This is a genomic window from Streptomyces anulatus (assembly GCF_014650675.1).
In the GTDB taxonomy this organism is placed as follows: Bacteria; Actinomycetota; Actinomycetes; order Streptomycetales; family Streptomycetaceae; genus Streptomyces; species Streptomyces anulatus.
The window spans coordinates 285,154-342,824 of record NZ_BMVK01000001.1 but is presented as its reverse complement, the minus strand read 5'-3'; the positions used below and the strand labels follow the sequence as shown (position 1 = coordinate 342,824).

At 72.0% G+C, this 57,671-nt stretch carries 53 protein-coding genes (2 of these 53 only partly in view); 42 read left to right on the top strand and 11 right to left on the bottom strand.

Features of this window, described 5'->3' with window-relative positions; translation table 11 throughout:
- The 13 genes from IE272_RS01520 to IE272_RS01460 form a co-directional block, all read left to right on the top strand.
- A protein-coding gene (locus IE272_RS01520; protein ID WP_078961207.1) for a UDP-N-acetylmuramoyl-L-alanyl-D-glutamate--2,6-diaminopimelate ligase crosses the window boundary here: on the top strand, positions 1 to 281 show its end. 1,438 nt of this gene lie to the left of the window's left edge; only the last 281 of its 1,719 coding nucleotides appear in the window; its start codon lies beyond the left edge, outside the window; its stop codon occupies positions 279 to 281.
- Between the two features lie 4 nt (positions 282 to 285).
- A complete protein-coding gene (locus IE272_RS01515; RefSeq protein ID WP_050358058.1) occupies positions 286 to 1,707 on the top strand; it encodes a UDP-N-acetylmuramoyl-tripeptide--D-alanyl-D-alanine ligase in 1,422 nt (473 codons plus the stop codon).
- Positions 1,704 to 2,774: a phospho-N-acetylmuramoyl-pentapeptide-transferase gene (gene mraY / locus IE272_RS01510; protein ID WP_056706413.1), complete on the top strand. Its 1,071-nt coding sequence runs from the start codon at positions 1,704 to 1,706 to the stop codon at positions 2,772 to 2,774. The genes IE272_RS01515 and mraY overlap by 4 nt, the downstream gene beginning before the upstream one ends.
- On the top strand, positions 2,756 to 4,201 hold the full coding sequence (gene murD / locus IE272_RS01505) for a UDP-N-acetylmuramoyl-L-alanine--D-glutamate ligase (RefSeq protein WP_050358059.1): 1,446 nt from the start codon (positions 2,756 to 2,758) through the stop codon (positions 4,199 to 4,201). Before mraY ends, murD begins: the two co-directional genes overlap by 19 nt.
- A 64-nt stretch (positions 4,202 to 4,265) precedes the next feature.
- Positions 4,266 to 5,711, top strand: coding sequence for a putative lipid II flippase FtsW (gene ftsW, locus IE272_RS01500; RefSeq protein ID WP_190006087.1), 1,446 nt, complete (start codon positions 4,266 to 4,268; stop codon positions 5,709 to 5,711).
- A gap of 6 nt (positions 5,712 to 5,717) precedes the next feature.
- Positions 5,718 to 6,806, top strand: a complete 1,089-nt coding sequence (gene murG, locus IE272_RS01495) for an undecaprenyldiphospho-muramoylpentapeptide beta-N-acetylglucosaminyltransferase (RefSeq protein WP_007451369.1) — start codon at positions 5,718 to 5,720, stop codon at positions 6,804 to 6,806.
- A gap of 62 nt (positions 6,807 to 6,868) precedes the next feature.
- Positions 6,869 to 7,663 (top strand): cell division protein FtsQ/DivIB, encoded by a 795-nt coding sequence (locus tag IE272_RS01490; protein WP_056706411.1) that lies wholly within the window; start codon positions 6,869 to 6,871, stop codon positions 7,661 to 7,663.
- Positions 7,664 to 7,939: 276 nt separating this feature from the next.
- Positions 7,940 to 9,163 carry a cell division protein FtsZ gene (gene ftsZ, locus IE272_RS01485; protein ID WP_007451372.1) on the top strand — a complete coding sequence of 408 codons (1,224 nt, stop codon included), beginning with the start codon at positions 7,940 to 7,942 and terminating at the stop codon, positions 9,161 to 9,163.
- Positions 9,160 to 9,900, top strand: coding sequence for a peptidoglycan editing factor PgeF (gene pgeF, locus IE272_RS01480; protein ID WP_190006086.1), 741 nt, complete (start codon positions 9,160 to 9,162; stop codon positions 9,898 to 9,900). Before ftsZ ends, pgeF begins: the two co-directional genes overlap by 4 nt.
- Before the next feature lie 6 nt (positions 9,901 to 9,906).
- Positions 9,907 to 10,626, top strand: a complete 720-nt coding sequence (locus IE272_RS01475; protein WP_050358061.1) for a YggS family pyridoxal phosphate-dependent enzyme — start codon at positions 9,907 to 9,909, stop codon at positions 10,624 to 10,626.
- A 125-nt stretch (positions 10,627 to 10,751) separates the two neighbouring features.
- Entirely contained in the window at positions 10,752 to 11,393 is a 642-nt protein-coding gene (locus tag IE272_RS01470; protein WP_030086685.1) for a cell division protein SepF, read from the top strand.
- Between the two features lie 91 nt (positions 11,394 to 11,484).
- A complete protein-coding gene (locus IE272_RS01465) occupies positions 11,485 to 11,769 on the top strand; it encodes a YggT family protein (RefSeq protein ID WP_006123846.1) in 285 nt (94 codons plus the stop codon).
- Between the two features lie 49 nt (positions 11,770 to 11,818).
- Positions 11,819 to 12,973, top strand: a complete 1,155-nt coding sequence (locus IE272_RS01460) for a DivIVA domain-containing protein (protein WP_007451380.1) — start codon at positions 11,819 to 11,821, stop codon at positions 12,971 to 12,973.
- A 415-nt stretch (positions 12,974 to 13,388) separates the two neighbouring features.
- On the opposite strand, the gene ileS is transcribed toward IE272_RS01460, so the two are convergent.
- Positions 13,389 to 16,532: an isoleucine--tRNA ligase gene (ileS, locus tag IE272_RS01455; protein ID WP_190006085.1), complete on the bottom strand. Its 3,144-nt coding sequence runs from the start codon at positions 16,530 to 16,532 to the stop codon at positions 13,389 to 13,391.
- Positions 16,533 to 17,095: 563 nt separating this feature from the next.
- On the opposite strand from ileS, the gene IE272_RS01450 reads away from it, so the two are divergent.
- From IE272_RS01450 to IE272_RS01430, 5 genes are all read left to right on the top strand, one after another.
- Positions 17,096 to 17,887, top strand: a complete 792-nt coding sequence (locus IE272_RS01450) for a TraR/DksA family transcriptional regulator (RefSeq protein WP_190006084.1) — start codon at positions 17,096 to 17,098, stop codon at positions 17,885 to 17,887.
- 58 nt (positions 17,888 to 17,945) lie between these two features.
- On the top strand, positions 17,946 to 18,536 hold the full coding sequence (lspA, locus tag IE272_RS01445; protein ID WP_047176166.1) for a signal peptidase II: 591 nt from the start codon (positions 17,946 to 17,948) through the stop codon (positions 18,534 to 18,536).
- A gap of 43 nt (positions 18,537 to 18,579) precedes the next feature.
- A complete protein-coding gene (locus tag IE272_RS01440) occupies positions 18,580 to 19,521 on the top strand; it encodes an RluA family pseudouridine synthase (protein ID WP_007456101.1) in 942 nt (313 codons plus the stop codon).
- Positions 19,518 to 20,003 (top strand): GNAT family N-acetyltransferase, encoded by a 486-nt coding sequence (locus tag IE272_RS01435; protein WP_190006083.1) that lies wholly within the window; start codon positions 19,518 to 19,520, stop codon positions 20,001 to 20,003. The genes IE272_RS01440 and IE272_RS01435 overlap by 4 nt, the downstream gene beginning before the upstream one ends.
- Before the next feature lie 109 nt (positions 20,004 to 20,112).
- Positions 20,113 to 21,699 carry a Na+/H+ antiporter gene (locus tag IE272_RS01430; RefSeq protein WP_050358065.1) on the top strand — a complete coding sequence of 529 codons (1,587 nt, stop codon included), beginning with the start codon at positions 20,113 to 20,115 and terminating at the stop codon, positions 21,697 to 21,699.
- Between the two features lie 18 nt (positions 21,700 to 21,717).
- Here IE272_RS01430 and IE272_RS01425 read toward each other — a convergent pair whose 3' ends face one another.
- Positions 21,718 to 22,866, bottom strand: coding sequence for a mechanosensitive ion channel family protein (locus IE272_RS01425; protein ID WP_056706404.1), 1,149 nt, complete (start codon positions 22,864 to 22,866; stop codon positions 21,718 to 21,720).
- Positions 22,867 to 22,915: 49 nt separating this feature from the next.
- Here IE272_RS01425 and IE272_RS01420 point away from each other — a divergent pair, with 49 nt between their 5' ends.
- Positions 22,916 to 23,494, top strand: coding sequence for a dienelactone hydrolase family protein (locus IE272_RS01420; RefSeq protein ID WP_007456110.1), 579 nt, complete (start codon positions 22,916 to 22,918; stop codon positions 23,492 to 23,494).
- A gap of 94 nt (positions 23,495 to 23,588) precedes the next feature.
- On the opposite strand, the gene IE272_RS01415 is transcribed toward IE272_RS01420, so the two are convergent.
- The 3 genes from IE272_RS01415 to IE272_RS01405 all read right to left on the bottom strand — a co-directional run bounded on the left by IE272_RS01415 (position 23,589) and on the right by IE272_RS01405 (position 26,607).
- Entirely contained in the window at positions 23,589 to 24,404 is an 816-nt protein-coding gene (locus IE272_RS01415; RefSeq protein WP_050358067.1) for a DsbA family protein, read from the bottom strand.
- A 63-nt stretch (positions 24,405 to 24,467) separates the two neighbouring features.
- Positions 24,468 to 25,193, bottom strand: coding sequence for a hypothetical protein (locus IE272_RS01410; protein ID WP_056706402.1), 726 nt, complete (start codon positions 25,191 to 25,193; stop codon positions 24,468 to 24,470).
- A gap of 88 nt (positions 25,194 to 25,281) precedes the next feature.
- Entirely contained in the window at positions 25,282 to 26,607 is a 1,326-nt protein-coding gene (locus IE272_RS01405; RefSeq protein WP_050358069.1) for a DUF2252 domain-containing protein, read from the bottom strand.
- 213 nt (positions 26,608 to 26,820) lie between these two features.
- Between IE272_RS01405 and dnaE the strand changes: the two genes are divergently transcribed.
- Entirely contained in the window at positions 26,821 to 30,357 is a 3,537-nt protein-coding gene (dnaE, locus tag IE272_RS01400; RefSeq protein WP_050358070.1) for a DNA polymerase III subunit alpha, read from the top strand.
- A gap of 121 nt (positions 30,358 to 30,478) precedes the next feature.
- Here dnaE and IE272_RS01395 read toward each other — a convergent pair whose 3' ends face one another.
- Positions 30,479 to 30,658 (bottom strand): hypothetical protein, encoded by a 180-nt coding sequence (locus tag IE272_RS01395; protein ID WP_007456121.1) that lies wholly within the window; start codon positions 30,656 to 30,658, stop codon positions 30,479 to 30,481.
- Positions 30,659 to 30,979: 321 nt separating this feature from the next.
- Here IE272_RS01395 and IE272_RS01390 point away from each other — a divergent pair, with 321 nt between their 5' ends.
- From IE272_RS01390 to IE272_RS01375, 4 genes are all read left to right on the top strand, one after another.
- On the top strand, positions 30,980 to 32,245 hold the full coding sequence (locus IE272_RS01390; RefSeq protein ID WP_179889896.1) for an NYN domain-containing protein: 1,266 nt from the start codon (positions 30,980 to 30,982) through the stop codon (positions 32,243 to 32,245).
- A gap of 116 nt (positions 32,246 to 32,361) precedes the next feature.
- The gene (locus tag IE272_RS01385; protein WP_073741955.1) at positions 32,362 to 33,345 is read left to right on the top strand and encodes an ABC transporter ATP-binding protein; all 984 of its coding nucleotides are present in this window, start codon (positions 32,362 to 32,364) and stop codon (positions 33,343 to 33,345) included.
- Positions 33,346 to 33,442: 97 nt separating this feature from the next.
- Entirely contained in the window at positions 33,443 to 34,285 is an 843-nt protein-coding gene (locus IE272_RS01380; protein ID WP_050358072.1) for an ABC transporter permease, read from the top strand.
- A 69-nt stretch (positions 34,286 to 34,354) separates the two neighbouring features.
- Positions 34,355 to 35,083 carry a hypothetical protein gene (locus IE272_RS01375; RefSeq protein ID WP_050358073.1) on the top strand — a complete coding sequence of 243 codons (729 nt, stop codon included), beginning with the start codon at positions 34,355 to 34,357 and terminating at the stop codon, positions 35,081 to 35,083.
- Positions 35,084 to 35,202: 119 nt separating this feature from the next.
- Here IE272_RS01375 and ybaK read toward each other — a convergent pair whose 3' ends face one another.
- The 4 genes from ybaK to IE272_RS01355 form a co-directional block, all read right to left on the bottom strand.
- A complete protein-coding gene (gene ybaK, locus IE272_RS01370) occupies positions 35,203 to 35,706 on the bottom strand; it encodes a Cys-tRNA(Pro) deacylase (protein WP_050358074.1) in 504 nt (167 codons plus the stop codon).
- Between the two features lie 16 nt (positions 35,707 to 35,722).
- The gene (locus IE272_RS01365) at positions 35,723 to 36,487 is read right to left on the bottom strand and encodes an LON peptidase substrate-binding domain-containing protein (protein WP_050358075.1); all 765 of its coding nucleotides are present in this window, start codon (positions 36,485 to 36,487) and stop codon (positions 35,723 to 35,725) included.
- A 5-nt stretch (positions 36,488 to 36,492) separates the two neighbouring features.
- On the bottom strand, positions 36,493 to 37,533 hold the full coding sequence (locus tag IE272_RS01360; protein WP_050358076.1) for a hypothetical protein: 1,041 nt from the start codon (positions 37,531 to 37,533) through the stop codon (positions 36,493 to 36,495).
- Between the two features lie 219 nt (positions 37,534 to 37,752).
- Entirely contained in the window at positions 37,753 to 39,354 is a 1,602-nt protein-coding gene (locus IE272_RS01355) for a hypothetical protein (protein WP_050358290.1), read from the bottom strand.
- A gap of 185 nt (positions 39,355 to 39,539) precedes the next feature.
- On the opposite strand from IE272_RS01355, the gene hisD reads away from it, so the two are divergent.
- The 13 genes from hisD (at position 39,540) to IE272_RS01290 (ending at position 53,224) form a co-directional block, all read left to right on the top strand.
- Entirely contained in the window at positions 39,540 to 40,889 is a 1,350-nt protein-coding gene (gene hisD, locus IE272_RS01350; RefSeq protein ID WP_057662107.1) for a histidinol dehydrogenase, read from the top strand.
- The gene (locus tag IE272_RS01345) at positions 40,886 to 42,013 is read left to right on the top strand and encodes a histidinol-phosphate transaminase (RefSeq protein ID WP_050358078.1); all 1,128 of its coding nucleotides are present in this window, start codon (positions 40,886 to 40,888) and stop codon (positions 42,011 to 42,013) included. Before hisD ends, IE272_RS01345 begins: the two co-directional genes overlap by 4 nt.
- The gene (hisB, locus tag IE272_RS01340) at positions 42,010 to 42,606 is read left to right on the top strand and encodes an imidazoleglycerol-phosphate dehydratase HisB (RefSeq protein ID WP_015607963.1); all 597 of its coding nucleotides are present in this window, start codon (positions 42,010 to 42,012) and stop codon (positions 42,604 to 42,606) included. The genes IE272_RS01345 and hisB overlap by 4 nt, the downstream gene beginning before the upstream one ends.
- On the top strand, positions 42,603 to 42,770 hold the full coding sequence (locus IE272_RS01335; RefSeq protein WP_003969742.1) for a CG2302 family histidine operon protein: 168 nt from the start codon (positions 42,603 to 42,605) through the stop codon (positions 42,768 to 42,770). The genes hisB and IE272_RS01335 overlap by 4 nt, the downstream gene beginning before the upstream one ends.
- Before the next feature lie 10 nt (positions 42,771 to 42,780).
- Positions 42,781 to 43,422, top strand: a complete 642-nt coding sequence (gene hisH, locus IE272_RS01330) for an imidazole glycerol phosphate synthase subunit HisH (protein ID WP_050358079.1) — start codon at positions 42,781 to 42,783, stop codon at positions 43,420 to 43,422.
- Positions 43,422 to 44,147 carry a bifunctional 1-(5-phosphoribosyl)-5-((5-phosphoribosylamino)methylideneamino)imidazole-4-carboxamide isomerase/phosphoribosylanthranilate isomerase PriA gene (gene priA, locus IE272_RS01325; RefSeq protein WP_047176146.1) on the top strand — a complete coding sequence of 242 codons (726 nt, stop codon included), beginning with the start codon at positions 43,422 to 43,424 and terminating at the stop codon, positions 44,145 to 44,147. The genes hisH and priA overlap by 1 nt, the downstream gene beginning before the upstream one ends.
- Entirely contained in the window at positions 44,144 to 44,566 is a 423-nt protein-coding gene (locus IE272_RS01320) for a RidA family protein (RefSeq protein WP_050358080.1), read from the top strand. The genes priA and IE272_RS01320 overlap by 4 nt, the downstream gene beginning before the upstream one ends.
- On the top strand, positions 44,563 to 45,318 hold the full coding sequence (hisF, locus tag IE272_RS01315) for an imidazole glycerol phosphate synthase subunit HisF (RefSeq protein WP_007449112.1): 756 nt from the start codon (positions 44,563 to 44,565) through the stop codon (positions 45,316 to 45,318). The genes IE272_RS01320 and hisF overlap by 4 nt, the downstream gene beginning before the upstream one ends.
- Before the next feature lie 199 nt (positions 45,319 to 45,517).
- Entirely contained in the window at positions 45,518 to 46,465 is a 948-nt protein-coding gene (gene bdeA / locus IE272_RS01310; RefSeq protein WP_373304138.1) for a bis(hydroxyethyl) terephthalate hydrolase, read from the top strand.
- A 164-nt stretch (positions 46,466 to 46,629) separates the two neighbouring features.
- A complete protein-coding gene (locus tag IE272_RS01305) occupies positions 46,630 to 49,725 on the top strand; it encodes a helix-turn-helix transcriptional regulator (RefSeq protein WP_190006082.1) in 3,096 nt (1,031 codons plus the stop codon).
- Between the two features lie 187 nt (positions 49,726 to 49,912).
- The gene (locus IE272_RS01300) at positions 49,913 to 51,193 is read left to right on the top strand and encodes a PucR family transcriptional regulator (RefSeq protein ID WP_063886127.1); all 1,281 of its coding nucleotides are present in this window, start codon (positions 49,913 to 49,915) and stop codon (positions 51,191 to 51,193) included.
- 99 nt (positions 51,194 to 51,292) lie between these two features.
- Entirely contained in the window at positions 51,293 to 51,880 is a 588-nt protein-coding gene (locus IE272_RS01295) for an ArsR/SmtB family transcription factor (protein WP_050358084.1), read from the top strand.
- A 42-nt stretch (positions 51,881 to 51,922) separates the two neighbouring features.
- The gene (locus IE272_RS01290) at positions 51,923 to 53,224 is read left to right on the top strand and encodes an MFS transporter (RefSeq protein WP_190006081.1); all 1,302 of its coding nucleotides are present in this window, start codon (positions 51,923 to 51,925) and stop codon (positions 53,222 to 53,224) included.
- 51 nt (positions 53,225 to 53,275) lie between these two features.
- On the opposite strand, the gene IE272_RS01285 is transcribed toward IE272_RS01290, so the two are convergent.
- Positions 53,276 to 53,908: a TIGR03085 family metal-binding protein gene (locus IE272_RS01285; RefSeq protein WP_056706388.1), complete on the bottom strand. Its 633-nt coding sequence runs from the start codon at positions 53,906 to 53,908 to the stop codon at positions 53,276 to 53,278.
- 84 nt (positions 53,909 to 53,992) lie between these two features.
- On the opposite strand from IE272_RS01285, the gene hisI reads away from it, so the two are divergent.
- The 5 genes from hisI to IE272_RS01260 form a co-directional block, all read left to right on the top strand.
- Positions 53,993 to 54,370: a phosphoribosyl-AMP cyclohydrolase gene (gene hisI, locus IE272_RS01280; RefSeq protein WP_047176139.1), complete on the top strand. Its 378-nt coding sequence runs from the start codon at positions 53,993 to 53,995 to the stop codon at positions 54,368 to 54,370.
- Positions 54,371 to 54,381: 11 nt separating this feature from the next.
- Complete coding sequence (locus IE272_RS01275; protein ID WP_050358087.1) at positions 54,382 to 55,875, top strand: anthranilate synthase component I; 1,494 nt, start codon at positions 54,382 to 54,384, stop codon at positions 55,873 to 55,875.
- A gap of 14 nt (positions 55,876 to 55,889) precedes the next feature.
- A complete protein-coding gene (locus IE272_RS01270; RefSeq protein WP_050358088.1) occupies positions 55,890 to 56,564 on the top strand; it encodes a TIGR02234 family membrane protein in 675 nt (224 codons plus the stop codon).
- Positions 56,565 to 56,675: 111 nt separating this feature from the next.
- A complete protein-coding gene (locus tag IE272_RS01265) occupies positions 56,676 to 56,927 on the top strand; it encodes an HGxxPAAW family protein (protein ID WP_018957525.1) in 252 nt (83 codons plus the stop codon).
- 578 nt (positions 56,928 to 57,505) lie between these two features.
- Positions 57,506 to 57,671, top strand: the beginning of a protein-coding gene (locus tag IE272_RS01260; RefSeq protein ID WP_190006080.1) for a DUF2752 domain-containing protein. Its footprint extends 245 nt past the window's final position; the window shows 166 of its 411 coding nt (coding positions 1-166); the start codon lies at positions 57,506 to 57,508; its stop codon lies beyond the right edge, outside the window.

The window sequence follows — 57,671 nt, the reverse complement described above, 5'->3', positions numbered from 1 at the left end:
CCGCGATGCTCTCCGGCGCCGCCGAAGTGCCCGTCCACGAGCGCGGCGACGTGCTGGTCGACGCCGACCGCGCCTCCGCCATCGCCGCAGCCGTCGCCCGGGCGGAGGCGGGCGACACCGTCCTCGTCGCGGGCAAGGGGCACGAACAGGGCCAGGACATCCACGGGGTGGTACGCGCCTTCGACGACCGCAAGGTCCTGCACGCAGCCATCGAGCGGTCCCTGGCGCGCCCCGGCGCCGCGGACCGTGCCCCTCACCTCGAGAACAACAGTCAGGGATGACCAAGTGATCACCCTTTCCCTCGCCGAGATCGCCGAAATCGTCGGCGGGCAGTCGTACGACATACCGGATCCGGCAGTCACCGTGACCGGACCCGTCGTCATCGACTCCCGCGAGGTCGCGCCAGGCAGCCTGTTCGCCGCGTTCGCCGGCGAACGGGTCGACGGCCACGACTACGCCGTGCGCGCCGTCGAGGCGGGCGCGGCAGCCGTACTGGCGGCCCGCCCCGTCGGCGTTCCGGCGATCGTCGTGGACGACGTCGTCGGCGCGCTCGGAGCCCTCGCCCGTGCCGTGGTCGAACGCCTCGGCACCACCGTCGTCGGACTCACCGGATCCGCCGGCAAGACGTCCACCAAGGACCTGATCGCCCAGCTCCTCCAGCGCAAGGGCCCGACCGTCTGGACGCCCGGCTCCCTCAACAACGAGATCGGCCTGCCGGTCACGGCGCTGACCGCCACCGCCGAGACCGAGCACCTGGTCCTGGAGATGGGGGCCCGCGGCGTCGGCCACATCCACTACCTGGCCAACCTCACGCCACCCCGGATCGGCCTGGTCCTCAACGTCGGCTCCGCGCACCTCGGCGAGTTCGGCAGCCGGGAGGCCATCGCCCAGGCCAAGGGCGAGCTGGTCGAGGTCCTGCCCGAGGACGGCTGCGCCGTGCTCAACGCGGACGACCCGCTCGTCCGCGCCATGGCCTCGCGCACCAAGGCCCGCGTCCTGCTCTTCGGAGAAGCCCCGGAAGCGGACGTACGGGGCGAGAAGGTCAGGATGACCGCCGACGGGCGGCCCGCCTTCGAGCTCCACACACCCACCGGGTGCAGCGACGTGACCATGCGCCTGTACGGTGAGCACCACGTGTCGAACGCGCTCGCCGCGGCCGCCGTCGCCCATGAGTTGGGCATGTCCGTGACCGAGATCGCCGAGGCGCTCTCGGAGGCGGGCACCCTCTCCCGCTGGCGCATGGAGGTCACCGAGCGTCCGGACGGTGTGACGGTCGTCAACGACGCCTACAACGCGAACCCCGAATCCATGAGAGCCGCACTGCGTGCGCTGGCTGCCATGGGCCAGGCCCGAGGGGCCGACGGGGGGCGCACCTGGGCGGTGCTCGGTCAGATGGCCGAGCTCGGTGACGCGTCGCTCGCCGAGCACGACGCGGTCGGACGGCTAGCCGTCCGGCTCAACGTCAGCAAGCTCGTCGCTGTCGGGGGGAGAGAAGCCTCCTGGCTGCAACTGGGCGCATATAACGAGGGTTCGTGGGGTGAGGAGTCGGTGCACGTGTCCGACGCACAGGCGGCCGTCGACCTGTTGCGCAGTGAACTGCGCCCGGGAGACGTCGTGCTGGTGAAGGCGTCCCGGTCGGTCGGCCTGGAGAAGGTCGCCCTGGCACTGCTGGAGAACTCGACCGAGGGCGAGGTCGCCGGCCGATGAGGCAGATCCTCTTCGCGGGGGCCATCGGGCTCTTTCTGACCCTGGTCGGTACTCCGCTGCTGATCAAGCTGCTGGCCCGCAAGGGATACGGGCAGTTCATCCGGGACGACGGCCCGCGCACGCACGGCAGCAAGAAGGGCACGCCCACGATGGGCGGCATCGCCTTCATCCTGGCGACGATCATCGCGTACCTCCTCGCGAAGGTCATCACGGGTGAGGACATCCGCTACTCCGGCGTCCTCGTGCTGTTCCTCATGACCGGGATGGGGCTCGTCGGCTTCCTCGACGACTACATCAAGATCGTCAAGCAGCGTTCGCTCGGTCTGCGGGCCAAGGCGAAGATGGCCGGACAGCTGATCGTCGGCATCGCCTTCGCGGTGCTCTCGCTCCAGTTCCCCAACTCCGCGGGCAACACCCCGGCCTCCGACCGGCTCTCGTTCGTCGAGGACTTCGGCTGGTCGATCGGCCCGGTGCTGTTCTGCGTCTGGGCGCTGTTCATGATCCTCGCCATGTCCAACGGCGTGAACCTCACGGACGGCCTCGACGGTCTGGCCACCGGCGCCTCGGTGATGGTCTTCGGGGCCTACACCTTCATCGGTCTCTGGCAGTTCCAGGAGTCCTGCGCCAACGCGGACAACCTGACCAACCCCGGCGCCTGTTTCGAGGTACGCGACCCGCTCGACCTCGCCGTCGTCGCCGCCGCGCTGATGGGCGCCTGTTTCGGCTTCCTGTGGTGGAACACCTCGCCCGCCAAGATCTTCATGGGCGATACCGGCTCGCTCGCCCTCGGCGGCGCCCTCGCGGGCCTCGCGATCCTGTCCCGCACCGAGTTCCTCCTCGCCATCCTCGGCGGCCTCTTCGTGATGATCACCATGTCCGTGGTCATCCAGGTCGGTTCGTTCAAGATGACCGGCAAGCGGGTCTTCCGGATGGCACCGCTCCAGCACCACTTCGAACTCAAGGGGTGGTCCGAAGTCCTTGTCGTGGTCCGCTTCTGGATCATCCAGGGCATGTGCGTGATCGTCGGCCTCGGCCTCTTCTACGCGGGATGGGCAGCCAAGAAGTGAGCAGCACCGTGGACTGGCAGGGCAAGCACGTCACCGTCGCCGGGCTCGGCGTCAGCGGGATCCCCGCGGCCCGCGCCCTGCACGAGCGCGGCGCGCTCGTCACCGTCGTCAACGACGGCGACGACGAGCGCGCCCGCGCGCAGGCGGTCGAACTGGAGGCGCTCGGCATCACCGTGCGCCTCGGCGACGGCGCGACCCTGCCGCCGTCCACGGAACTCGTCGTCACCGCCCCCGGCTGGCAGCCGGACAAGCCGCTCTTCCTGGCTGCCGCCGAGGCGGGCGTCCCGGTCTGGGGCGACGTCGAACTGGCCTGGCGACTGCGCGGCGACAACGGCAGGAAGCCCGCCCCCTGGCTCGCGGTCACCGGCACCAACGGCAAGACCACGACCGTACGGATGCTGGCCTCGATCCTGGAGGCGGCGGGCCTGCGCACCGCGGCCGTCGGCAACATCGGCGTATCGCTGCTGGACGCGGTGCTCGGCGAGACCGAGTACGACGTCCTCGCCGTCGAACTCTCCAGCTACCAGCTGCACTGGGCGCCCTCCCTGCGCGCCCACTCCGCCGCCGTCCTCAACCTGGCGCCGGACCACCTCGACTGGCACGGCTCGATGGCGGCGTACGCCGCCGACAAGGGCCGCGTCTACGAGGGCAACACGGTCGCCTGCGTCTACAACGCGGCCGACCCGGCCACCGAGGACCTGGTGCGCGAGGCGGACGTCGAAGAGGGCTGCCGGGCCATCGGGTTCACCCTCGGCGCCCCCGGCCCCTCGCAGCTCGGCGTGGTCGACGGCATCCTCGTCGACCGGGCGTTCGTCGCCAACCGGCAGAAGCAGGCCCAGGAACTGGCCGAGGTCACCGACGTCAACCCGCCGGCCCCGCACAACATCGCCAACGCCCTCGCCGCCGCGGCCCTCGCCCGCGCCTTCGGCGTGGAACCGGCCGCCGTCCGCGACGGGCTGCGCGCCTTCCGGCCGGACGCCCACCGCATCGAACACGTCGCGGACATCGACGAAGTCCGTTACGTGGACGACTCCAAGGCCACCAACACCCATGCCACCGAGGCCTCCCTCGCCGCCTACGACTCCATCGTCTGGATCGCGGGCGGACTGGCCAAGGGCGCCACGTTCGACGAGCTGGTCACCGGCGCGGCGAAGCGCCTGCGCGGGGTCGTGCTGATCGGCGCCGACCGGGCGCTGATCCGCGAAGCCCTGACGCGACACGCCCCCGAAGTCCCGGTGGTCGACCTCGACCGGACCGACACTGGGGCGATGTCCGAAGCGGTCGCGCGGGCGGCCGAGCTCGCCCGGCCGGGCGATACGGTACTGCTGGCCCCGGCCTGTGCCTCGATGGACATGTTCACCAACTACAACAAGCGGGGCGAGGCGTTCGCGGACGCGGTCCGCGCACGCGCCGACGAGAGCGCCTGACCGACCGGGCCTCCGCGCCCGGGGTCACGGGCCCCGGGCACGAGCAGTGGAGGGGACAGCGACAATGCCGGCCGACGAGAGATTCGCCGTACGGCGGGACCGCGCACGGGCCTCGGTTCCCCGCCCCCTCGCCGCGGCGCCCGCACCCTCCGGAGTACCGCTGCCCGACGGGCTCGCCCTGCGCGGGCGTCTCGCCACGGGCGCCCGCCGCCCCGAGACGCCCCGCGGCTCCGGACGCGGCGGCCCGGGCTCCCGCACCCCGCGCACCGGGCGCGGCGGCGGACCGCGCCGCGCCTACGAACGGGCACGGCGGGCCTGGGACCGGCCCCTGACCGCCTACTACGTGATCCTCGGCTCCAGCCTCCTGATCACCGTGCTGGGCCTGGTGATGGTCTACTCCGCCTCGATGATCAAGGCGCTGGACATCAGCAAGCCCTCGACGTACTTCTTCGGAAAGCAGTTCCTCGCCGCCGTCATCGGGGGCGCTCTGATGCTGCTCGCCGCCCGGATGCCCGTGAAGCTCCACCGGGCGCTGGCCTACCCGATACTGATGGTCACCGTCTTCCTGATGGTCCTGGTCCAGGTGCCCGGGATAGGGATGTCGGTCAACGGCAACCAGAACTGGCTCTACCTGGGCGGCCCGTTCCAGCTCCAGCCCAGCGAGTTCGGCAAGCTGGCCCTCATCCTGTGGGGGGCCGACCTGCTGGCCCGCAAGCAGGACAAGCGGTTGCTGACGCAGTGGAAGCACATGCTCGTGCCGCTCGTGCCGGTCGCCTTCATGCTGCTCGGACTGATCATGCTCGGCGGCGACATGGGAACCGCGATCATTCTCACGGCGATCCTGTTCGGACTGCTCTGGCTGGCCGGCGCCCCCACCCGGCTGTTCGCCGGGGTCCTCGGCGCCGCCGCCGCCATCGCGTTCCTCCTGATCAGGACCAGCCCCAACCGGATGTCCCGGCTCGCCTGCATGGGCGTGAGCGAGCCCGACCCGGAGGGCGGCTGCTGGCAGGCCGCACACGGGATCTATGCTCTGGCGTCCGGCGGATGGTTCGGTTCCGGACTGGGTGCGAGTGTGGAAAAATGGGGTCAACTCCCGGAACCCCACACCGACTTCATCTTCGCCATCACCGGTGAGGAGCTGGGTCTGGCGGGGACGCTGTCCGTGCTCGCCCTGTTCGCGGCTCTAGGCTATGCGGGTATCCGCGTGGCCGGACGCACGGAGGACCCCTTCGTGAGGTTTGCCGCGGGAGGCGTGACCACGTGGATCACGGCCCAGGCCGTGATCAACATCGGTGCGGTGCTCGGCCTGTTGCCGATCGCCGGGGTTCCGCTCCCGCTGTTCTCCTACGGGGGGTCGGCCCTGCTGCCGACGATGTTCGCGGTCGGGCTGATGATCGCCTTCGCAAGGGAGGACCCAGCCGCCAAGGCGGCCCTGGCCATGCGGAAGCCCGGGGTGAGATGGAAGACGATGAGACGGCGCGTCAAGAAGCGTCCGTCCGGAGAGCGGTGAATTTCGGTGCATGTCGTACTCGCCGGCGGGGGGACCGCCGGACACATCGAGCCCGCGCTTGCCCTCGCAGACGCCCTGCGCAGGCAGGACCCGACCGTGGGAATCACTGCCCTCGGCACGGAACGCGGACTGGAGACCAGGCTCGTGCCCGAGCGGGGGTACGAGCTGGCGCTCATTCCCGCCGTGCCGCTGCCCCGTAAGCCCACGCCCGAACTGATCACCGTCCCGGGCCGGCTGCGCGGCACCATCAAGGCCGCCGAGCAGATCCTGGAGCGCACCAAGGCGGACTGCGTGGTCGGCTTCGGCGGCTACGTCGCACTGCCCGGCTATCTGGCCGCCAAGCGGGCCGGTGTGCCGATCGTGGTCCACGAGGCCAACGCCCGCCCGGGCCTGGCCAACAAGATCGGTTCGCGGTACGCCCACGGGGTCGCCGTCTCCACGCCCGACAGCAAGCTGCGCGGGGCCCGTTACATCGGCATCCCGCTGCGCCGCACCATCGCCACCCTGGACCGCGCCCGGGTCCGCCCCGAGGCCCGCGCTTCCTTCGGCCTCGACCCCAACCTGCCCACGCTGCTGGTCTCCGGCGGTTCGCAGGGCGCGCGCCACCTCAACGAGGTGGTCCAGCGGGTCGCGCCGCTGCTGCAGCGCTCCGGGATCCAGATCCTCCATGTGGTCGGCCCGAAGAACGAATTGCCGCGGATCGACAACATGCCCGGGATGCCGCCCTACATCCCGGTACCGTACGTGGACCGGATGGACCTCGCGTACGCCGCGGCCGACATGATGCTCTGCCGCGCGGGCGCGATGACCGTCGCCGAACTCTCCGCCGTCGGGCTCCCCGCCGCCTACGTCCCGCTGCCCATCGGCAACGGCGAACAGCGGCTCAACGCCCAGCCGGTGGTCAACGCCGGCGGCGGCCTGCTGGTGGACGACGCGGCGCTCACCCCGGAGTGGGTGCAGGGCAACGTCCTGCCGGTACTGTCGGACCCCCACCGGCTGTACGAAATGTCCCGCGCCGCGGCCGAGTTCGGCCGGCGCGACGCCGACGACCTGCTCGTCGGCATGGTGTACGAAGCGATTGCCGCGCGCCGCTAGGCGCCCGGCGCGATGCGGTGCGGACCCGGGGCGGGCGTCCCGGGTCCGGCGAAGGAGCGAGCGTGGCCGGACAGACGACCGCCCAGCGCGGCGCACCCGGGCGGGCGGACACCACCGCCCGCCCGCCGCACAGCGGCCCCGAGAGGCCCCGGATCGGGCGTCGCACCCTGCTGATCCTCATCGGTGTCGCGGTCGCCGTGCTCACCGCGTTCGTGATCTGGGTGCTCTACGGCTCCTCCTGGCTCCGCGTCGAGAAGGTCAGCACGAGCGGCGTCGAGGTCCTGACCCGCGAAGAAGTGGAAGCGGTTGCCGCCACACCGATCGGCGCCCCGCTGGTCTCCGTGGACACCGATGCCATGGAACGCCGGTTGCGCCAGAAGTTGCCTCGTATCGACACAGTTGATGTCGTTCGGTCCTGGCCGGACGGCATCGGCCTTAAGGTGACCGAGCGGAAGCCGGTCCTGCTGGTCGAAAAGGGCGGCGCATTCGTGGAAGTGGACGCCGAGGGCGTGCGCTTCGCCACCGTGGACGAGGCGCCGAAGGGCGTGCCCCTGCTGGAGCTGACTCCCGAACCGTCCGCGAGCCTTCGCCGCTTCGGCGGTGACGGTCTGTTGCGGGAAGCGGTCCGGGTCGCCGGCGACCTTCCGGCGGGTGTGGCCAAGGACACCGAGGTCGTACGGGTCACCTCGTACGACGCGATCTCCTTGCGGCTCACCCGGGATCGTGTGGTGACCTGGGGGAGCGGGGAGGACGGGCCGGTGAAGGCGCGCGTTCTCACCGCACTCATGAAAGCCGCCCCCAAAGCGGGACAGTTCGACGTAAGCGCCCCCACCGCCCCGGCGGTATCGGCGAGTTGACGGGTATTTGTGCTGGCCAGCACCCTGGTTGGTCAGCGCTACGGGTGATCACATAGGGTGAAAAGAAAAACGGGAGGTTCGGCGTGTTCGTTGAACGTGCGCCACTTGTCGACTTAGTGTCCTGTTCGGAAGAGTCCAGGAAGCAGACACACTGGTAACCCTAAACTTCAACGTTAGGGTTTGGGTCGGCGTTCGGACCGTCCCCATCGACATCAGTCGTCGCCGCGGGGTTACCGCAGAGCGACGACACGTAACTCGAGGCGAGAGGCCTTCGACGTGGCAGCACCGCAGAACTACCTCGCAGTCATCAAGGTCATCGGTGTCGGCGGCGGTGGTGTCAATGCCATCAACCGAATGATCGAGGTCGGTCTCAAGGGCGTCGAGTTCATCGCGATCAACACGGACGCACAAGCCCTGTTGATGAGCGACGCCGACGTCAAGCTCGACGTCGGCCGCGAACTCACCCGGGGCCTCGGCGCCGGGGCGAACCCGGCCGTCGGTCGTAAGGCGGCAGAGGACCACCGTGAGGAGATCGAGGAGGTCCTCAAGGGGGCCGACATGGTCTTCGTCACCGCCGGAGAAGGCGGCGGCACCGGCACCGGCGGCGCACCCGTCGTCGCCAACATCGCACGCTCGCTCGGCGCCCTGACGATCGGCGTGGTCACCCGCCCGTTCACCTTCGAGGGCCGGCGACGCGCGAACCAGGCGGAGGACGGCATCGCCGAACTCCGCGAAGAGGTCGACACCCTCATCGTCATTCCCAACGACCGCCTGCTGTCCATCTCGGACCGCCAGGTCAGCGTGCTCGACGCGTTCAAGTCGGCCGACCAGGTGCTGCTCTCGGGTGTCCAGGGCATCACCGACCTCATCACCACCCCGGGTCTGATCAACCTCGACTTCGCCGACGTCAAGTCGGTCATGTCCGAGGCCGGATCGGCGCTCATGGGCATCGGCTCGGCGCGCGGCGACGACCGCGCGGTGGCGGCGGCGGAGATGGCGATCTCCTCGCCCCTCCTGGAAGCCTCCATCGACGGCGCCCGCGGTGTCCTCCTCTCCATCTCCGGCGGCAGCGACCTCGGTCTCTTCGAGATCAACGAGGCCGCCCAGCTGGTGAGCGAGGCCGCGCACCCCGAGGCCAACATCATCTTCGGCGCTGTCATCGACGACGCCCTGGGCGACGAGGTGCGGGTCACCGTGATCGCGGCGGGCTTCGACGGCGGTCAGCCGCCCGCCCGCCGGGAGAATGTCCTCGGCGCGAACAGCAACAAGCGCGAGGAGCCGGCCGCCCCGGTCAGGTCCTCCGCCGAGTCCACGCGCTCGACGGGCGGACTCGGTTCCGTACCTCTGCGCGAGGAGAGCCCGGCTCCGGCCGAGCCCGCCCCCGCGTCCGCTTCGAGTGAGAGCGCGCTTCCGCCGGTCTCTCCGCCGCACGTCCCGCCGGCCCGTCCCTACCAGGACACCCAGGCCGAAGAGCTGGACGTTCCGGACTTCTTGAAGTGATAGCTCAGCACCGGGCGGAACCCGTCACGGGCAGCGCTCATTTCGCCTTCACCGACCGGTGGGGCGGAGTGAGCGCCGCTCCGTACGGTGAGCTCAACCTCGGCGGCGCGGTCGGCGACGACCCCGCCGCCGTCGGCGCGAACCGGGAGCGTGCGGCCCGTCGCCTCGGTCTCGACCCGGCCCGCGTCGTCTGGATGAACCAGGTGCACGGCCGGGACGTCGCGGTGGTGGACGGACCCTGGGGTGCGGACGCGGAGATTCCGGCTGTGGACGCGGTGGTGACCGCCCGGCGCGGACTGCCGCTCGCGGTGCTCACCGCCGACTGCACTCCCGTTCTTCTCGCCGACCCGGTGGCCGGTGTCGTCGGGGCGGCGCACGCCGGGCGGCCGGGACTGGTCGCCGGAGTCGTTCCGGCGGCGGTCGAGGCCATGGTCGCGCTCGGCGCACACCCCTCCCGGATCACCGCGCACACCGGGCCGGCCGTCTGCGGACGGTGCTACGAAGTGCCGGAGGCGATGCGGGCCGAGGTTGCCGAGGCCATCCCCGGCACCTGGTCCGAGACCAGCTGGGGAACCCCGGCGGTCGACGTCACCGGCGGAGTCCACGCCCAGCTCGCCGCACTCGGTGTGGCGGACCGGCACTCCTCGTCGTCCTGCACCCTGGAATCGGGCGACCACTTCTCGTACCGCCGCGACCGCACCACCGGGCGGCTCGCCGGATATGTCTGGTTGGACTGATAGGGCATGACGGACCGTAAGGCTCAACTCGCCGCGAATCTGGCACAGGTGGAGGAAAGGATCGCCTCCTCGTGCGCCGCGGCCGGTCGCAAGCGCGAAGAGGTGACCCTGATCGTGGTCACCAAGACCTACCCCGCGAGCGATGTGCGGATCCTGCATGAACTCGGTGTGCGCCATGTCGCGGAGAATCGTGACCAGGACGCAGCCCCCAAAGCCACCGCTTGTGCGGATCTTTCGCTGACATGGCACTTTGTCGGACAACTGCAGACGAACAAGGTTCGTTCTGTGACCAGTTATGCCGATATCGTGCAGTCGGTGGACCGCACCAAGCTGGTCACCGCCCTCTCCGCCGCCGCGGTGCGCGGGGAGCGCGAACTCGGCTGTCTGATCCAGGTGGCCCTGGACGCGGAGAGCGGCGAGCGCGGTGAGCGCGGCGGCGTCGCGCCGGACGGGGTCGAGGAGTTGGCGGCCGCGATCGGTGCGGCTCCCGGGCTCCGGCTCGACGGACTGATGACCGTGGCGCCGCTGGCCGGGGAGTACGCCGGCCGGCAACGGGCCGCATTCGACCGGCTGATGGAAATCTCATCCCGCCTGCGCGCCGGTCATCCGGCTGCGAACATGGTCTCCGCAGGTATGAGCGGGGACCTGGAGGACGCGGTGGCGGCCGGAGCGACACATGTACGCGTCGGTACGGCGGTACTCGGAGTCCGACCCCGGCTCGGGTAACGTCGCGAAGCAAGTCGGACCACAGCAGAAAATATGGTCATTGCCGCTCACAGCGGGCAGGCCACCGTGGATCGCGGGCACTTGGTGACGAATGCCGATCCACCACAGAGCGGAGGACTCGGAGCATGGCCGGCGCGATGCGCAAGATGGCGGTCTACCTCGGCCTCGTGGAGGACGATGGGTACGACGGTCCGGGGTTCGACCCCGATGACGAATTCGAACCTGAGCCGGAACCCGAGCGCGACCGGCGGCGGCATCAGCCCCCGCACCAGGTGGAGCGGGAACGCGAGCGCGATCGTGAGCGCGAGCGCGAAAGGGACGAACCGGTACGAGTGGTGCAACCACCCGCCCAGCGCGAGCCGGTTCAGCTCCCGGCGGAAAGCGGGCGACCCGCCCGAATCGCACCCGTGGCATCCATCACACCTGAACGCCCGAACATGGAGAAGAACGCACCGGTGATCATGCCCAAGGTCGTGTCCGAGCGGGAGCCGTACCGCATCACCACGCTGCACCCCAGGACCTACAACGAGGCCCGTACCATCGGGGAACACTTCCGTGAGGGCACTCCGGTGATCATGAATCTCACGGAGATGGACGACACGGACGCGAAGCGACTTGTCGACTTTGCCGCGGGACTCGTCTTCGGTCTCCATGGCAGCATTGAACGCGTGACGCAGAAGGTGTTCCTGTTGTCGCCTGCTAACGTCGATGTCACGGCGGAGGACAAGGCCCGCATCGCAGAGGGCGGATTCTTCAACCAGAGCTGAGAACACGACACCGGGAACAACCCGGCCGAGAGGCCGGTGCCGGCCACGAGGCCGGAGCTGACGAGAGCCAGGGGAGAGGGAACCGCGGGACATGGGCGTCGCACTGGATGTGGTCTATATCGCGCTGATGTGTTTCCTCATCGTGCTGATCTTCCGGCTGGTCATGGACTATGTCTTCCAGTTCGCACGTTCATGGCAACCCGGCAAGGCGATGGTGGTGGTACTTGAGGCCACTTACACTGTCACCGATCCACCGCTCAAGCTTCTGCGGCGGTTCATTCCGCCGCTGCGTCTCGGGGGCGTGGCACTCGACCTGTCCTTCTTCGTTCTGATGATCATCGTCTACATCCTGATCAGCGTTGTGGTCAGGTTGTGAGCGATACGGTCTTGCCGACTGCCGACGACTACGTAGAGGTGAAGAAGAGATGCCGTTGACCCCCGAGGACGTGCGGAACAAGCAGTTCACGACCGTCCGCCTCCGAGAAGGCTATGACGAGGACGAGGTCGATGCCTTTCTCGACGAGGTCGAATCGGAGCTGACCCGTCTGCTCCGTGAGAACGAGGACCTGCGCGCCAAGCTGGCCGCCGCGACGCGTGCCGCCGCGCAGAACCAGCAGCAGCAACAGCAGCAGGGTATGCGCAAGCCCCCGGAGCAGCAGGATCGCCCGGGTGCGCCCGTTCCCGCCGCCATATCGGGACCGCCGCAGCAGCAGCAGCCTCCGCAGATGGGTCCGCCCCAGCTGCCCGGTGGCGCGCCGCAGCTGCCCGCAGGTCCCAGTGGCCACGGCCCCCAGGGCGGCCACGGCCCCGGTCCGCAGGGCCCGCACGGCCCCGGCCCGATGCAGGGCGGTCCCATGGGTGGCCCGATGGGCGGCCCCATGGGTCAGCACCCCCAGCAGCAGCAGATGCAGCAGATGCAGCCGCCGCAGATGCAGCAGCAGGGGCAGGGCCCCGGCGGCGACAGCGCCGCCCGTGTTCTCTCGCTCGCACAGCAGACCGCCGACCAGGCGATCGCGGAGGCCCGTTCCGAGGCCAACAAGATCGTCGGCGAGGCGCGCAGCCGTGCCGAGGGCCTGGAGCGCGACGCGCGTGCCAAGGCCGACGCCCTGGAGCGGGACGCGCAGGAGAAGCACCGCGTGGCGATGGGCTCGCTGGAGTCGGCCCGCGCGACGCTGGAGCGCAAGGTCGAGGACCTGCGTGGCTTCGAGCGCGAGTACCGCACGCGGCTGAAGTCCTACCTGGAGAGCCAGCTGCGTCAGCTGGAGACCCAGGCGGACGACTCGCTCGCCCCGCCGCGGACTCCGGCAGCGGCTTCGCTGCCGCCGTCCCCCTCGCTGGCCCCGGCCGGTGCGGGTGCGATGGGTCACTCCATGGGCGGCTCCAACCACGGTGGCCACGGCGGCCAGCAGATGGGTGGCGGCCCGTCCACCATGGGCGGCGCGCCGTCCTACGGCGGCCAGCAGCAGATGTCGCCCGCGATGACGCAGCCGATGGCGCCGGTGCGGCCGCAGGCGCCGCAGCCGATGCAGCAGGCTCCTTCGCCGATGCGTGGGTTCCTGATCGACGAGGACGACAACTGAGCGGTTCGCGCTCGCTGAGCGCGTAGCCGTCGGCAGGCAAAGGGCCGGGCCCCGGGATTTCCCGGGGCCCGGCCCTTTGCCGTGGGCTCGGCCGTGTTCGCCTGTGCGGGTGGGGCGCCTGCGGCGGGCTGTTCCCCTACCCGCCCCTTCCCGAAACCGGGGCGCTGCCCCGGGCCCCATTGCCCTCAAGCGCCGGGCGGGCTGCTTTTCGGGGCTCTGCCCCGGACCCCGCTCTTCAAGCGCCGGAGGGGCTGAGGGTAGGACTCCGCCCCGGACCCCGCTCCTCAATCGCCGGAGGGGCTATAGGTAGCCTCGCCGGCGATTGAGGCGCGGGGGTTCGGGGGCGGAGCCCCTGAGGGGGTACGCCGAAGGGCCCGGCCGGAAACTTCCCGGCCGGGCCCTGTGGGTGTGCGGGCTACTGCTTGCGCAGGCGGAACGACAGGGCCAGGCCCTCGTCCTCGAACACCTCGCCGTAGCTCTCGTCCGCCTCGCCCTCCGCGTAGTCCAGGGCGAGCACCTCCTCGGAGATCAGCGGCGTGTGCTCGGTGAGGGCCTCCACCGTTGCCGGGGACGTCGAGGTCCAGCGGACGGCGATGCGGTCCGCGACGTCCAGGCCGCTGTTCTTGCGGGCCTCCTGGATCAGGCGGATCGCGTCACGGGCCAGGCCCGCGCGGCGCAGTTCCGGGGTGATCTCCAGGTCCAGGGCGACGGTCGCGCCCGAGTCGGATGCGACCGACCAGCCCTCGCGCGGGGTCTCCGTGATGATGACCTCGTCGGGGGAGAGGGTGATCTGCTCGCCGTCGACCTCCAGCGATGCCGTGCCCTCGCGCAGGGCCAGGGACAGGGCCGCAGCGTCCGTGTCCGCCACCGCCTTGGCCACCGCCTGGACGCCCTTGCCGAACCGCTTGCCCAGGGCGCGGAAGTTGGCCTTCGCCGTCGTGTCGACCAGGGAGCCGCCCACCTCCGAGAGCGAGGCCAGCGACGTGACGTTCAGCTCCTCCGTGATCTGGGCGCGCAGCTCGGGGGAGAGCGCCTCGAAGCCCGTCGCCGCCATCAGCGCGCGGGACAGCGGCTGACGGGTCTTCACACCCGACTCGGCACGCGTGGCCCGGCCCAGCTCCACCAGGCGGCGCACCAGCGCCATCTGGGAGGAGAGCGTCGGGTCGATCGCCGTCAGGTCCGGCTTCGGCCAGGAGGACAGGTGGACCGACTCCGGGGCGTCCGGGGTCACCGGCGCGACCATGTCCTGCCAGACCCGCTCCGTGATGAACGGGACCAGCGGGGCCATCAGCCGGGTCACCGTCTCGACGACCTCGTGCAGCGTGCGCAGCGCCGCCTTGTCGCCCTGCCAGAAGCGGCGGCGCGAGCGGCGTACGTACCAGTTGGAGAGGTCGTCCACGAACGCCGAGAGCAGCTTGCCGGCGCGCTGGGTGTCGTAGCCCTCCATCGCCACGGTCATCTGGTCGACCAGCGCGTTCAGTTCGCTCAGCAGCCAGCGGTCCAGGACCGTGCGGTCCGCCGGAGCCGGGTCGGCCGCCGACGGGGCCCAGCCCGACGTGCGCGCGTACAGGGCCTGGAAGGCGACCGTGTTCCAGTAGGTGAGGAGCGTCTTGCGGACGACCTCCTGGATCGTGCCGTGGCCCACGCGCCGTGCCGCCCACGGGGAGCCGCCCGCCGCCATGAACCACCGCACCGCGTCCGCCCCGTGCTGGTCCATCAGCGGGATCGGCTGGAGGATGTTCCCCAGGTGCTTGGACATCTTGCGGCCGTCCTCGGCGAGGATGTGGCCCAGGCAGACGACGTTCTCGTAACTCGACTTGTCGAAGACCAGGGTGCCTACCGCCATCAGCGTGTAGAACCAGCCGCGGGTCTGGTCGATGGCCTCCGAGATGAACTGCGCCGGGTAGCGGCTCTCGAAGACTTCCTTGTTCTTGTACGGGTAGCCCCACTGCGCGAACGGCATCGAACCCGAGTCGTACCAGGCGTCGATGACCTCCGGGACGCGGTACGCCTCCAGCTGGCAGTTCTCGTGCGTGCAGGTGAAGGTGATCTCGTCGATGAAGGGGCGGTGCGGGTCCAGCCTCGACTGGTCGGTGCCCGTGAGCTCCGTCAGTTCCGCGCGTGAGCCCACGCACGTCAGGTGGTTGTCCTCGCAGCGCCAGATCGGCAGCGGCGTGCCCCAGTAGCGGTTACGGGAGAGCGCCCAGTCGACGTTGTTGTTGAGCCAGTCGCCGAAGCGGCCGTTCTTGACCGAGTCCGGGAACCAGTTGGTCTTCTCGTTCTCCTGGAGGAGCCGGTCCTTGATCGCCGTCGTGCGGATGTACCAGGACGGCTGCGCGTAGTAGAGCAGCGCCGTGTGGCAGCGCCAGCAGTGCGGGTAGCTGTGCTCGTACGGGACGTGGCGGAAGAGCTTGCCCCGCGCGTCCAGGTCGGCGGTGAGCGCCTCGTCGGCCTTCTTGAAGAAGACGCCGCCGACCAGCGGGAGACCTTCCTCGAACGTGCCGTCGGGGCGGACCGGGTTGACCACCGGCAGGCCGTAGGAGCGGCAGACCACGAGGTCGTCGGCGCCGAAGGCGGGCGACTGGTGGACCAGACCCGTACCGTCCTCGGTCGTGACGTATTCGGCGTTGACCACGTAGTGCGCTTCGGCCGGGAAGTCGACCAGGGTGAAGGGGCGCTCGTAGCTCCAGCGCTCCATCTCGGCGCCTGTGAACGACTGGCCGGTGGCCTCCCAGCCCTCGCCCAGCGCCTTCTCCAGCAGCGGCTCGGCGACGACGAGCTTCTCCTCGCCGTTCGTCGCGACGACGTAGCGGACCTCGGGGTGGGCGGCGACCGCCGTGTTGGAGACCAGGGTCCAGGGGGTGGTCGTCCAGACCAGGAGGGCCGCCTCGCCGGCCAGCGGGCCGGAGGTGAGCGGGAAGCGGACGAAGACCGAGGGGTCGACGACCGTCTCGTAGCCCTGGGCCAGCTCGTGGTCGGACAGGCCGGTGCCGCAGCGCGGGCACCAGGGGGCGACGCGATGGTCCTGGACCAGCAGGTCCTTGTTGAAGATCTCCTTCAGCGACCACCACACGGAGTCCACGTACTCCGGGTCCATCGTGCGGTACGCGTCGTCCAGGTCGACCCAGTAGCCCATGCGGGTCGTCAGCTCGGCGAACGCGTCGGTGTGCCGGGTCACCGACTCACGGCACTTGGCGTTGAACTCGGCGATGCCGAACGCCTCGATGTCCTTCTTGCCGTTGAAGCCCAGCTCCTTCTCGACCGCGAGCTCGACCGGCAGGCCGTGGCAGTCCCAGCCGGCCTTGCGGCCGACGTGGTAGCCCTGCATCGTGCGGAAGCGGGGGAAGACGTCCTTGAAGACGCGGGCCTCGATGTGGTGGGCGCCCGGCATGCCGTTGGCGGTGGGCGGGCCCTCGTAGAAGACCCACTCGGGGCGGCCCTCGGACTGGTCGAGGCTCTTGGCGAAGACCTTGCTCTCGCGCCAGAAGTCGAGCACGGCGTGCTCGAGCGCGGGCAGGTCGACCTGGGCGGGTACCTGGCGGTACTGCGGCGATGTCATGTGCGGCTTCCTCCGGCGGACGTCTTCCACTTCCGTCGGAGGGACGAGAGCGTCTCGGCTCCCGCGGTACCACCCTCCTTGGCCCGGGGCACAGGCCCGAGGCCCCCTCATTGGGGTCGCGATGCCGAGTCTAGTTGCCTTGCGCCGGTGGGCGGAGCCCCCTGCTCAAAGCGTTCTTCCGGCGGCTCCGGGGTGATCTTCACGACGCGCTCGCCCCCGGGCTCCCACCGTCCCCGGGTCGCTACTGGCTGCGTACGGCGCTACTCGTCCCATCCAAGCCTCTCGCTGGGCCCAGTGTACGGGCCCGTACGGGCGACGGCCGACCGGTTATCGGCGGCGCGCGGGCGTGACCCGAGTGGCGGGACGGGGTAGAAGGACTTCCCGGCGGGGCCCGGGGGCCGGATTACCGGACGGGGAGCTGGGAACAACGGAGGCAGGCGCGCCACGACCGGATACGGGGGAGGGCGAGAAGGCGGCGTGCCCCGTTGCCGCGGGGCTGGAGTCGATTTATCGTCCCAGCACGATTCGCGAGCAAGATCACAATATGTGAAGGGGCCGCGGCCATGGTGGCGAAGAAGACGGCGGAAGAGACCGCGGCCGAGCACGACGGCGCTCACGAGTCACCGGCCGAGCAGGCGCCCTCGACCGCGAAGGGGACGGCGAAGAAGGCCGCCGCCAGGAAGACGGCGGCCAAGAAGGCGACGGCGAAGAAGGCCGCCGCCAAGAAGACAGCTGCGCAGCAGGCGGCGGTCGGCGAGAAGCCCGCCGCCAAGAAGAGCACCGCCAAGAAGAGCGCGGCAAAGAAGGCGTCGAAAAAGGCCGCAGCGACGGCCACGGAGGCGGCCCGGGCCGCCGAGCAGACGGGAGCCCACACGGTGGTAGCCAAGAAGAGCGCGAGTCGTCACGCAGCAGGCGCACAGGCCACGGCCCCCGTGCCGCCGGCCCGCGCCGCCGCCCCCGACGAGCTGGCCGTCCGGCCCGGGGAGGACCCCTGGACGCCCGAGGAGGTCACCGAGGCGCGCACCCTGCTGACGAGCGAGACGCTGCGGCTCCGCAGCGAACTGGAGGCCTCCGGCGCGGCGCTCGCCGGGCTGATGCGGGACTCCGGCGACGGCGCGGGGGACGACGAGGCCGACACCGGCACCAAGAACATCACCCGCGAGCACGAGCTGTCGCTGGCCGCCAACGCCCAGGAGATGCTGGAGCAGACCGAGCGGGCGCTCGCCCGGCTGGAGGCGGGGACGTACGGGCTCTGCGAGGTCTGCGGGAAACCGATCGGCAAGGCGCGCATGCAGGCCTTCCCCCGGGCCACCCTGTGCGTCGAGGACAAGCAGAAGCAGGAGCGGCGCGGCTGATCCGCACAGGTGTGTCGTACCCTCATCCTCAGGCAGGCACCTAGGTTGAGGGACTCACGTGGCAGAGGCGGAGCGCATCATCGGTACGCCGGACATTCCCGATGCCGAGGGCACGGACGAAGGCGGCAGTACGGCCGCCGACGCGGCCGTGAACGCGGGCCGGGGCAAGCGGAAGGTCCTCGTTCTCTTGAGCGTGGCCGTCGTGGCCTATCTGCTGGACCTGGCCACCAAGATGATCGTGGTCGCGAAGCTGGAGCACCAGCCGCCGATCGACATCGTCGGCGACTGGCTCCAGTTCCGTGCGATCCGGAACGCGGGCGCCGCGTTCGGGATCGGCGAGGCGTTCACGGTGATCTTCACCATCATCGCCTCCGGAGTGATCGTGGTGATCATCCGGCTGGCCCGCAAGCTCTACAGCCTGCCGTGGGCCATCGCCCTGGGCCTCCTCCTGGGCGGTGCGCTCGGCAACCTCACCGACCGGCTCTTCCGGGCGCCCGGCGCGTTCGAGGGCGCGGTGGTGGACTTCATCGCCCCCAAGAACTTCGCCGTCTTCAACCTCGCCGACTCCGCCATCGTGTGCGGCGGCATCCTCATCGTGATCCTCTCCTTCAAGGGCCTGGACCCCGACGGGACCGTGCACAAGGACTAGGCGTCCGGCGCGGGGAGCGGCGGGGGCAAGGCATACTCGACAGGTGAGTACGCACCCCGAGATCCGCACCCTGCCCGTACCGGACGGCCTGGAGGGCGAGCGCGTCGACGCCGCCATCTCCCGGATGTTCGGTTTCTCCCGCACCAAGGCCGCCGAGCTGGCCGCAGCCGGGAAGGTCCAGGTGGACGGTTCGGTGGCCGGTAAGTCCGAGCGGGTCCACGGGGGCGCCTGGCTGGAAGTGGAGATGCCGCAGGCGGCCGCTCCCGTCCAGATCGTCGCCGAGCCCGTCGAAGGCATGGAGATCGTCCATGACGACGACGACATCGTCGTCATCATGAAGCCGGTCGGCGTCGCCGCCCACCCCAGCCCCGGCTGGACCGGCACCACCGTCATCGGCGGCCTCGCCGCCGCCGGCTACCGGATCTCGACGTCCGGCGCCGCCGAGCGCCAGGGCATCGTGCACCGCCTCGACGTCGGCACCTCCGGCCTGATGGTCGTCGCCAAGTCCGAGCGCGCCTACACCCTGCTCAAGGCCCAGTTCCGCGACCGGATCGTCGACAAGAAGTACCACGCGCTCGTCCAGGGCCACCCGGACCCGATGAGCGGCACCATCGACGCCCCCATCGGGCGCCACCCCAACCACGACTACAAGTGGGCGGTCACCGCGGAGGGCAAGCCGTCGGTGACCCACTACGACCTGATCGAGGCCTACCGCGCCGCCAGCCTCCTCGACATCAAGCTGGAGACCGGCCGTACCCACCAGATCCGGGTCCACATGTCCGCCCACCGCCACCCCTGCGTCGGCGACCTGACGTACGGCGCGGACCCGACCCTGGCCAAGCGCCTCGGGCTGACCCGGCAGTGGCTGCACGCCGTGCGCCTGGGCTTCGAGCACCCGAGCGACGGCAGCTGGGTGGAGTTCTCCAGCACCTACCCGGCCGACCTCCAGCACGCGCTGGACACCATCTCCGCGGAGAGTCAGTGACCTCCGCCCCCTCCCCGTACAGCACCCGCAGGGCCGTCGAGGAGAGCGACCTCCAAGCCTGCTTCCAGGTGCGCAAGGAGGTCTTCGTCGGCGAGCAGAACGTGCCCGAGGAGCTGGAGTACGACGCCCACGACGCGACCGCAGTGCATGTCCTGGCCGTCACGGCGGACGGCGCCGCGCTCGGCACGGGCCGGCTGCTGCACGGCGCGGACGCGGCCGGGAAGACCGGCGGCGACCCCGCCGTCGGCTCGCTGGGACGGCTCGCCGTGAACCGGGAGGCCCGCGGCCTCGGGGTCGGCGCGGCCCTCGTTCGGGCCATCGAGGACGAGGCGCGGGCGCTGGGTCTGGCCGCCGTCGACCTGCACGCCCAGACCCACGCCCTCGGCTTCTACGAGCGGCTCGGATACGTCGCGTACGGCCCCGAGTTCCCCGACGCGGGCATGCCGCACCGGGCGATGCGGCGGGAGATCCACCCGGCCTGAGCGCCGGTAGCGGGGGGTATCAGCCGAATCGCGCACCCCGCGTGGCAGGGTGGGAGCCCTGTTCGGCCGCTCGTGGTGTGCCGGACCCGCATGCTCCGGAAGGCACCTCGTGGAACAGATGTCCCTGCTGCTCCTGCTGCTGCTCGGAGCCGTGGTCACGGTGCCGCTCGGCGACCGGCTGGGGCTGCCCGCGCCGGTCCTGATGACCCTCATCGGCATCGCGATGGCGTTCATGCCGTTCGTGCCGAACGTCGACATCCCGCCGGAGATCATCCTCCCCGCACTGCTTCCGCCGCTGCTCTACGCCACCGTGCAGCGCACCTCCTGGCGGCAGTTCGCCGCCAACAGACGCCCGATCTTCCTGCTGGCCGTGGCCCTCGTCTTCGTCACCACCGCCGCCGTCGCCGCGGTCGCCAACTCGATCGTGCCGGGGCTGCCCATCGCCGCCGCCGTCGCCCTCGGCGCGCTCGTCGCCCCGCCCGACCCGGTCGCGGCGACGGCCGTGGCGGGCTCCGTGGGACTGCCGCGCCGGCTGGTGTCGATCCTGGAGGGCGAGGGGCTCTTCAACGACGTGACCGCCATCGTGCTCTACCACGTGGCCATCGCCGCCGCCGTCAGCGGCACCTTCTCGCTCCCCGAGGCCTTCGGGCTGCTGGCACTCTCCGCCGTCGTCGCGGTCGCCGTCGGCCTCGCGCTCGGCTGGCTCACCATCAAGCTGATGAACCTGCTGGGCGACGCCACCCTCCAGGTCGGGCTGACCCTGCTGGTGCCGTTCGTCGCCTACGTCCTCGCGGAGGAGCTGATGGGCTCCGGCGTGCTGGCCGTCCTGACCGTCGCGCTGTTCCTCGCCGAGCACACCGCCGACGCCGACGACGTGCTGGGCCGGCTCACCGGACGTACCTTCTGGGACATCGTCGACACCCTGGTCACCGGCGTCGCCTTCGGACTCATCGGCCTGGAGCTGCACAGCGTGTTCGGCACCGCCGACGGGCACGCCCTGGAGATGGTGGGCTGGGGGCTCGCGATCGTCGCGGTCGTCGTCGGCGTACGGCTGCTGTGGCTGCTGCCCGCGACCTGGCTGGCCAAGCGGCTCCACACCCGCCGCGACGTCAGCGAGGAGATCCCCACCAGCTGGCGGGAGACCGTCGTGATGTGGTGGGCCGGGATGCGCGGGGTGGCCTCGGTCGCCCTGGCGCTGGCGATCCCGCTGGAGACGGACGACGGGCAGCCCTTTCCCGGGCGCGACGAGATCATCTTCATCGCGTTCGCCGTGATCATGGCCACTCTGGTCTTCCAGGGGCTCACCCTGCCCTGGCTGGTGCGCAAGCTGAGGGTCCGAGCCGACACCGACGCCGAAGAGGCGCTGGAGCGGGACCTCGCCGTCCGGGCCGCCAAGGCCGCCAAGTACCGCCTCAAGGAGATCCAGGAGGTCGAGGAGTTCCCCGAGGAGGTCGTGGAGCGGCTCCAGCGCGCCGCGTACGACATCGGCGCCCGGATCAGCCCGGACATGGTCGACGAGGAGCGGCGCGAGGCCTACGCCCGGCGCGCGGAGCGCTTCAAGGCGATCAGCCGCGTCCAGCGCGAGATGATGTCGGCCGCCCGCCACGAGGTGCTCTCCGCGCGCAGCGAGCCCGGCTCCGACCCGGAGGTCGTGGACCGGGTGCTGCGCTATCTGGACTTCCGCTCACTGCGCTGAGGACCCTCGCGGGCAGCCTCAGCCCCGGCCCGTGCGCGGGGCCTTGGAGTCGTCCCGGTCGGCGGGCACCGCCTTCTCGCGGCCGGCCCGGGGCCCGGCGTCCGTCAGCTCCGCCCACTGCTCGCCCGGCGGCAGCACGGCGGGGGAGGTGGCGACCCGCGGGAGCGCGTACGGGTGGTGGTCGCGCAGCCAGCCGATCAGCTGCTCGCGCACCGCGCAGCGCGCCGTCCAGATGTCGTCCGCGTCCTTCGCCGTGACCACCGCCCGCACCTCGATCGTGGTCGGCGTGGTGTCGGTGACCGCCAGCGACCAGTCCCGGCCGTCCCAGGCGGCGATGTCCCCGAGGAGCTCCCGCAGCTTCGTCCGCATCGCCGCGACGGGAGCGGAGTGGTCGAGGTGGAAGTAGACCGTGCCGGTCATCTGCACCCCGCCGCGCGACCAGTTCTCGAACGGCTGGCTGGTGAAGTACGAGACCGGCATCGTGATCCGCCGGTCGTCCCAGGTCCGTACCGCCAGGAACGTCAGGGTGATCTCGTCGATCGTGCCCCACTCGCCGTCCACCACCACGGTGTCGCCGAGCCGCACCATGTCGCCGAACGCGATCTGGAATCCGGCGAAGAGGTTGCCGAGCGTCGACTGGGCGGCGACACCCGCGACGATGCCGAGCAGACCGGCCGAGGCGAGCATCGACGTGCCGACCGCCCGCATCGGCGGGAAGGTCAGCAGCATCGCCGCGATGGCGACCACCGTCACCACCGCGATGACCACCCGCTGGATCAGCGTCACCTGCGTACGGACCCGGCGGACCCGGGCCGGGTCGCGGCCGGCCGTCGCGTAGCGGGCGTACGTGGCCTCCACGACCGTCACCGCGATCCGTACCACCAGCCAGGCGGACGCGCCGATCAGCACCAGGGTCAGCACCTGGCCGATCCCCGCCCGGTGGTCCCAGACCCAGGAGACGCCCATCTGGCGGTAGCTGCCGCGCAGCAGCGCCGTGATGATCACCACCTGGAGCGGAGGCCGGCAGCGCCGCAACAGCCCCCACAGCGGAGTCTCGTGGTGACGGCTGTCGGCCCGCCGCAGCAGCAGGTCGACCAGCCAGCCGACCAGCAGGGTGATCACCACGGAACCGCCGATGACGATCAGCGGGCGCAGCACGCTCTCCATTCCCTCGTCCTCCAAGCTGTAGGGCGGCCCCCGGGGCACAAATGGCACCATGGGCCTCATGAACATCATGCTTTTCCACTCGACGTACGGGCTCAGGCCCGCCGTGCACGCCGCGGCCGCGCGCCTCAGGGACGCCGGCCACGAGGTGCGCGTGCCCGATCTGTTCGAGGGGCACACCTTTGACACGGTGGAAGAGGGCATGGCCTACAAGGAGGAGATCGGCAAGGAGGAGCTGCTGAAGCGCGCCGTGCTGTCCGCCGCGCCCTACTCCGACCAGGGGCTCGTCTACGCCGGCTTCTCCCTCGGGGCGGCGACCGCGCAGACCCTGGCGCTCGGCGACGCGAAGGCCCGAGGGCTGCTGTTGTTCCACGGCACCTCGGACATCGCCGAGAACGCCTCGGTGGACGAGCTCCCCGTCCAGCTGCACGTCGCGGACCCGGACCCCTTCGAGTCCCACGACTGGCTGAACAGCTGGTACCTCCAGATGCAGCGGACCGGCGCGGACGTCGAGGTCTACCGCTACCCGGGGGCCGGGCACCTGTTCACCGACCCCGATCTCCACGACTACGACCAGGCGGCCGCCGAGCAGACCTGGAAGGTCGCGCTCGGCTTCCTGGCCACTCTGTAGGAACGCGCGACGCCCGGCGCGGAAACGCGCGACACCCGGCGCACCGGGCGGTCGGCCCGCCTGGTGCGCCGGGTGTCACGGAAGACGAACGGCGTTACGCCTTGAGCGCCTTGTCGATGGCCTTCGTGAACTCGTCGGCCGTCATCGGGGCGTTCTCGCTGCCCTCGGCCGTGATCTTCTTGTCGTCCATCTTCAGCGTCGGCGTGCCCTGCACACCGCTCTTGTCGAACGACTTGGACATCTTCATGGCCCAGGCGTCGTAGGTGCCGTCCTCGACGTCCTTCTGGAAGTCCTTGTTCCCCTTCAGCGCGTCGACCGAGTCCGCGACCTCGATGAGGAAGCTGTCCTTGGCGAACTTGTCGTCGCTCTCCTCGGGGTGGAACTTCGCCGAGTACAGCGCGGCCTTGTACTCCATGAACGCCTCGGGGCTCACGTCCAGCGCCGCGCCGAGCGCGCTCAGGGCGTTCTTGGAGCCCTCGCCGTTGTCGGTGTTGTCGATGAAGGTCGCGCCGACGTACTTGACCTTGTACTTGCCGGCCTCGACGTCCTTCGAGACGGTCTCGCCGACGCCCTGCTCGAACGTGGCGCAGACCGGGCAGCGCGAGTCCTCGTACAGCTCCAGGGTCTTCTTCGCGCTCGACTCGCCGATCACCACGGTGGTGCCGTCGTCGCCCGAGGTGTTCTTCGGCGCGGTGACGTTCTTCGCGTCCGCGGCCGCCTCCCAGGCGTCCGGCTTGTTCAGCTGCATCACGCCGTAGCTGATGCCGCCGACGACGGCGAGGGCCGCGACGACCGAGACGGCCACGACGAGCTGCTTGCGGGTCTTGTCCTTCTTGGCCTGGGCCTCGCGCTCGGCGCGCAGCCGCTCGCGGGCCGCTGCCTTGTTCGCCTGGGTGTTGCGCTTGCTCATGATCGTTCTCCGTGAGTACGTGTGTGGGGAGTGGGCGGCTGCCGTCGTCGCGTCGCCGTGCCCTCAGGCAGCGGCGTACGTCACGGGCGGCGGGCCTCGGCGCCCCACACAGTGCACGAGGAAACGGGCGGTCAGCGGCGGGTGCGGACGCCCGGCGGGCCGGGAGCGGCGGACCGCGGCCCGGGCGCCCGCGCGCACCACGGCGACCGCTACCAGCAGCGGCCGGAACGCCAGCAGGGCCGTCGCCCGCAGCAGCCCGGCCAGTGCCGCCTCACCGCGCCGCAGCCAGGCCGCGGCGAGCAGCCCGACCGCCACATGGGCGACGAGCAGCAGCCACGGCACGGCCGGCCCCGGCTGCGCCAGCAGCGCCGCCGCGCGGTCGCCCGCACCGGCCACATCCGCCAGCGGGGTGCCCACCGCGCCGACGCCCGCGATCCGGGCCCCGCCCGTGCCGACCTCGCCGCCGCACAGGACGTCGAAGCCCACCGCGCGGAGCGTGCCCGCGACCGGGCCGCCGGCCGCCCCGTAACAGAGGTGCTGGCCCGTCGTGAAGAGCGTGTCGGCGGCCAGCTCCAGCGGGACCAGCAGGCCCGCGATGGCCCCGAAGCCGCGCTCCCGGCCGGCCAGCGCGTACGCCACGGCGAAGACCGCGGCGGCGAGCAGCGCGACGGCGGCCAGCGGCAGCGGCACCCGGGAGAGCAGCACATGGGACGCCGTGGACAGGGTGACGACGAGCGCGGTGAAGACCGCCGCGCGCGCGACCCTGAGCTGCGTCCCTGAGATGTCCATCGCCGGAAAGTGTGTCATGGGCCGAGGTAAGCGGACCTTAAAAGAGGCTGAGAGTCCCCCCGGGGGGGGACCCTCAGCCCCTGGGGCCCTACAGCCCCGGGATCCGGCCGTTGCGGAAGAGGTCCACGAAGATCTGGTGGTCCGCGCGGGCCCTCGCCCCGTAGCTGTGGGCGAAGTCGACCAGCATCGGCGCGAAGCTCTCCTCGTCGGCCGCGATGGCCGCGTCGATCGCCCGCTCGGTGGAGAACGGCACCAGCGAGTGCCCGCTCTCGTCGTCGGCGGCCGAGTGCATCGTGGCCGTCGCCCGGCCCAGATCCGCGACGACCGCCGCGATCTCGTCCACCTCGTCTATGTCGGTCCAGTCGAGGTCGACCGCGTACGGCGAGACCTCGGCGACCAGCTGACCCGAGCCGTCCAGCTCGGTCCAGCCCAGCCACGGGTCCGCGTGCGCCTGCAGGGCGCGCTGCGAGATCACCGTGCGGTGACCCTCGTGCTGGAAGTACTCCCGCACGGCCGCGTCCGTGATGTGCCGGGAGACCGCCGGGGTCTGCGCCTGCTTGAGGTAGATCACCACATCGTTCTCCAGGGCGTCGCTGTTGCCCTCCAGAAGGATGTTGTACGAGGGCAGCCCCGCGGACCCGATGCCGATGCCCCGGCGGCCCACCACGTCCTTGACCCGGTAGGAGTCGGGGCGGGTCAGGCTCGACTCCGGCAGCGTCTCCAGATAGCCGTCGAACGCGGCCAGCACCTTGTAGCGCGTCGCGGCGTCCAGGTCGATCGAGCCGCCGCCGTCCGCGAACCGGCGCTCGAAGTCACGGATCACCGTCATCGAGTCCAGCAGCGAGAAACGGGTGCGCGACCGGGCGGCGCGCAGCGCGCCCAGCAGCGGGCCGTCCGCGGTGTCCAGCGTGAAGGGCGGCACCTCGTCGTTCTTCGCGCCCGTCGCCAGCGCGCGGATCCGCTCGCGGTAGGAGTCGGCGAAGATCGTCACCAGCTCGCTGATCTGCTCGTCGGCCAGCGCCTTCGCGTAACCGATCAGCGCCACGGAGGCGGCGAAGCGCTTCAGGTCCCAGGTGAAGGGGCCCACGTACGCCTCGTCGAAGTCGTTGACGTTGAAGACGAGGCGGCCGTTGGCGTCCATGTACGTGCCGAAATTCTCCGCGTGCAGATCGCCGTGGATCCACACCCGGCCGGTGCGCTCGTCCAGGAACGGGCCGCCGTGCCGCTCCCGCTCCAGATCGCCGTAGAACAGGCAGGCCGTGCCCCGGTAGAAGGCGAAGGCCGAGCCCGCCATCTTGCGGAACTTGACCCGGAAGGCGGCCGGATCGGCGGCCAGCAGCTCCCCGAAGGCGGTGTCGAAAACGGCGAGAATCTGCTCCCCGCGCCGCGCTGCGCCGGTCTGCGTTTCCGACATTTCTTGCTGCCTCCTGCTGTAGCGGCCTGTCTGGCCGAACCGTGGGCCCGCATGATCGAGCCATGACTGAGTGCATGACAAAACGGACACGTGTTCTGCCCTCTCCAACGCTCGGCGGAAGCCGGGAGTGCCCGTCGTTCGACTCCGTCACGTCGTAGACTTCCACGCTGTCCCCCCGTCCGTCATCGCCCGACATCCCGGAGGCCCGACGCCGTGACCAAGCCGCCCTTCACGCACCTGCACGTTCACACCCAGTACTCGCTGCTGGACGGTGCGGCGCGGCTCAAGGACATGTTCGAGGCCTGCAACGAGATGGGCATGTCGCACATCGCGATGACCGACCACGGCAACCTCCACGGCGCCTACGACTTCTTCCACTCGGCGACGAAGGCGGGCGTCACGCCGATCATCGGCATCGAGGCGTATGTCGCCCCGGAGTCGCGCAAACACAAGCGCAAGGTGCAGTGGGGACAGCCGCACCAGAAGCGCGACGATGTGTCCGGATCCGGTGGTTACACCCACAAGACGATCTGGGCCTCCAACAAGACCGGGCTGCACAACCTCTTCCGGCTCTCCTCCGACGCGTACGCCGAGGGCTGGCTCCAGAAGTGGCCCCGGATGGACAAGGAGACCATCTCCCAGTGGTCCGAAGGTCTCATCGCGTCCACCGGCTGCCCCTCGGGCGAGGTGCAGACCCGGCTGCGGCTCGGCCAGTTCGACGAGGCGGTCCAGGCGGCCTCCGACTACAAGGACATCTTCGGGGCGGACAAGTACTTCCTGGAGCTGATGGACCACGGCATCGAGATCGAGCGCCGGGTCCGTGACGGGCTGCTGGAGATCGGCAAGAAGCTCGACATCCCGCCGCTCGTGACGAACGACTCCCACTACACGTACGCCCACGAGGCCACCGCCCACGACGCCCTGCTCTGCATCCAGACCGGCAAGAACCTCTCGGACCCCGACCGCTTCCGCTTCGACGGCACGGGCTACTACCTCAAGACGACGGACGAGATGTACGCCGTCGACTCCTCCGACGCCTGGCAGCAGGGCTGCGCCAACACGCTCCTGGTCGCCCAGCAGATCGACACCACCGGCATGTTCGAGGCGAAGAACCTCATGCCGAAGTTCGAGATCCCGGACGGCTTCACGGAGATCACCTGGTTCCAGGAGGAGGTCCGGGTCGGCATGGGCCGCCGCTTCCCGAACGGCGTCCCCGACGACCGGCAGAAGCAGGTCGAGTACGAGATGGACATCATCATCCAGATGGGGTTCCCGGGGTACTTCCTGGTCGTCGCCGACTTCATCATGTGGGCCAAGAACAACGGCATCGCGGTGGGCCCCGGCCGTGGTTCCGCCGCCGGGTCGATCGTCTCGTACGCGATGGGCATCACCGACCTCGACCCGATCGAGCACGGGCTGATCTTCGAGCGGTTCCTCAACCCCGAGCGCGTCTCCATGCCCGACGTCGACATCGACTTCGACGAGCGCAGGCGCGTCGAGGTGATCCGGTACGTGACCGAGAAGTACGGCGCCGACAAGGTCGCCATGATCGGCACCTACGGCAAGATCAAGGCCAAGAACGCCATCAAGGACTCCGCCCGCGTCCTCGGCTACCCGTACGCGATGGGCGACCGGCTCACCAAGGCCATGCCCGCCGACGTCCTCGGCAAGGGCATCGACCTCAACGGCATCACCGACCCCAAGCACCCGCGCTACAGCGAGGCGGGCGAGATCCGGGGGATGTACGAGAGCGAACCGGACGTCAAGAAGGTCATCGACACGGCCAAGGGCGTCGAGGGCCTGGTACGGCAGATGGGCGTGCACGCCGCAGGCGTCATCATGTCCAGCGAGCCGATCGTCGACCACGCCCCCGTCTGGGTCCGGCACACCGACGGCGTCACCATCACGCAGTGGGACTACCCGCAGTGCGAGTCGCTCGGCCTGCTGAAGATGGACTTCCTCGGCCTGCGCAACCTGACGATCATGGACGACGCCATCAAGATGGTGAAGTCCAACAAGGGCGTCGACCTGGAGATGCTCTCCCTCCCGCTGGACGACCCCAAGACGTACGAACTGCTCTGCCGCGGCGACACGCTCGGCGTCTTCCAGTTCGACGGCGGGCCGATGCGCTCCCTGCTGCGCCAGATGCAGCCCGACAACTTCGAGGACATCTCCGCCGTCTCGGCCCTCTACCGGCCGGGCCCGATGGGCATGAACTCGCACACGAACTACGCGGAGCGCAAGAACGGCCGCCAGGAGATCACCCCGATCCACCCGGAGCTGGAGGAGCCCCTCAAGGAGGTCCTCGGCCTCACCTACGGCCTGATCGTCTACCAGGAGCAGGTCCAGAAGGCCGCCCAGATCGTCGCCGGGTACTCCCTGGGCGAGGCCGACATCCTGCGCCGCGTGATGGGCAAGAAGAAGCCCGAGGAGCTGGCGAAGAACTTCGTCCTCTTCGAGGCCGGCGCCAAGAAGAACGGCTTCTCCGACGCCGCGATCAAGGCGCTGTGGGACGTGCTGGTCCCGTTCGCCGGGTACGCCTTCAACAAGGCGCACTCCTCCGCGTACGGGCTGGTCACCTACTGGACCGGCTACCTCAAGGCGAACTACCCCGCCGAGTACATGGCCGCGCTGCTGACCTCGGTCAAGGACGACAAGGACAAGTCCGCGGTCTACCTCAACGAGTGCCGCCGCATGGGCATCAAGGTGCTCCCGCCCAACGTCAACGAGTCGCTGTCCAACTTCGCCGCCCAGGGCGACGACGTGATCCTCTTCGGCCTGACCGCCATCCGCAACGTCGGCCAGAACGTCGTCGACTCGATCATCCGGTCCCGCAAGGCGAAGGGGAAGTACAGCACCTTCCCCGACTTCCTGGACAAGGTCGAGGCGGTCGTCTGCAACAAGCGCACCGTGGAATCGCTCATCAAGGCCGGCGCGTTCGACGAGATGGGCCACACCCGCAAGGGCCTCGTCGCCCACCACGAGCCGATGATCGACAACGTGGTGCAGGTCAAGCGCAAGGAGGCCGAGGGGCAGTTCGACCTCTTCGGGGGCGGCGAGGAGGAGAGCGGCGAGCCGGGCTTCGGGCTCGACGTGGAGTTCTCCGACATCGAGTGGGAGAAGGCCTACCTGCTCGCCCAGGAGCGGGAGATGCTCGGCCTGTACGTCTCCGACCACCCGCTGTTCGGCCTGGAGCACGTGCTGTCCGACAAGGCCGACTCCTCGATCTCCCAGCTCATGGGCGGGGACTACGGCGACGGCGCCATCGTCACCGTCGGCGGCATCATCTCCGGCCTCCAGCGCAAGATGACCAAGCAGGGCAACGCCTGGGCCATCGCCACCGTGGAGGACCTGGCGGGCTCCATCGAGTGCATGTTCTTCCCCGCCACCTACCAGCTGGTCTCCACCCAGCTCGTCGAGGACACCGTCGTCTTCGTGAAGGGACGCCTGGACAAGCGCGAGGACGTGCCCCGGCTGGTCGCCATGGAGATGCAGGTCCCCGACATCTCCAACGCCGGGACCAACGCGCCCGTCGTCCTCACCATCCCCACCGTGAAGATCACCCCGCCCATGGTCACCCGGCTCGGCGAGGTGCTCAGCCACCACCGGGGCGACACCGAGGTGCGCATCAAGCTCCAGGGCCCCCGCAAGACCACGGTGCTCCGGCTCGACCGGCACCGGGTGAAGGCCGATTCGGCGCTCTTCGGCGACCTGAAGGTGCTGCTCGGCCCGGCCTGCCTGGCCGGCTGAGCACGCGGCGGCCGACCGAACCGCGGCGCCGACGACGAGAACGGCAGGAGGGGCGTCCCGCAGATGCGGGACGCCCCTCTCGCTTCTTCAACGCCTGTCACTACCGCAAGCGGCCGACGGGTCAGTTGTGGCCGAAGCGTCGCTGATGCTTGCGCGCCACGTCTGACGGGCTGCCCTGGGCCTGCGCCTGCGGCTGGTTCTGCGACTCGTACGCCGTCGACTTGGCCTCCTCCGCGCTACGCTCCGACGCGGACGCGCGGTCGTGCTGGCTGCCCTGCTTGCGGTTCTTGTTCTTGGCCATGGTGAATGCCTCCTGTGGGGAATCCTGGGGGCCAGGATCGCTGTCAGATTCACATAGCGCCGCAAACACCGCATGTTGGATCATTACCCTGCGTAGTGGTTTCCGCAGTGAGGTCCCGTTCCGCCGCCTTCGCCCGGCCCTTCGCGCCTTCTCCCTCCGCTTCTCCCTTCCCTCACCTCTTCCTTTCCGGATCCGCCACGCCGATGATCCAGTTCCGGCCGTTAACCCCTGCGCGGTCGGGCAGACTCGAAGGAAACCCTGGGTAAGCGGACCCGGTCATCGAGGAGCGGGCCGCTGAACCGTTCCCGAATTCGGAAGAGGGTGGAACGCGTGGACCGTTGCGTCGTCCTGGTGGACGCCGGCTACTTGCTGGGCGCAGCCGCGAGTCTGCTGGCCGGAGAGCCCGCCCGTTCCCGCATCACCGTCGACCACGCCGCCCTCATCCAGGGGCTGCGCGAGCGCGCCGAGGCCGACACCCAACAGCCCCTGCTGCGCATCTACTGGTTCGACGGCGCCCCCGACCGGGTGCCCCAGCCCGAGCACCGCCGGCTCCGCGTGATGCCCCGCGTGACCGTCCGGCTCGGCGCCCTGACCCGCAGCGACGGACGCTGGGCGCAGAAGGGCGTCGACGCCGCCATGCACGCCGAACTCACCGAACTGGCCAGGAACCGGGCCTGCTCGGACGTGGTCCTGGTGACCGGAGACGGCGATCTGCTGCCCGGCCTGATGTCCGCCAAGGAACACGGGGTCGCCGTCCACCTCTGGGCCGTGCAGGCCGCGGACGGCGACTACAACCAGTCCGAGGACCTCGTCGCCGAGGCCGACGAACGGCGCGTCCTCGACCGGGCCTGGATCACCAAGGCCGTACGCGCCAAGGACCTCGGCGGCACCTGCGCCCCGCCGCCCGTCCCGCGCCCCGAGATCGCCGCGATCCTCTCCGCACCGCTGCCGGAGGCGGCCCTCGCCGCCTCCGCCGAACGCGCCTCCGAGGCCCAGGCCGCCGCAGCCCGGAGCGGCGCCGCCGCCCCCGCCGACAACGCCTCCGCCACCCCGTCCGACACCCACTCCGCCCCCGGCCACAAGGGCGTTCCCACCCCCAAGGACCTGGCCGCGCTGCGCGCCCACGCCACCCACCCGGACCGCCAGCACCCGCCCCAGCCCGCCAACGCCACGCTGCGCTGGTCCTCCGACAAGGGCTGGGTGGAGCGCGGCGGCCCCCTCGGCGAGCCGGCGGAGACCGCGTCCCTGCCGACCCTCGCCCAGGTCACCAGCGCCGAACAGCGCTGGGCGGACCGGGAGGAGGACATCACCACCGTCGGCGGAGACCCCTTCGAAGTGGGCCAGGTCTTCGCCCGCCGCTGGATGGAGCGCCTGCCGGAAACCGTCCACCTGCAGAAACTCTCCACCATGTACCCGCGCATCCCGCACCGGATCGACGGCGAGCTGCTGCGGTACGCGGCCCGCTTCGGGCTCCTCGCCCACAAGGACGACCAGATCGACGAGCACGACCGCTACGCGATCCGGGCCGGCTTCTGGCGGGAGATCGACGTGCGGGCCGCCGCCGAGCACGTACCGGCGGGGGAGTAGCCGGGCCATCGCCCGGCGGCGCGGGGTGGCCCCGGACGCGAACCGGGGCATGTGACCCCGTACCCTCGTACCTCGTGAGTACGGGCACAGCACAGGAGCAGAGGGACACCGGCACCGTGTGCGCGGTGCGCGATCTGGTCAAGACCTATCCCGCCGTCCGGGGCCGCCGGGGCGCCCCCGCGACACCCGAGATCCGCGCCACGGACAGCATCAGTCTGGACGTCGAACGCGGCGAGATCTTCGGACTGCTCGGCCCCAACGGCGCCGGCAAATCCACGCTGGTCCGCCAGCTCACCGGGCTGATGCGGCCCGACTCCGGCAGCGTCGAGGTGCTGGGCCACGACCTCGTACGCCACCCCGAGCGGGCCTCCCGGCTGATCGGCTACCTCGGGCAGGAATCCACCGCCCTCGACGAACTGACCGTCTCGCTCGCCGCCGAGACCACCGGACGGCTGCGCGGTCTCGCCGTACGCGACGCCCGCGCCGAGCGCGACGCGGTCCTGGAGGAGCTGGGCCTCACCGCCATCGCCGGGCGGCCCCTGAAGAAGCTCTCCGGCGGTCAGCGCCGGCTCGCCTGCTTCGCCGCCACCCTGGTCGGCGACCGGCCCGTCCTCGTCCTCGACGAACCGACCACCGGAATGGACCCGGTCGCCCGCCGCGCCGTCTGGGCCGCCGTCGACCGCCGCCGGGCGGAGCGCGGGGCCACGGTCCTGCTGGTCACCCACAACGTGATCGAGGCCGAGACCGTCCTCGACCGGGTCGCCGTCCTCGAACGCGGCCGGGTCATCGCCTGCGACACCCCCGCCGGGCTCAAGGAAAAGGTCGCCGGGGAGGTGCGCGTCGAGCTCGTGTGGCGCGAGCGGGCGCCGCTGGACGTCCCCGAGGTGGCGGCGCTGCGGCCGTCCGCCCAGGAGTCCGGGCGGCGCTGGGTGCTGCGTCTGGGGCCGGACGAGGCGCGGGCCGCGGTCGCCGCGGTGACCGGCGGCGCGGCCTTCGCCGCGCTCGACGATTTCACCCTGGCCACGCCCAGCCTGGAGGATGTCTATCTCGCGCTCGGGGGAGACGCGGCCAATGCGACCAAGGGGCTGGTGAAGGCGTGACAGACGTGAGAGGCGTGGGGAGCGTGAACGCGGTGAACGCGGCGGACGTACGCGGCAGGTTGGACGTGTTGGACGTGTCTCAGGGGAGCGGCCGCAGGTGACGAGCATCATTCCGGCCAGGACCGCACCGCCGCGCGTCCGGCCCGCGTCCGGCTCCTCAGGTACGGGCCCCGCCCGTACCGTCGCCGCGCCCCTCGCACCGCGCGCCCGGCTGCTGCCCTCGCTGGCCGCCGTCTACCGCGCCCAGCTCTCCCGGGCGCGGGTCGCCCGGATCCCGCTGCTCTTCGTGGCGACCTTCCAGTCCGTCGGGATCATGGTCCTGATGCGGGGGGTCGTGGACGGCGGCTCGGAGGCCCGCGCGGTGGTCGCGGGATCCAGCGTCCTGGTCGTCGCGTTCGTCGCGCTCAACCTGCTCGCCCAGTACTTCGGGCAGCTGCGGGCGGGCGGCGGGCTCGACCACTACGCCACCCTGCCCGTGCCGCCCGCCGCGGTGGTGCTCGGCGCGGCCGCCGCCTACGCCTCGTTCACCGTGCCCGGCACGGTCTTCACCGCGATCACCGGAAGCGTGCTGTTCCAGCTGCCGATGACCCATCTGTGGGTCCTGGTGGCCGTCGTGCCGCTCTCCGGCGCGGCCCTGGCCGGTCTCGGCGCGGCCCTCGGGCTGCTCGCCCCGCGCCCGGAGCTGGCGACCCTGCTGGGCCAGCTGGGGATGTCCGCCGCCCTGCTGCTCGGGGTGCTGCCGGCCGACCGGCTGCCGGAGCCGGTGGGGTGGGCGCGCGACCTGCTGCCCTCGACGTACGGGGTCGAGGCGCTGGCCCGGTCCTTCGACGCCCGCCCGGACTGGGGGCTCATCGCCTTCTTCCTCGCGATCTGCGCGGCGGTGGGCGTTCTCTCGCTAGCCGTGGCGACGTGGGCGTACCGGCGGGCCGCCGTACGGTAACGGCCCAGGCCGACGGGCGTACGGGCACGGGTGCGGCCGGGTGCGGCATCCGGTGAGGCGCCTCACAGGGTGGCCTGGCACGATGGCACGGTGACCGCACCTCTGACGCCGCCCCACCAGCCCGGCCCCCACGACCCGTGGCAGGCCCCGCCCTCGGGCTCCCATCCCGCGCCCCAGGGCGATCCGGACGACCCGGACACGGCCACGGAGCTCCGTCAGGCCGCCGTCGTCCTGGTCCTGGTAGCGCTCGCGGGCATCGCGCTCGGGCTGTTGTGGCTGTGGCTCGCGCCGCGCGTTCCGCTGATCTCCGACGACACGGCGGTCTTCCTGGAGAACAGTGAGGGCGAGGAGGCGATCGGGGCGGACGGAACGTTCGTCCTGCTGGCCATCGGCTTCGGCGCGCTCTCGGCCGCCGCCGTCTTCTGGCGGCTGCGCCGCGGGGGCGTGTTCGTGGTCGTGGGTCTTGCGCTGGGCGGATTGCTCGCCTCGCTGCTGGCGTGGCGGATCGGCATCTGGCTGGGGCCGTCCTCCGACGTGGTGGGGCGGGCCCGGGAGGCCGGCCAGGGCGTGACGTTCGACGCTCCGCTGGAACTGCACGCGGTGTGGGCGGCGGTGCTGGCGTGGCCGTTCGCGGCGATGGGGATCCATCTGCTGCTCACCGCGGCGTTCGGGCCGCGGGATGTGGAGCCGGACTGGTCGGGGTACGCGGAGTATTACGGGGGGCCGGTGCAGGGGCCCCTGGCGGGGCCGTCGGCCGGGCCGTCTGCTGGGCCGGGTGCGGGCGGTGGGGCGGCCTAGGGTCGCCTGCGGCGGGCTTGTTCCCCTACCCGCCCCTTCCCGAAACCGGGGCTCTGCCCCGGACCCCGCTCCTCAATCGCCGGAGGGGCTGGAAACCAGCCCCAACCCCGAAAGGGTGCTCAGGCGTTCCGTGCGATCTCCGCGAACGTCGCCCCCGTCAGCTCCGCCAGGTCCGTCGCCGCCAGTTCGACCTCCAGGCCGCGGCGGCCCGCCGACACGCAGATCGTGGCGTGGGCGCGCGCCGACGCGTCCAGGACCGTGCGCAGGCGTTTGCGCTGGCCCAGGGGGGAGATGCCGCCGCGTACGTAGCCCGTGGTGCGTTCCGCGGCGGCCGGGTCCGCCATCGCGGCGCGTTTGCCGCCCACCGCGGAGGCCAGGGCCTTGAGGTCCAGGGAGCCGGCCACCGGGACCACCGCGACCGTCAGGGCGCCGTCCACGTCCGCCACCAGGGTCTTGAAGACCCGGTCGGGGGAGACGCCCAGGGCCTCGGCGGCTTCCTCCCCGTAGGACGGGGAGGAAGGGTCGTGGTCGTAGGCGTGGACCGTGAAGGCGGTGCCTGCCGCGGTCAGGGCGACCGTGGCCGGGGTGCCGCCCGGCTGCTGCTTCTTGGGTTTCTTCGCCACCGGGGGCCGGTCCTCGTCAGTTGGGGTGGGTGGGGGCCCGTGTCAGGTCGGTCGCGGGCAGCGAGGGCAGGTGCCGGATGACCGCGGTCTCCTTGCGGAGCAGCGTCAGCTCCTCGCGCAGCCGGGTCGCCGTGTCCGGGGCCTGGAGCAGGCGCTGCTTGGTGGGGACGTCCAGGACCGTGGCCGCCGCGACCAGGTAGGAGATCACGGACGGGTCGTCGGGGAGGTCGGCGCCGGTCGCCAGCGACCGTTCGCTCGCCCCGGCCAGCCGCTTCTGGTAGGCGCGGAAGGCCCGCAGGACGCCCTCGGCGAGCGCTCCCGCCTCGTCGCCCTCGTCCTCGCCGGGCGGTTCCTCGTCCAGCTCCTCGACCTCGGCGGTCAGATACGGGCCGCTCGCCTCGACGGACAGCAGCCTGACCCGGGTGGTGCCGGTGGCCAGGACCTCGAAGCTGCCGTCGGCGCGCTCGCGGATCGTCGCCGCGTCGGCGACGCAGCCGACCCGGTGGAAGGTCTGGATCGGATCGGGGCCGAAGCCCTCCGCCGGGGCACGCTCGGGGGGAGGGGCGGCCGCGACGGTGTCCGGCATGCCGGTGGCCGTCGGGGCGATCTCGCGGCCGTCGCGGATCGCGACCACGACGAAGCGGCGAGGTTCGTCCTCGTCGCTCTTCAGCAGCTCCCGCATCATGGCGCGATATCGCTCTTCGAAGACGTTGAGCGGCAGCACCAGGCCGGGGAACAGCACCGCGTTGAGCGGGAAAAGGGGAAGGCGGGCGGTGGTCACAACGCTCAAGCGTAATGGCCCCGGGGGCGGCCGTGGTCGGCCCGGTTGCGCAACGGGGTCAGGGAGGCCGCCTGGAGCCGTGCGCCGTCCCGCGCGTCCAGGAACCGGCCGAGCGCGTCCTCGGACACCGACGACCACGGGAACGACGTCGCGTGCAGGCCGATCAGGTTGAACTGGTGCAGCGCCTCCGCCCAGCGGCCCCGGGCGAGCAGGACGTACGCGAGGAGGTTGCGGACCTCGGCCGGCCACGGATCGCCGGGCCGGTAGGCGGCGGAGAGCCTGATCGCCAGGTCGGCCGCCGTGTCGATCCGCTCCTCCAGTACGGAGGTGGTCCGGCCCGCCGCCTGGGTGTCCAGGAGCAGCGCGAAGGCAGCCCGGACCGGCAGTGCCTGCACCAGGGAGTCGGGCAGCGCGTCCTCGGCGGCCTGCTCCGCGAAGTCGAAGCATTCGCGGTGCGAGCCGTACCAGGCGGCGGAGAGGTAGCGCAGCGCCGCCACATGGCAGCCGTAGTGGTGCGCGGAGCGCCGTACGGCCTGTTCCCACAGCGACTCGAAGGCGGTGTGCGTGGCGTGGGTGCCGCGTGCGTGGTCCAGGGCGAGCCGCCACGGCACGGGGTCGCGTGGGTCCGCCTCCGCGGCGGCGGTGATCAGCGGGCCGACCTCGCGGAGCCGTTCCGCGCGGGCGGGCGACTCCCAGGCCCGGCGGACCGACAGCTCCGCCTTGACCAGCAGTGCGTCCGGATCGCGCGGGGCGGCGGCGAGCCAGTCGACGAGCCAGCCGTCCCGGCTGCGGGCGAAGGCGACGAGCCGGCCGAGGTAGCGGTCCCGGTTCTCCCAGTCGGCGGCGTCCCGGGTGGTGGCGAGCAGTTTGGCCGCCGGTTCGTAGTCCCCCAGGGCAGCGGCCACCAGCGCGGGAGAGAGCCGCTCGTCGGGGGCGTCGAGCAGCACCGCGTCATCCGCGGGCAGTCCGGCGGACAGCGGAGGGCTGTGCCGGATCATGCGCGCGGTACTGAGCAGAGCGCGAAGGAATGCCATGGTGCAGACCATTGAAAAGCGCTGGTGAGGGCCGCGCCAGAGGTGTGCTGTGAAGCTTCTGTGCCGAGTGAATGGGTTGTATCGGACCGGGTCAAGAAAGGGCAAAGGAAATGTCCTTCGCTGGCTTGATCGCACCCTCCCGTGACGCTCGTCCGTCCCTCCGGTCACGCGGTGCGGGCGGCCGGATTCCCGGCCCCGGCCGCCCTCGGCCGCATGAACACCTCTCGGAGGTCAGCCCCTGCGCAGCATCCGGGACGCCCCCGCCGCCACGGTGGTGGCCAGAACCCACCCCACCAGCACCAGCCCGGCCGCGGTCCACTGCCAGGCGTCCTCCATCCGCCAGTAGCCGTCCTGCCCGAGGTTGATCACCGGGATCAGCAGATCCAGCGCGTACAGCGCGGGATTCCACTGCGGATGCTCCTCGCCCTTGATGGAGGGCGGCACGTGCTGCGCGAACGCCGCCGTGCCCGCCGCCCACAGCACCGCCATCCACACCGCGGCCCGCCCCGGCCGGTAGCCGTACGCCACCGTCCAGTCCTGGAGATAGCCCCACGCCTTCGCGGCGGGCGGCAGCGTCTCGCGGCGGCGGCGCTGCTTGGCCAGCAGCACCTCGCGCGCGTCCGCGTCCTCGCCGCAACTGCGCATCACCGTGGCCAGCCGCTCGTACGGCTCGGGGACGTACTCCGGGGTCGCGGCGAGCACCCACTCCAGCCGACGGGAGAGCGGGAAGTGGCCGTAGGGGACGAGGTTCTCGTAGACGAAGCCGCCCATCGCCAGACCGCCCGGGCCCGGCCAGCTCGTCGACAGGTCGATCAGGGTCACCACCTTCGCGCCGTTCAGGACGACCCGTCCCTCCTCCGGGCGCTCCGCGTTGAACCGCAGTTCCGGCGTCACGATCCGGCGCAGCGACAACTCCTCCTGGCGGGTCATGGTGAACCGGGCCTTGTGCAGGTCCACCGCGTCCCCGAACCGCCCGTCGTCCAGGCGCACCCCGCCCCGGCACTCGAAGATCTGCGAGCGGGTGCCGCGCGCCGGCGTCGGGGCGTAGACCACGCCGTACGGGGGAGTGGTGCCCTGGTTCCCCGTGTCGACGCTCACCCACGCCTCGGTCATGTAGAGCGTGCGCTCCACCGTCAGCTGCGGGGCGTTCAGCGCGCGACGGTCCTCCGCCGCGCGCAGCCGGCTGCCGCGCAGGCTCAGCGAACCGCCCACCTTCGCCCCGCGCAGGCTCAGTTCGCCGACCGTCTCGATCATCTCGGCCTGGAGGTCCTGGGCGACCGCCATGCCGTCCCCGACGATGGCCCGCCCGTGCCGGTCCGGGCCGACGCTGAGCTGGTTGATCAGCAGATCGGTGCCGATCTGGGCGTCGGTCAGCCGGATCCCCCGGTCGATGCGGCAGCGCGGCAGATGCAGATCGCCCTCCGTGTGGAGCCGTGCGGCCTCCAGCCGGGGCAGCGCGCACCCCACCAGCCGCAGGGTCGTGAAGTGGCACTCGGGGAGCACCACCTCCTGCTCGAAACGGCAGCCGGTCAGCTCCACGTACGGAGCCACCCGGCCGCCCGCCAGATCCAGCTTCCCGGTGATCCGCACCCCCCGGAGCTTCAGTGCCGCCACCCGGCCCGGCCGGGCCGGCGGGCCGCTCAGCAGCAGCCGCGCCACCGTGCGCGCGCCGACGCTCCGCTCGGGCCCCCACACCTGCGGGGCGAACGGGTCGTTGTGGGTCGGGTCGTAGCTGCGTAAGTCGTAGGTGGTGCCGTTGCGGAAGGACTGCCACATGCCCAGCTCCGCTGCGCTGAGTCCGTCCGGGATATCGCCTTCGTGCGGCTCGGTCACGGCCGCTCCCTCCGTGCGCACATGCTGTAGTGCTGTTCTTCCCTCTGTGTGACGCCATGAAAGCTAGCGGTCAGCAGTGACAGCCGGACATGGCCGAGACGCGTATCGGCCAGTGGTACGGGCGACCGATATCAGCCAGTGATACGGGCGACCGGCCGCTCCGACCGGTCTGAGAGAATTGCCGTGTGATCTCTCGAATCGATCTGCGCGGTGACGCCCTCCCCGAGGGTGCTGCCCTGCGCGACCTGCTGCCCCGTGCCGAGTTCGACGTGGAAGCCGCCCTGGAGACGGTGCGGCCCATCTGCGAGGACGTGCGCCATCGTGGCTCAGCGGCAGTCATCGAGTGGGGGGAGAAGTTCGACGGTGTCCGGATCGAGTCGGTCCGGGTGCCCGCCGACGCCATCTCCCGCGCCCTCCAGGAGCTGGACCCGGCCGTCCGGGCCGCCCTGGAGGAGTCGATCCGCCGCGCCCGGCTCGTCCACCGCGAGCAGCGACGCACCACGCACACCACCCAGGTCGTCCCCGGCGGCACCGTCACCGAGAAGTGGGTGCCCGTCGAGCGCGTCGGGCTCTACGTCCCCGGCGGCCGCTCGGTCTACCCGTCCTCCGTCGTGATGAACGTCGTCCCGGCCCAGGAGGCGGGCGTCGAGGGCGTCGCCGTCGCCTCCCCGCCGCAGAAGGACTTCGGCGGACTCCCGCACCCCACGATCCTCGCCGCCTGCGCCCTGCTCGGCGTCGACGAGGTGTACGCGGCGGGCGGCTCGCAGGCCGTCGCGATGTTCGCGTACGGCACCGAGGACTGCCCCCCGGTCAACCTGGTCACCGGCCCCGGCAACATCTACGTCGCCGCCGCCAAGCGCCTCCTCAAGGGCCGCATCGGTATCGACGCCGAGGCCGGGCCCACCGAGATCGCGATCCTCGCCGACGCCACCGCCGACCCGGCGCACGTGGCCGCCGACCTGATCAGCCAGGCCGAGCACGACCCCATGGCCGCCGCCGTCCTGGTCACCGACTCCGAGGAGCTGGCCGCCGCCACCGAGGCCGAGCTGGCCCCCCAGGTCGCCGCCACCAAGCACATCAAGGACCGCATCGAGCCCGCCCTCGCCGGCCGCCAGTCCGCGATCGTCCTGGTCTCCTCCATCGCGGACGGCCTCAAGGTCGTCGACGCGTACGGCGCCGAGCACCTGGAGATCCAGACCGCCGACGCGGCCGCCGTCGCCGACCGGGTCCGCAACGCCGGAGCGATCTTCGTCGGCCCCTGGTCGCCCGTCTCGCTCGGCGACTACTGCGCCGGCTCCAACCACGTCCTGCCCACCGGCGGCTGCGCCTGCCACTCCTCGGGCCTGTCCGTGCAGTCCTTCCTGCGCGGCATCCACATCGTCGACTACAGCCGCGACGCGCTCGCCGAGGTCACCCACCACGTCGTGACCCTCGCCGAGGCGGAGGACCTCCCCGCCCACGGCGCCGCACTGAAGGCACGTTTTGCCGAAGGCGAACTCGACGAACACAGTGGCTGGAAGGTTCCGCAGCAGTGACGAACGACCCCGCGCCCGGCAATCCCTGGGACGAGCTCCCCATCCGCGACGAACTGCGCGGCCAGTCCCCGTACGGAGCCCCCCAGCTCGACGTTCCCGTACGCCTCAACACCAACGAGAACCCCTACCCGCTCCCCGAAGCCCTGGTCGACCGGATCGCCGAGCGGGTCCGCGAGGCCGCCCGCGGCCTCAACCGCTACCCCGACCGGGACGCCGTCGAGCTCCGCACCGAGCTGGCCCGCTACCTCACCCGCACCGCCGGGCACGAGGTCGGCACGGCCAACGTGTGGGCCGCCAACGGCTCCAACGAGGTCCTCCAGCAGCTGCTCCAGACCTTCGGCGGGCCCGGCCGCACCGCGATCGGCTTCGAACCCTCGTACTCCATGCACGCCCTGATCTCCCGGGGCACCGGCACCGGCTGGATCTCCGGGCCGCGCAACGACGACTTCACCATCGACGTGGACGCCGCCCGCGCCGCCATCGCCGAGCACCGGCCCGAGGTCGTCTTCATCACCTCGCCCAACAACCCCACCGGCACCGCCGTCGACGCGGAGACCGTCCTCGCCCTGTACGAGGCCGCACAGGCCGCCCGGCCCTCGATGGTCGTCGTCGACGAGGCCTACGGCGAGTTCAGCCACCACCCCTCGCTGCTCCCGCTGATCGAGGGCCGCCGCAACCTGGTCCTCTCACGGACCATGTCCAAGGCGTTCGGCGCGGCGGGACTGCGCCTCGGCTACCTCGCCGCCGACCCGGCCGTGGTCGACGCGGTCCAGCTGGTGCGGCTGCCGTACCACCTGTCCTCCGTCACCCAGGCCACCGCGCTCGCCGCCCTGGAGCACACCGATACCCTGCTGGGATACGTCGCGCAGCTCAAGAGCGAGCGCGACCGGCTGGTGGCCGAGCTGCGCGCCACCGGCTACGAGGTCACCGACTCGGACGCCAACTTCGTCCAGTTCGGCCGCTTCGACGACAGCCACGCCGTCTGGCAGCAGATCCTCGACCGGGGCGTCCTGGTCCGGGACAACGGCGTACCGGGATGGCTGCGGGTCTCCGCGGGAACCCCGGCAGAGAACGACGCGTTCCTCGATGCGGTACGCGAACTGAAGAAGGAGCACGACGCATGAGCCCCCGCGTAGGCCGCGTGGAACGCACCACGAAGGAAACGTCCGTGCTCGTCGAGATCAACCTCGACGGCACCGGCAAGGTCGATGTCGCCACCGGGGTCGGCTTCTACGACCACATGCTCGACCAGCTCGGCCGCCACGGCCTCTTCGACCTCACGGTCAAGACCGAGGGCGACCTGCACATCGACAGCCACCACACCATCGAGGACACCGCGCTCGCGCTCGGCGCCGCCTTCAAGCAGGCCCTCGGCGACAAGGTCGGCATCTACCGCTTCGGCAACTGCACCGTCCCGCTGGACGAGTCGCTCGCCCAGGTCACCGTCGACCTCTCCGGCCGCCCCTACCTCGTGCACACCGAGCCCGAGAAGATGGCGCCGATGATCGGCGAGTACGACACGACGATGACCCGGCACATCCTGGAGTCCTTCGTCGCCCAGGCGCAGATCGCCCTCCACGTCCACGTGCCGTACGGGCGCAACGCCCACCACATCGTCGAGTGCCAGTTCAAGGCGCTCGCCCGCGCCCTGCGGTACGCCAGCGAGCACGACCCCCGCGCCGCCGGCATCCTGCCTTCCACGAAGGGCGCCCTGTGACCGGCCTCAACACCATCCTGATCGTCGTCGGCCTCTTCCTGGCCGGCGGCGTCTACTCCTTCGCCAAGCAGGGGATGCCCAAGGGCGTCATCGTGCTGCTGTCGATCGGCTCCGTGATGTGCCTGGTGGCGGGCATCCTGCGGATCCAGGGACTGTGGGACTGAGAGGCACGCTGTGACTGACACCAAGAAGGTCGTCGTCTTCGACTACGGCTTCGGCAACGTCCGTTCCGCCGAGCGGGCCCTCGCCCATGTCGGCGCGGACGTCGAGATCACCCGGGACTACGACCGCGCGATGAACGCCGACGGGCTCCTCGTCCCCGGCGTCGGCGCGTTCTCCGCCTGCATGGACGGGCTCAAGCGGGCCCGCGGCGACTGGGTCGTCGGCCGCAGGCTCTCCGGCGGCCGCCCCGTCATGGGCATCTGCGTCGGGATGCAGATCCTGTTCGAGCGCGGCATCGAGCACGGCGTGGAGACCGAGGGCCTGGACGAATGGCCCGGCACGGTCGGACCCCTGAAGGCCGACGTCGTCCCGCACATGGGGTGGAACACCGTCGAGGCCCCCGAGGACTCCCAGCTCTTCGCCGGCCTGGACGCCGACGCCCGGTACTACTTCGTGCACTCCTACGCGGCGCACGACTGGTCCCTCGAAGTGACCAACGCCAAGATCCGTGTCCCCAAGGTCACCTGGGCCACGCACGGCGAACGGTTCGTGGCCGCCGTGGAGAACGGCGCGCTGTGGGCCACCCAGTTCCACCCCGAGAAGTCCGGCGATGCCGGCGCCCAGCTGCTGACCAACTGGATCGAGACGCTGTAATGCCGAAGCTTGAACTGCTCCCCGCCGTCGACGTCCGCGACGGCCAGGCCGTCCGCCTCGTGCACGGCGAGTCCGGCTCCGAGACCTCCTACGGCTCCCCGCTGGAGGCCGCCCTCGCCTGGCAGAGCGCCGGCGCCGAGTGGCTGCACCTCGTCGACCTGGACGCCGCCTTCGGCACCGGCGACAACCGCGCCCTGATCGCCGAGGTCGCCGGGGCCATGGACATCAAGGTCGAGCTGTCCGGCGGCATCCGCGACGACGCCTCGCTCGCCGCCGCCCTCGCCACCGGCTGCCGCCGGGTCAACCTCGGCACCGCCGCCCTGGAGACCCCCGAGTGGGTCGCCAAGGTCATCGCCGAGCACGGCGACAAGATCGCCGTCGGCCTCGACGTCCGCGGCACCACCCTGCGCGGCCGGGGCTGGACCCGAGACGGCGGCGACCTCTACGAGACCCTCGCCCGCCTCGACGCCGAGGGCTGCGCCCGCTACGTCGTCACCGACATCGCCAAGGACGGCACCCTGGAAGGCCCCAACCTGGGCCTGCTGCGGGACGTCTGCGCCGCCACCGACCGCCCGGTCGTCGCCTCCGGCGGGGTCTCCTCGCTCGACGACCTCCGCGCGATCTCCCTCCTCGTCCCCGAGGGCGTCGAGGGCGCGATCGTCGGCAAGGCGCTGTACGCGAAGGCGTTCACGCTGGAAGAGGCACTCAAGGCGGTCGCCGCATGACCGATTCTTCTGAGTCGACCGCCGCTTCCTCCGTACGCCGGATCTCCACCGGCGCACCCTGGGAGGAGAAGTTCGGCTACTCGCGCGCGGTCGAGCTCCCCAACGGGCTCGTCCTGGTCGCCGGCTGCACCTCCGTGGTCAACGGCCAGATCTCCGCGGGCTCCCCGTACGAGCAGGCGGTCACCGCCTTCGGCGTCGCCTTCGCCGCGCTGGAGCAGGCGGGCCTCACCCGCGAGGACGTCGTCCGCACCCGGATGTACCTCACGCACGCCCGGGACGTGGAGGACATCGGCCGCGCCCACAAGGAGCTGTTCGACGCCGTGCGCCCCGCCGCCTCCATGATCATCGTGTCCGGCTTCGTGGACCCGAGCCTGGTCGTCGAGGTCGAGGTCGAGGCCTACCGGGGAGGCGCGAAGTGAGCCTCGCCGTACGCGTCATCCCCTGCCTGGACGTCGACAACGGCCGGGTCGTCAAGGGCGTCAACTTCCAGAACCTGCGCGACGCGGGCGACCCCGTCGAGATGGCCAAGCTGTACGACGCCGAGGGCGCCGACGAGCTGACCTTCCTCGACATCACCGCCTCCAGCGGCGACCGCGAGACGACGTACGACGTGGTCCGCCGCACCGCCGAGCAGGTCTTCATCCCGCTCACCGTCGGCGGCGGCGTCCGCACCCCGGACGACGTCGACAAGCTGCTGCGCGCCGGGGCCGACAAGGTCGGCGTCAACACCGCGGCCATCGCCCGCCCCGACCTCGTCCGCGAGATCGCCGAACGCTTCGGACGCCAGGTCCTGGTGCTCTCCGTCGACGCCCGCCGCACCCCGGAGGGCACGTTCGAGGTCACCACGCACGGCGGCCGCAGGGGCACCGGCATCGACGCCGTCGAGTGGGCCCACCGGGCCGCCGAACTGGGCGCGGGCGAGATCCTGCTCAACTCGATGGACGCCGACGGCACGAAGGACGGCTACGACACCGAGATGATCGAGGCGGTGCGGAAGCACGTCACCGTCCCCGTCATCGCCTCCGGCGGCGCCGGCCGGCTCGCCGACTTCGCCCCGGCGATCGAGGCGGGAGCCGACGCGGTGCTCGCCGCGTCCGTGTTCCACTTCGGCGACCTGCGGATCTCCGAGGTCAAGGGCGCCCTGCGGGAAGCGGGACACCCGGTCCGCTGAGCACCTGACACGCACCGGTGGTATCACCGGCCCACCCGAGGCCGGTGATACCGCCGATGCGCGTCCACGGGACGCGGCGTGAGAGTGGCGACCGCCGGCGAACGACGCCGGCAGCCACGCGGCGCCACCCCGAAGGTCCCGGACGACGGCCGACGGTCCCCGCGTGGTGAGGTTCCGCCACCACCGAGAGGATCCCCCCGTGCAGCACCTCCCCTCCGGCACCATCCCCCCGCACCTTCCCCGCCCGGGCCGCTCCCGTACGTTCACGGGCCGCTCCCGTACGCTCACGAGTCTGCTGACCGCCGCCGCGGCCACCGCCGGTCTCCTGATGACCGCTCTGGTCCCGGGCGCCCAGGCCGCCGACAACCCCTACGAGCGCGGCCCCGCCCCCACCAACGCCTCCATCGAGGCGAGCCGCGGCTCGTACGCCACCTCGCAGACCTCCGTCTCCTCGCTCTCCGTGACCGGGTTCGGCGGCGGCACCATCCACTACCCGACGTCCACCGCCGACGGCACCTTCGGCGCGGTCGTCATCTCGCCCGGCTTCACCGCCTACGAGTCCTCCATCGCCTGGCTCGGCCCGCGCCTGGCCTCCCAGGGCTTCGTCGTCTTCACCATCGACACCAACACCACGCTCGACCAGCCCGACAGCCGCGGCCGCCAACTCCTCGCCGCTCTCGATTACCTGACCCAGCGCAGCTCGGTGCGGACCCGGGTCGACGCCTCCCGGCTCGGGGTGATGGGGCACTCGATGGGCGGCGGCGGCAGCCTGGAGGCCGCCAAGAGCCGCACCTCGCTGAAGGCGGCGATCCCGCTGACCGGCTGGAACACCGACAAGACCTGGCCCGAACTGCGCACGCCCACCCTCGTGGTGGGGGCGGACGGTGACACCGTCGCCCCCGTCGCCACGCACTCCGAGCCGTTCTACGAGTCGCTGCCCGGCTCCCTGGACAAGGCGTACCTGGAACTGCGCGGCGCCTCGCACTTCACGCCGAACAGCTCCAACACGACGATCGCTAAGTACAGCATTTCCTGGCTGAAGCGATTCATCGACAACGACACCCGCTACGAGCAGTTCCTCTGCCCGCTCCCGCAGCCGAGCCTGGCCATCGCGGAGTACCGGGGCAACTGCCCGCACACCGCGTAACCCCGCGCCGCTCGACGAGACGCCCCCCTCCTGGCCCTGCCGCACTGTGCTCCGGCACAGTGGGGCAGGGCTCCGGCTGGGAGCACGCACCGCACCGGGCCGTCCCCGCCCGGGACCCGGACGCGGCGCTTCCACCCTCGCCGACGCGAACGTACGGTGCCGATGTGACCCCATCGACGACCGTGCGCAGTCCGCTCCGGCTGTACGGCCGGGACGATGAACTCGCCACTCTGGAAAGCCTGTTGGCGCGCCTGTGGCGCGGCGACGGAGGTGCGCTCGTGCTGGTCGCGCCACCCGGTCTCGGCCGTACGGCGCTGCTGCGCGCCGCCGTCGACGCGCACCGCGACCGGGGCCCCGTGCTGTACGCCACCGCCACCCCCGCGCTGCGTGCCGTGCCCTGCGGCGCCCTGCACGCCCTGCTCGGCTCGGCCCACACCTCCGTCGGCCCTCCGCCCGCCGCCCCGCCCCCCGTCATCGCGCCCGACGCGCTGGCCGGCCGGCTGCGGGAACTCGGCGCCGGGCGGCCCCTGCTGGTCTGCGCCGACGACGCGCACACCTGGGACCCGGCGTCCCGGACCGCCCTCGCCTTCGCGGCCCGAGGACTGGGCGCGGGCAGCCGGATCGCCGTCCTCCTCTCGGCCGCCGACGCCACCGCCTTCGCCGGACTGCCCACGCTCCACCTCGCGCCCCTGGACGAGGGCGCGGCCTCGGCGCTCCTGGACCGGCTGACCTCCGGCACGGCTTCCGGCGCGGATCCTGGTACGGGCCTCGGTGCGACCTTTGGTGCCGTCCTCGGTGCCGCCCCTGGTTCGACCCACGGCACGGCCCTCGGTGCGGCCCTTGGTTCGACCCCCGGTACGGCCCTCGGTGCGGTTCTCGGTCCGACCCCCGGAGCGGCCCTTGGTGCGGCCTCCGGCGCGGCTCTCGGTTCGCCCCCCGGCGCGACCCCCGGCACGGAGGGGGTCGACCCGGTCGTGCGTGCCGAGCTCCTCCGTGAGGCCGCCGGAAACCCCCGCCTGCTCGCCGGGCTCGCCGGCCGCCTCACCCCGGACCAGCTCGCCGGCCGCACCCCGCTGCCCTTCCCCCTGCCCGGCGGCGAAGCGGTGCTCGCCGCCCACGCCGAACGCCTCGACGGCCTCCCGGACCGGACCCGGGCCCTGCTCCTGCTCGCCGCCGCGGCCCAGGAGCACGAGCCGGACGGGGCCGGGGCGGACGCCCTGCTCCTGCTGCGCGCGGGCACCCGAGGCGGACTGCCCCGGGCTTTCCTGGACCGGGCCCTGTTCGGCGGTACCGTCACCGACGGCCTTCTCCAACGGGCGGGCAGCCGGGTCCACTTCGCCCACCGTCTCGTCGCCCGCGCCGTACTCCACCACGCCCCCTGGGCCCAGCGCCGCGCCGCGCACGAACTGCTCGCCACCCTGCTGACGGAGACCGGCGACCGGACCCGGGCCGCGCGGGCGGACGGCGTCCCGGCGGCGGCGGGCGAGGCCTCTCCGGACGCCGCTCCCGCGTCGCCTTCGCCCACCCCGCCTCCCGCACCCCCGCCCGTCCCGCTCGCCGCCCTCGTCCAGTGGGCCTGTGCCGCGTCCGGGCCGGATGCCGTGCTGGCCGCCCGGCTCGACGCCGGCGCCGACGGCCCGTTCCCGCACGCCGAACGCTCCGCCGCCCTGGTCCGGTCCGCGCTGCTCTCCACCGAACCGGCGCTGCGGGCGGCCCGGTTCGCCGCGGCGGCCGAGCAGGCGGGGCTGGCGGGCGACCCGGCCCTGGCCCGGGCCCTGCTGGCCAGGACCGGGCCCCGGGCGCCCGGCGCGGCGGGGGCGCCCGGCGAGGTCGCGCGAGGCCTCGCCCCCTACGTCCACGGCATGCTGGCCCTGCGCTCCGGACCCGCGGCCGACGCCCACGAAGCGCTGCTCGCCGCGGCCGCGCTGCTCGGCCCGCACGATCCCCGCCGGGCCCTCGACGCCCTCCTCGGCGCGGCCGAGGCCGCCTGGGCGGCGGGGGACGCGCTCGGCTACCTCGACGCCATGAACCGCCTCGCCCGCACCCCGCTGGAGGCGGGCCTGGAGCACTACCGGGCGGGCATGTGCGCCGTGCTCGAAGGCCGTGCCGCCGAGGGCCACGCCCTGCTCCGCCACTGCCTCGAACCCGCCGGGGACCCGTGCGCCCCGGCCGCGCTGCTCCGGGCCGGGGTCGCGGCCCTGGTCCTCGGGGACGTCGCCGCCGCCTGCCGCGCGGGGGCCCGCGCGCTCGCCGCCGTACGGACCGGGGGACCCGACGCGCTGCTGCCCCAGGCCCTCGAACACCTCGCCTACGCCGAACTGCGGGCCGGGCGGCACGCCGGTGCGCGGGCCCACGCGCTGGAGGGGCTGCACGCCGCCCGCCGTACGGGGCAGCCCAACAGCTCCGCCCATCTGCACGCCGTGCTCGCCCTCGCCGCTTCCGTGGAGGGACCCGCCGAGGCGTGCGCCGCGCACGGAGACGCCGCGCTGGCCGGGGCGGGGCCGCACGGCCTGGCCCAGGCCGTCACCCTCGCCACCTGGGCACGGGCCCGCGCGGACCTGGCCTCCGGGCGGCCCGGCGAGGCGGCCGCCCGGCTGGCCCCCCTCGTCGGGACCGGACCCGCGCGGGGGCATTTCGCCGCCCGGATGCTCGCCGTGCCCTGCTGGGTCGAGGCCGCCGTCCTGGGCGGCCGGCTGCCCGAGGAGTCCCGCGAACTCCAGGCCGCCGTCGACGAGTTCGCCTCCTGGGCCGCCCGGACCGCAGATCCGGGCGCGCCCGCCCAACTGGCCCGCTGCCGGGCCCTGCTGGCCCCCGCCGACGAGGCCGACGCCCGTTACGCCGAGGCCCTGGCCCACCACGGCCGGGCGGGCGGCGACTTCGAACGGGCCCGCACCCAGCTGCTGTACGGGCAGTGGCTGCGCCGCCGCCGGCGCACCCGTGAGGCCCGCGGCCCGCTGCGCGACGCCCTGGTCGCCTTCCAGCGCTGCTCGGCCCGCGCCTGGGCGGACCGGGCGGCCGGGGAGCTGCGGGCGGCGGGGGAGCCGGCCGGGGCCTCGCGGAGCGCGGCGGACGGACCGCTGGCGGCGCTCACCCCCCAGCAGCTGCGCATCGCCCGCTGCGTCGCCGAGGGGGCCACCAACCGGGAAGTGGCACTGCGGCTGTCGCTCAGCCCCCGCACGGTCGACCACCACCTCCGCAACGTCTTCGCCGCCCTCGGCATCCGCTCCCGCACCGAACTGACCCGGCTGCTCGCCGGATGAGGGCCCTCCGGGAGTACCGGAGGTTGCGAGACCGTGATGACGAGTTCCGCGCAGACCCCTAGGTACCGACTGGGCGGTATGTCATTCTGCGGGCGTCAGGATCGTGTCGTCGCGCTCGTGCCCCGTCCGGGCCGGGTGCGCCAAGCCCGCCGCTCGCGCGGCCGGCCGATTCCCGGTGGAGGCCGCCATGCCACAGGTCGTACGTTCGCGGATCGGGGCGCTCCACGGCCCGTCCCCGGCAACGCCGTTGCCGCACCGCTTCCGGTCCCTGGCCGACCGCGAGGCCGTCGAGGTGCTGCACCGGGCCGCCCGGGTCCTCGTCGCCTCGCTGCCGGCCCTCACCGACCGGCTCGTCGAGGCCCTGTACGCCCAGGAGCCCGGCTACCGGGCGGCCATCGACGCCGGCCGGGCCGAGGTCTGGCAGGAGGTCCACCACTCGCTGCGGCACAACGTCGGCTCCCTGATCCAGCCCCGGGAGTTCCGGGAGTCCGCCCACCGCACCTCCCGCTGGATCGGTGAGATCCGCGCCGAGCAGGGCGTGCCGCTCGACGCCGTCCTGCACGCCTTCCGGATGGGCGGCGCGATGGTCTGGCAGGACCTCGTGGACGAGACCGCCCGGCGCGACCCCGACGACGTACGGCTGCTCGTCCATGTCGCCGCCGATGTGTGGAACTTCGTCGACGAGCACTGCGGGATCGTCGCGGACGCCTACCGGCAGGCCGAGCGGCGGCAGTCCTGGCGGCGGGAGAACCGGCAGCGGCTGATGGTCGCCGCCCTGCTTGACGGGACCGCCCGGATCGCGGACCTCGCCGAGGCGGCGGCGATGCTGGGGCTGCCGGAGCAGGGCCGGTACGCCGTGCTCGCGGTGGCCGGGGCCCCGCGCGGGCCGGGGGCCGCCGACCGCCCGCCGCTGGCACTGCCCGCCGCCCCGGGCGCCCCGGTGCTCTGGCACCCGGGCCCGGACGCCGAGTTCGCGATCCTGCCACTGGCGGGCCCGCCCGGCGAGCTGAGCGCGCTGGCCGCCGCGCTGGACGTGCCGGCCGGCACCCGGGCCGGGATCGGTTCCGCCGTCGAGGGCCTGGCCGCCCTCGGCGACGCCCGGCGGCTGGCGGAGACCGCGCTGCGCGCCTGCCCCGCCGCCGGGGGCACGGTCCTGCTCGACGAGCACCTCCCGGACGCCCTGGTCGTGTCCTCGCCGGCGCTCGCCGAAGCGCTCGCGGACCGGGTGCTGGGGCCGCTGGACCGGCTGGACCCCGCCGACCGCGACGTCATCGTGGAGACCCTCACCGCCTGGCTGGACGCGGACGGCTCGGCACAACGGGCGGGCGCGCGGCTGTACTGCCACCGCAACACCGTCCTCAACCGCCTCCGCCGCTTCGAACAGCTCACCGGTCGCTGCCTCACCCGCCCCCGGGACGCGGTCGAGGTCTCCCTCGCCCTCGCGGCGCGGCGGCTGCTCGGCACCTGACGCGGCCCGCGACGACAGAAGAGATCCGCAACAAAGGTCCGCAACAAATATTGCGCAATTCTTCTTGCGCAACTTTTCCTGCGCATCTACGGTCGTGTCATGCCCAGTGAAGAACGACGCCGCGTCTCCGACCTCGACACCCTCAAGGCGATCGGCCACCCCCTGCGCCTGAAGCTCTACCGAGCCCTGCACATCAAGCGCACCGCCACCGCCTCCCAGCTCGCCGACCAGGTCGACGAGGCGGTCTCCCTCGTCAGCTACCACCTGCGCAAGCTCGCCGACCACGGACTGATCGAACCGGCCGAGGGCCAGGGCACCGACGGCCGGGAACGCTGGTGGCAGCCGTCCTCCCGAGGGCTGACCTTCAGCGACGAGGACTTCGACGACGCGCCCGACAAGGCGGCCGTCTACGCCGCCGCCGGCCGGATGTCCTTCGACCAGCACGTCGAGCTCTACCGGGCCCACCAGGACGCACGGCACACCTGGGACACGGAATGGCGCAGCGCCTCCTGGAGCGCGGAGAACCTCCTGCGCCTCACCGCGGAGGAACTGGCCGCCCTCGGCCGGGAGATGGGCGCGCTGATCGACCGCTACGAGGAAGCGGGCCGCGCCCGCGAGGAAGCGGGCGACACGGCGGGCCGCGAGAGCGTCGCCCTGCACACGTACGGATTCCCCTTCCGACCCTGAGCCCGCCGCCGAGCCCGACGCTCCTCCCGGAAGGACGAACCCATGACCGTCACCGCCGTGGAAGCCCCCGAACGCCCCGCGCACCGCGACCCCAACGTGCTGCGCTGGCTCGGCGCGTACACCGCGTCGATGGTCGGCGACAGCATCTACTTCATGGCCCTCGCCTGGGCCGCCGCCCGCACCGGCAGCGCCTCCGGCACCGGCCTGGTCCTCGCCGCCGGCTCGATACCCCGGGCGCTCCTGATGCTCGGCGGGGGAGTGCTCGCCGACCGGCTCGGGCCCCGCCGCGTCGTCATCGGCAGCGACGCCGCCCGCGCGGTCCTGGTCCTCGGACTCGCCGCCACCCTGGTCCTCACCGCGCCCACCGTGGGCGTCCTGGTGGCCGTCGCCCTGCTCTTCGGCGCGGTCGACGCCCTGTTCCTGCCCGCCGTCGGAGCCCTGCCGCCCCGGATCAGCCCTCCGGGCCAGCTCGCCCGGATCCAGGGCCTGCGCGGACTGGCCGCACGCGGCGCGTCGATCGTCGGCGCGCCGCTGGGCGGGGTCGCCGTCGCCACGGGCGGCCCCACGCTCGCCTTCGCCACCGCCGGAGCGCTCTTCGCCCTCTCCCTGCCCCTGCTTCTGGGTCTGCGGATCAGACCGCTGCCCGAGCCGGTGAAGCACGGCGGGACGGTTGCCTGCGACCATGAGGAGCGGACAGTCACCGAGGAGAGGCCGACAGTCACCGAGGAGAAGCCGACCGCCCGGCAGGACCTCGTCGACGGGCTTCGGTACATCCGCCGCCACCCCCTGCTCGGGCCGCTGATGATCGTCATCGGCCTCAGCGAGCTCGGCTTCGTCGGACCGCTCAACCTCGGGCTGATCCTGCTGTCCGAGCAGCGCGGCTGGGGCGCGGCAGGCATGGGCTGGATCGTCGCCGGATTCGCCTCCGGCGCCGCCGGGGCCGCTCTCCTCATCGCCGTCCGGGGCAGGGTGCCGCGCGCCGGGCTCGTGATGTGCCTGACGGTCCTCGTGGGCGCGACGGGCATCGCCGCTGTGGCGCAGATCCCCTCGGTGCCCCTGGCCGCCGCGACCGCCGCGGTCGTCGGCCTCTTCATCGGGCTGGCCGGGGCCCTGTGCGGAGCCCTCGTCCAGACCGTGGCCGACCCGGCGTACCTGGGCCGGGTCACCTCCGTGTCGACGCTCTTCACCTACGCGCTCATCCCGCTGAGCTACCCCGCCACCGGGGCCGCCATCGCCCTCTGGGGCACCGGGCCGGTCTACGCCGTCAGCGCGGCGGTGTGCGCGGCCGGCGGCGCGGTGGGCCTGACCTTCACCGCACTCCGCCGCGCCGAACTGCCCCGCTGACCCGCCGCGCCGAACTGCCCCGCTGACCGGGGACGCGCGCGTCCGCCGGGCCTACATCCCCAGCTCGGCCGCCCGCAGCCGGTCCACCGCCGCCCGGTCGCCCTCCACCTCGACGTCCGCCGAGTCCTGCCGGCCGAAGGCGTACAGCAGCAGCTCGGCGGGCTCCCCGGTCACCGTCACCACCGGGGTCCCCTTGTGGGCCACCGCCGTCTGGCCGTCCGGGCGGCGCAGCACCAGACCCACCGGGGACCTGCGGCCCAGCAGGCGGGCCGTCCGCTCGGTGCGCCTCCACAGCACATCGGAGAAGACCGGGTCCAGCTCGCGGCGCGACCAGTCGGGCTGGGCCCGGCGCACGTCCTCCGCGTGGACGAAGAACTCGACGGTGTTCGCCGCCTCGTCGATCTGCTTGAGGGACATCGGGGAGAACCGGGGCGGACCGGTGCGGATCAGCTGGATCAGTTCCTCGTACGGCTTCGCCGCGAACTCCGCCTGCACCCGCTCCAGCCGGGTCTTCAGCGCGCTCACCAGCAGCCCGCCCGCCGCGTCCGCGCGGCGTTCGCGGACCACCACATGGGCGGCCAGGTCGCGGGTCTTCCAGCCGTCGCAGAGCGTCAGGGCCTCGGGACCGGCCGCTTCCAACAGATCGGCGAGCAGAAGACGTTCACGCTTCGCATGGGTCGACATGCCCGCCAGCGTACGACCGTCGCCCCGGGTCCGCCCAGTGGACGTCCGCCCGGAAAGCCTCCGCGGCCACGGCACAATGGGCCCATGACGAGCACGCCCGGCGCCACGCCGCCCGCCAGCAGCCTCGACCCGGCCATCGCCGCCCGCCTCAAGCGCGGCGCCGACGGTCTGGTCCCGGCGATCGCCCAGCAGTACGACACCGGCGAGGTGCTGATGCTCGGCTGGATGGACGACGAGGCGCTGCACCGCACCCTCACCACGGGCCGCTGCACCTACTGGTCGCGCAGCCGCCAGGAGTACTGGGTCAAGGGCGACACCTCCGGTCACGTCCAGCACGTGAAGTCCGTCGCCCTGGACTGCGACGCCGACACCGTCCTCGTCAAGGTCGACCAGACCGGCGCCGCCTGCCACACCGGTGACCGCACCTGTTTCGACGCCGACGCCCTGCCTCTCGGAAAGTAAGGTCACCGGCCATGGATCTCGACACCTTCCGCAAACTGGCCGTCGACCGGCGCGTCGTCCCCGTCAGCCGCCGCCTCCTCGCGGACGGCGACACCCCGGTCGGTCTGTACCGCAAGCTCGCCGCCGAACGCACCGGCACCTTCCTCCTGGAATCCGCCGAGAACGGCCGGACCTGGTCGCGCTACTCCTTCATCGGGGTCCGCAGCGACGCGACCCTCACCGCCCGCGACGGCGAGGCCCACTGGCTCGGCACCCCGCCCGTGGGCGTCCCGGCGGGCGGCGACCCGCTGGACGCGCTGCGCGCCACCGTCGAGACCCTGCACACCCCCCGCGACCTGGTGAGCGACCTGGGCCTGCCGCCCTTCACCGGCGGCATGGTCGGCTACCTCGGCTACGACGTCGTACGCCGCCTGGAGAAGATCGGCGAGCACGGCGGCGACGACCTGAAGCTGCCCGAGCTGACCATGCTCCTCACCTCGGACCTCGCCGTCCTCGACCACCAGAACGGCACCGTCCTCCTGATCGCCAACGCGATCAACCACAACGACCTCGACACCGGCGTCGACGAGGCCCACGCGGACGCCGTCGCCCGCCTCGACGCGATGGAGCGCGACCTGCGCCGCCCGGTCGAGAACGCCCCGGCCGTCCTGCCCCCGTCCGAACTGCCGCCGTACACCGCGCTGTGGGGCGGCGAGGCCTACCAGGACGCCGTCGCGGACATCAAGGAGCGGATCCGGGCGGGCGAGGCCTTCCAGGTCGTCCCCTCCCAGCGCTTCGAGACCCCCTGCACCGCGAGCGCCCTGGACGTCTACCGGGTGCTGCGGGCCACCAACCCGTCCCCGTACATGTACCTCTTCCGCTTCGACGGGTTCGACGTCGTCGGCTCCAGCCCCGAAGCCCTGGTCAAGGTCGAGGACGGCCGGGCCATGGTCCACCCGATCGCCGGGACCCGGCACCGGGGCGCCACCCCGCAGGAGGACCAGGCGCTCGCCGACGAACTCCTCGCCGACCCCAAGGAGCGCGCCGAGCACCTGATGCTCGTCGACCTCGGCCGCAACGACCTGGGGCGGGTCTGCGAACCCGGCAGCGTCGAGGTCGTCGACTTCATGTCGATCGAGCGCTACTCCCACGTGATGCACATCGTCTCCACCGTCACCGGCCGCGTCACCGAGAACCGCACGGCCTTCGACGTCCTCACCGCCTGCTTCCCGGCCGGCACCCTCTCCGGCGCCCCCAAGCCCCGCGCCATGCAGATCATCGAGGAGCTGGAGCCGAGCCGCCGCGGACTGTACGGGGGCTGCGTCGGCTACCTCGACTTCGCCGGGGACTCCGACACCGCGATCGCCATCCGGACCGCCCTGCTCCGTGACGGCACCGCGTACGTCCAGGCCGGGGCCGGGGTCGTCGCCGATTCCGACCCGGTCGCCGAGGACACCGAGTGCCGCAACAAGGCGGCTGCCGTGCTCCGCGCCGTCCATACGGCCAACCGGCTCCACGACCGCTGAACCGGTAGGGGATAGTGGAGGGCGTGAGTGCTGTCCCCGTACCCCAGCCCCGTGCCCGAACCGCCGCCTCCGCGTCCGGCGCCGCGCCCGACTCCGCAGGGAGCCGCCGCAGTCTCGCGGCCGGTCTGCTCCTCGGCGCGGCCGGTGCGACCGTCGTCCTCCTCGCCTCCGGGCAGACCTGGGCCGAGGGCGACGCGGCCACCGGCGGCGGCGCGCTTCCGCTGACCGTCGACGGCCAGGACGTCACCGGCGTCCCGGCCGCCCTGGCCGTCGTCGGTCTCGCCGCGCTCGTCGCCGTCTTCGCCGTACGCGGCGCCGGCCGCCGGATCGTCGCCGCCCTCCTGGCCCTCAGCGGCCTCGGAGCCACCCTCAGCGCCTGGGCCGGCGGGTCCGACAGCACGGCCCTCGACGAGGAGGCCGCCAGAACCACCGGCGACGCGGCGGCCACCATCCACGCGCTCAGCCACACCGCCTGGCCCTACGTCACCGCCGCCGGCGGCCTGCTGATCCTGCTGGCCGGGCTCCTCGCACTGCGCTACGGCAGCCGCTGGCCCGCCATGTCCGGAAAGTACGAGCGCGACGGCACCCCCCGCCCCGGCAAGGCGCCCCGCACCGCCTCCGACCCGGACCGGCCCGAGGACCTCTGGAAGGCCCTGGACCGCGGCGAGGACCCGACGCGCGAGGCGTGACCCCACGCTCACCTCCTGATGTCCCGTACGGGACAATGGACCCGAGCCGTCCCCGGGCGGCGGCCACACGTACAGCGCCACCCACGGCGCAACACCAACGAGGAGCAACTCATGGCGGGCACGAGCCACGGACACACCCCGGCCGCCTGGACCGGTGTCATCATTGCTTTCATCGGCTTCTGCGTCGCAGGCGTCTTCATGGTCGCGGCCAACCCGCTCGGCTTCTGGGCCGGTATCGCCGTCATCTTCGCCGGCGGTCTCGTGGGCCTCGCCATGAAGGTGGCCGGCCTCGGCATGCCGAAGGAGTCGGCCGAGCTGATCGAGGCCAGGGAGCGCGCCGGACGGGCGCAGATCTCCCACTGACCCGGACGCCGGCCCGTCCCGGCGACCGACACGCCGACAGGCGCAGCCCCCACCCGGGGCTGCGCCTTTTCGCGTCGGCGGGGGACAATCAGCGGGTGGACGCCTCGCCTAACCCCGCCGCAGCCCAGCCCCCGGACCCGGAAACGGCCCCTCAGCAGGGCCCTGGCCCAGGCCCCGGCCCGGCAGGCCCGGAAGCCGCGCCGCAGGGCGTCGGCCCCTGGAACCTGCCGCTGACCGTCTGCCCGACCCCCGACATGGCCCGGCCCAGCCCAACCGACCCGTCGCTCGATGACGGGTCCCGTGCCACCCCGGCCTGCCCGTCGATCGAGGACGGGCCCCGTGCCACTCCAGCCCGTCCGGCGTTTGAGGACGGAACCCTCGCCGGGGTGGGCCCGGAGGCCACAGGGCCCTCGGGCGAAGGGACCTCACAGGTGCACGAGCTCCACGGCCCCGGTTCCGTCCTCAAACGCCGGACGGGCTGGGTAGGCACCCTCGAACGTCGGAAAGACCAGGTAGGTCGGACGGGCTGGGTGGGCACCCTCGAACGTCGGAAAGACCAGGTAGGCCGGACGGGCCGGGTGGGCCGCCCGACAGGCCGGGTGCGCCGCCTCGCCACCCCCATCGGCATCCTCGCCGCCGTCGCGGGCGCCTTCGCGTACGTCGGCAGCGTCGACCCCAACGAGCCCGGCCACTACCCGGTCTGCCCGCTGCTCAAGCTGACCGGCGTCCTCTGCCCCGGCTGCG

What these genes read in the sequence shown, in the direction of transcription:
- mraY (WP_056706413.1), top strand. Translation starts at nt 1,704, where the DNA reads ATGAGGCAGATCCTCTTCGCGGGGGCCATCGGGCTCTTTCTGACCCTG.
- murD (WP_050358059.1), top strand. Translation starts at nt 2,756, where the DNA reads ATGGGCAGCCAAGAAGTGAGCAGCACCGTGGACTGGCAGGGCAAGCAC.
- ftsW (WP_190006087.1), top strand. Translation starts at nt 4,266, where the DNA reads ATGCCGGCCGACGAGAGATTCGCCGTACGGCGGGACCGCGCACGGGCC.
- IE272_RS01475 (WP_050358061.1), top strand. Translation starts at nt 9,907, where the DNA reads ATGACGGACCGTAAGGCTCAACTCGCCGCGAATCTGGCACAGGTGGAG.
- IE272_RS01470 (WP_030086685.1), top strand. Translation starts at nt 10,752, where the DNA reads ATGGCCGGCGCGATGCGCAAGATGGCGGTCTACCTCGGCCTCGTGGAG.
- IE272_RS01465 (WP_006123846.1), top strand. Translation starts at nt 11,485, where the DNA reads ATGGGCGTCGCACTGGATGTGGTCTATATCGCGCTGATGTGTTTCCTC.
- IE272_RS01460 (WP_007451380.1), top strand. Translation starts at nt 11,819, where the DNA reads ATGCCGTTGACCCCCGAGGACGTGCGGAACAAGCAGTTCACGACCGTC.
- ileS (WP_190006085.1), bottom strand. Translation starts at nt 16,532, where the DNA reads ATGACATCGCCGCAGTACCGCCAGGTACCCGCCCAGGTCGACCTGCCC.
- IE272_RS01450 (WP_190006084.1), top strand. Translation starts at nt 17,096, where the DNA reads ATGGTGGCGAAGAAGACGGCGGAAGAGACCGCGGCCGAGCACGACGGC.
- IE272_RS01425 (WP_056706404.1), bottom strand. Translation starts at nt 22,866, where the DNA reads ATGGAGAGCGTGCTGCGCCCGCTGATCGTCATCGGCGGTTCCGTGGTG.
- IE272_RS01420 (WP_007456110.1), top strand. Translation starts at nt 22,916, where the DNA reads ATGGGCCTCATGAACATCATGCTTTTCCACTCGACGTACGGGCTCAGG.
- IE272_RS01415 (WP_050358067.1), bottom strand. Translation starts at nt 24,404, where the DNA reads ATGAGCAAGCGCAACACCCAGGCGAACAAGGCAGCGGCCCGCGAGCGG.
- IE272_RS01410 (WP_056706402.1), bottom strand. Translation starts at nt 25,193, where the DNA reads ATGGACATCTCAGGGACGCAGCTCAGGGTCGCGCGCGCGGCGGTCTTC.
- IE272_RS01405 (WP_050358069.1), bottom strand. Translation starts at nt 26,607, where the DNA reads ATGTCGGAAACGCAGACCGGCGCAGCGCGGCGCGGGGAGCAGATTCTC.
- IE272_RS01395 (WP_007456121.1), bottom strand. Translation starts at nt 30,658, where the DNA reads ATGGCCAAGAACAAGAACCGCAAGCAGGGCAGCCAGCACGACCGCGCG.
- IE272_RS01360 (WP_050358076.1), bottom strand. Translation starts at nt 37,533, where the DNA reads ATGGTCTGCACCATGGCATTCCTTCGCGCTCTGCTCAGTACCGCGCGC.
- hisB (WP_015607963.1), top strand. Translation starts at nt 42,010, where the DNA reads ATGAGCCCCCGCGTAGGCCGCGTGGAACGCACCACGAAGGAAACGTCC.
- priA (WP_047176146.1), top strand. Translation starts at nt 43,422, where the DNA reads ATGCCGAAGCTTGAACTGCTCCCCGCCGTCGACGTCCGCGACGGCCAG.
- IE272_RS01320 (WP_050358080.1), top strand. Translation starts at nt 44,144, where the DNA reads ATGACCGATTCTTCTGAGTCGACCGCCGCTTCCTCCGTACGCCGGATC.
- IE272_RS01300 (WP_063886127.1), top strand. Translation starts at nt 49,913, where the DNA reads ATGCCACAGGTCGTACGTTCGCGGATCGGGGCGCTCCACGGCCCGTCC.
- IE272_RS01295 (WP_050358084.1), top strand. Translation starts at nt 51,293, where the DNA reads ATGCCCAGTGAAGAACGACGCCGCGTCTCCGACCTCGACACCCTCAAG.
- IE272_RS01290 (WP_190006081.1), top strand. Translation starts at nt 51,923, where the DNA reads ATGACCGTCACCGCCGTGGAAGCCCCCGAACGCCCCGCGCACCGCGAC.
- IE272_RS01285 (WP_056706388.1), bottom strand. Translation starts at nt 53,908, where the DNA reads ATGTCGACCCATGCGAAGCGTGAACGTCTTCTGCTCGCCGATCTGTTG.
- hisI (WP_047176139.1), top strand. Translation starts at nt 53,993, where the DNA reads ATGACGAGCACGCCCGGCGCCACGCCGCCCGCCAGCAGCCTCGACCCG.
- IE272_RS01275 (WP_050358087.1), top strand. Translation starts at nt 54,382, where the DNA reads ATGGATCTCGACACCTTCCGCAAACTGGCCGTCGACCGGCGCGTCGTC.
- IE272_RS01265 (WP_018957525.1), top strand. Translation starts at nt 56,676, where the DNA reads ATGGCGGGCACGAGCCACGGACACACCCCGGCCGCCTGGACCGGTGTC.